Raw genomic sequence first — 56,796 nt, 5'->3', positions numbered from 1 at the left:
CGGCGGCGGCACGGCCGCCGTGACGGCCTTCCCGGCGTCGGAGAACTCCTTGCTGCGCCACAACGTCGAGGACACGACGTCGCCGCTCGTCGCCGTCTACTCGACCGCGGTGCCCACTTTGGACTTCCCGTTCGCCGAGCTGGGCGGGATCACGCCGCAGCAACGGCCGATCGTCGACGCGCTGCGGGCGGCGATGCTCGGCGACCGGGGCGCCGACGCGATCGCCAAGACCGGCTTGCGTGCCGCGGGCGGGCAGGCGCTGCGCGAGCACATCGACGACCCGCGGGTGTCCCCGGCCGGCATCCGGGCCGCGACCCTGCCGCCCGCCGACGTCGTCGACGAGCTGCTCAACCAGTGGGCCGGGATCAACCTGAGCGCGCGGGTGCAGGTGCTCGTCGACGTCTCCGGGTCGATGAACGCGCAGGTGCCGGGAACCGGGCTGAACCGGATGCAGGTGACGATGCAGGCCGCGGCGAAGGCCATGCACCTGTTCAAACCCGCCACGCAGCTGCGGATGCTGGCGTTCTCGACCCGCCTGGACGGCGACAAGGACTACCGCGAGCTGCTGCCGATGGCGCCGGTCGCCCAGCACCTGGCCGGCGGCGCGCTGGATCGGCTGAGCCAGGTGAAGGCCACCCCGGACGGCGGCACGGGGCTGTACGACAGCGTCCTCGACGCCTACCGCACGGCCCGGCGCGAGTGGGAGCCCGGCCGGCTCAACCTGGTGATCGTGATGACCGACGGCCGCAACGAAGACCCGCACGGGGTGTCCCGCGCGGACCTCCTGGCCGAGCTGGCGAAACTGCGGGACCCCCGCCGCCCGATCCCGCTGATCGGCGTGGGCGTCGGCCCGGACGCGGACAAGGCGGAACTGGACCAGCTGACCGCGGCGACCGGGGGACAGGCGTTCGTGGCCCCGGACCCGGCGAAGATCACGGACGTGTTTTTCGGAGCGCTGAGCCGGATCGCCGGCGGCTGAGTTCCCCGTACCCGCCGTGATCAGAGCCGGATCTCGCGTGATCAGGGCCGTCACTCGCGTGATTAAAGCCGGAACTCGCGAGTTCCGGCTCCAATCACGCGAGTTCCGGGCTCAATCACGCGAGATACGCGCGGAATCACCGGTCGCGCGCCGGCGGATGAGGGCGTAGACGCCGAGGATCACCGCCAGGCTGAGCAGGCTCAGGTACAGCTGGGCCCGCGTGTCCTCGTCCACGAACAGCATCGACGCCACCACGACCACCGTCATCACCAACGTGAACCAGCTCAGCCACGGGTAACCCCACATCCGCAACTTCAGCAGTTCCGGCGACTCGGCTTCGAGCCGTCGCCGCATCCGGATTTGGGAGCCGCAGATGATCGCGTACACGAACAAGGCCACCGCGCCCGCCGAATTGATGATGAAGTAGAAGATCTTGTCCGGGGACACGTAGCTCATCACCACCGCCACGTAACCGACCGAGGTGGACGCCAGGATCGCCTTCCACGGCACGCCGCGCGCGTTCGTGTCGGCGACCCAGCTCGGCGCCCACCCGTGCCGGCGCAGGGCGAACAACATCCGGGATGCCGTGTACAGCCCCGAATTCAGCACCGACAGCGCCGCCGTCAACACCACCGCGGACACGATCGTCGACGCCGCCGGCACACCGAACCGGCCGAACGCCGCCGCGAACGGGCTCGTCTCGCTCGGGATCTCGCGCCACGGCGTGATCATCACCAGCAGCGCCACCGAGCCGACGTAGAACACGATCACCCGCCAGACGATCGTCGAGGTCGCCTTGCGGACCGCCGTCTCCGGCTGGTCGGACTCGGCCGCCGCGATCGTGACGATCTCCGCGCCGAAGTAGGAGAAGATCACGATGACCACGCCGTGCACCACCGAAAACGGGCCGTTCGCGACGAAGCCGTCGAGCCCGGCGTTGCCGACGGAGAAGTGCGCGCCCGGCCAGAGCCCGAGCACGAACAGCAGGCCCAGCACCAGGAACACGACGATGGTGGCGACCTTGATCGACGCCAGCCAGAACTCCGTCTCGCCGAACGAGCGCGCCGACGCCAGGTTCGTCGCCGTCAGCAGCAGCATCAGTCCCAGCGAGAACACCCACTGCGGCACGTCGGGGATCCAGCCCTGCAGGATCTTCGCGCCGGCGACGGCCTCGAACGCGACCACGCCGACCCAGAAGTACCAGTACAGCCAGCCGATGGTGAAGCCGGCCCAGCCGCCGAGCGAGTCCCGCGCGTACTCCATGAACGAGCCCAGCGACGGCGTCGCGGTCGCCATCTCGCCGAGCATCCGCATCACCAGCACGACCAGGAGCCCGCCGATGGCGTACGAGAGCACGGCGGCCGGGCCGACGGTGTGGATCACCGCGCCGCTGCCGATGAACAGGCTCGCGCCGATGATGCCGCCGAGGGCGATCATCCGGACGTGCCGCTGACGCAGATCGGGCCGCAGCCCGGACTTCGTCACCATGTTGCTTCCTCCCCGGGTGTGCGCGGATCGCGGAATTCTCGCACCCGGGAGGTAGCCGATGCAGAATTTGCGCAAGCTCAGTGTGTGAGGATCTCCGACTTGCGCTGCACGATGTAGGCACCGGCCAGCAGGATCGCCGCGCCGAGCAGCTGAGGCCAGGCGAGCTCCTCGCCGATCAGCACCCACGCCGCGACCGTCGTGATGACCGGCTCGACCAGCCCGACCACGCTCGCCACCGACGCCGGCAGGTGCCGCAGCGCCGAGATGCCAAAGACGTAGGCGAAGACCGTCGCCACCAGGACCAGCAGGACGAGCAGTAGCCACACCGGCGGGTGCCAGGCGCCGAACTCGACGTCGACGCCGAGCAGCCCGACCGGCCACGTCCACGGCGGCGCGACGAGGCCGATCAGGACGGCGCCGATCACCATGCCCCAGGTGACCAGGCCGAGCGGGTCGATGTCGGCCACCGCTCGTTCCCCGAGCAGGAAGTACCCGGCCGAGCAGAGGGCCGCGCCGACGCCGGCGAGCATGCCGACGACGTCCAAGGTCAAGCCCTGCCAGACCTGGGCCACCAGCGCGAGCCCCGCCATCGCCAGCGCGATGCCGCCCCAGACCGACCGCGGCAGCCGGTGCCGCCGCACGAACCGCACCCAGAGCGCGATGAGCACCGGTGAGACGAACTCCAGCAGGATCGCGATGCCGACCGGGATCCGGCCCGCGGCGACGAAGTAGAGCAGCTGCACCCCGGCCACGCCGAGCAGGCCGTAGCCGGCGAGGACGGGTAGTTCCGCCCGGCGGACCCGCAGCTTCCGCGGCGCCACCAGCGCCACCCCGGCCAGCAGCACGAACCCGGCCAGCCCGATCCGCATCGCGGCCACCTGCTCCGGGGTGAACCCGGCCGACATCGCGGACTTGCCCAGCGTGCCGGACGTGCTGAAGAACAGCGCGGCGAGCAGGACGAGGGCGGTGCCTCGACCACGGTGGGCGACGTGGGGCGGGGCGAGGACGGGCAGCTCGGTGGTCACCGTGGCGACTGTAGGTGCCGCCATATCACCGCCGAAACCCGTTTTATGGTTATGCAGCCCGGTTACCCGGCTTGCTTCAGCCCCGTCGCGACGTGCGTCGTGATGGTGGCCAGCCGCCGTCCCTGGACGCGCAGCGCGCCGAGCGCGAGGTCGTCCGGCGCGGCCGACTTGCGGGACACGAACGAGCCGCCGTACGGATTGCCGGACTCCATCAGGTGCGGGTCGGTGTACCCGAGCGGCACCACGATCGCGCCCCAGTGGTAGAAGACGTTGTTGATCGCCAGCAGCGTCGACTCGAGGCCGCCGTGGCTGGTGGACGCCGTCGTGAACGACGTCGCGACCTTGTCGGCCAGCTTTCCCCGCGCCCACAACCCACCCGTGCTGTCCAAATAGGACTTCAGCTGGGCGGCCGGGCCGCCGAACCGGGTCGGGCTGCCCACCGCGAGGCCGTCGGCCCACTCGAGGTCGTCGAGCGTGGCGAGGTCGTGGTGCGGCCCCGATTCGACCCAGGCCTGCCAGCGTGGGTTCTGGGCGATGGCTTCGGCGGGCACCGTTTCCGGCACGGTCCGCACCCGCACCTCGGCCCCGGTTTCGCGGGCACCCGCGGCGAGGGACTCGGCCAGGGCGGCGGTGTTCCCGGTCGCGCTGTAGTAGACGACGAGTATCCGTGTGCTCACGTCCGCCGACTCTAGGGGTGCCGCGGCGGGTGTCTCACGATCCGGACCCAGCTGGTATCGCGCTTTGAGATTCGGGCCGAGCGCCTCGGGCCCTGTCGACGAACCTCGGACTCCGCTAGGAGGACTGCCCGGGCTTCCACGGGCTGACGGTGTCGGTGGGCCGCGTCGGGTCGTGGAAGCGGGGCCGGTCGAGTTCGTCGCGGCGCAGCGGGACGAGACCGTCGGTGATCGCCTGCATGATCTTGGCGTGCGCGCGCACCCCGGCGCCCGGCCGCTCCGGTTCGACCTCCGACAGGTCGACGGGGTCGCCGAAGTGCACGCGGAACCGCGGCCGGCGCAGCGGCGCGCTGAGCCCGGAGCGGGCCAGCGGGACCAGGTCGGCCGGGCCGTTGACGGTCTCGGTGCCCCAGTAGACGGCCTCGTGCGCGCCCCACTGGCTGATCGGGATCACCGGCACGCCGGCCGCCAGCGCCAGCCGCGCCGCGCCGGTCTTGCCGCGCTCCGGCCAGAGGCCGGGGTCGTGGCTGATCCGGCCCTCCGGGTAGACGATGATCGGCTCGCGCGTGGTCCTGAGCGCCTCGACGGCCATCGCGAACTGCCCGACCGCCGTCGCGGCGACCTTCCGGTCGACCCGCAGGTGCCCGCTGACCCGCAGGGCGGGCCCGATGACCGGCGCGTCCAGGATGCCGCCGGCCAGCATGAACCGCGGGTTGATGCCGATCCGCTTGCACGCCGCCATCAGCACGAACGCGTCGAACACGCCGATGTGGTTCGCGGCCATCAGCAGCGGCTTGCCCCGCAGCTGCGCCGGGATCCGGCCGGTGACCGTCAGCCGCCCGACCAGGTTCACCAGCCCGCGGTCGATGTTCAGCATGGTCCGCCAGATGGCGGGGGCCCGGCGAGAGGTGTTGTCGGAGTGCAGCGCGACCATGGGCAGAGCATGGCAGACGCCGATTTCACCCGGATGGCCGCTCATGCCCGAAGTGTGAGGCAGAAGTTCACCCTGCGCTGAGAGTGGCGCATGTGACGAGACGTCGAGGCCGGTTACCGTTGACCCATGGCAGGGTCGGCGACGAGGAAGCGAAGCACGGGAAGCGGCGCGAAAGGGGCAGCGGCGCGTAAGCCGCGTACGCCGGCGAAGCCACGTACGTCGTCCGCTCGCAAGCCGGCGCCGCGCCGCAAGACGCCCGGCGTGTTCGGCAAGGGCGTCCGCGGCACCTGGAACCTCCTGGCCAAGGGCCTGGGCACGCTGGCGCGCACGGTCGGCCGCACCCGCGAGCTCGAACCGGAACACCGCCGCGACGGCCTCGCGCTCGGCCTGATGGCCCTGGCCATCGTCGCGGCCGTCGGCGTCTGGTGGCGGGCCGCCGGCCCGATCGGCGCCGGCGTGGAGATCGCCGCCCGGACCGTTCTCGGCGCCGGAGCCGTGACGCTGCCGCTGGTGCTGGTGGTCGTCGCCGTCGCGCTGATGCGGTCCGAGCCGCACCCCGAGACGCGGCCGCGGATGGTCATCGGCACGATCATGGTCGTCCTGTCGGTGCTCGGGATGCTGCACATCTTCACCGCGCTCCCGGCCACCAACGACGGCCGGATGTACGCCGGCGGCATCATCGGCGCCTTCTCCGGCGGCCTGCTGGCCATGGGCGTCACCACCTGGGTCGCGGTGCCGCTGCTGATCCTGGCGCTGGCCTTCGGCGTGCTCGTGTTCACCGGCACGCCGGTCCGCGAGATCCCGCAGCGCCTCCGCAACTGGGGACTCGACGAGGAAGAGATCGCCGAGGCCCAGCGGGCCGGCTTCGCCACCGACGAAGAGCGCGTCACCGAGGCCGACCCGAAGGCCGCCCGCCTACGCAAGCCGTCCCGCCGCCGCCAGACCGGCGACGCCGCCCCCGAACAGCTCGACCTCGAAGCCGCCCTCGCCGAGGTCCCGACGCCGATCAAGCCACCGAAGGCTCTGCCCAAACCGCCCGCCGAGGTGCCCGAGAAGAAGCCGAAGAAGGCCCCGGAACCGCCGCTCGCGGTCACCCGCACGGTCGAAGGCGACTACCAGCTCCCGCCGCCCGACCTGCTGAAGCTCGGCGATGCGCCGAAGTCCCGCAGCAAGGCCAACGACGCCATGATCGAGGCGATCACCGGCGTGCTGGAGCAGTTCAGCATCGACGCGCAGGTCACCGGCTTCACCCGCGGCCCGACGGTCACCCGCTACGAGGTCGAGCTCGGCCCGGGCGTGAAGGTCGAGAAGATCACCGCGCTGACCAAGAACATCGCCTACGCGGTGGCCACCGACAACGTCCGGCTGCTGGCGCCGATCCCGGGCAAGTCCGCGGTCGGCATCGAGGTGCCCAACTCCGACCGCGAGATGGTCCGCCTGGGTGACGTCCTGCGCGCGCCGTCCACGGTCAAGGACAACCACCCGATGGTGATCGGCCTCGGCAAGGACATCGAAGGCCACTTCGTCACGGCGAACCTGACGAAGATGCCGCACCTGCTGGTCGCGGGTTCGACCGGCTCCGGTAAGTCGAGCTTCGTCAACTCGATGCTGGTGTCGCTGCTCGCGCGGGCGACGCCGGACGAGTGCCGGATGATCCTGATCGACCCGAAGATGGTCGAGCTGACGCCGTACGAGGGCATCCCGCACCTGATCACGCCCATCATCACCCAGCCGAAGAAGGCCGCCGCCGCGCTGGCCTGGCTGGTGGAGGAGATGGAGCAGCGCTACCAGGACATGCAGGTCAACAAGGTCCGGCACATCGACGACTACAACAAGAAGGTCCGCTCGGGCGAGATCACCGCGCCCCCCGGGTCCGAGCGCGAGTACCGGCCGTACCCGTACATCATGGCGATCGTCGACGAGCTCGCCGACCTGATGATGACCGCCCCGCGCGACGTCGAGGACGCGATCGTCCGGATCACCCAGAAGGCCCGCGCCGCCGGCATCCACCTGGTCCTGGCGACGCAGCGGCCGTCGGTCGACGTCGTCACCGGCCTGATCAAGACCAACGTGCCGTCCCGGCTGGCGTTCGCGACGTCGTCGCTGACCGACTCGCGGGTGATTTTGGATCAGCCGGGCGCGGAGAAGCTGATCGGCATGGGCGACGCGCTGTACCTGCCCATGGGCGCCGGCAAGCCGGTCCGCATCCAGGGCGCGTTCGTCGGTGACGAAGAGATCGCTTCGGTCGTCAACTTCGCGAAGGAGCAGGCGCAGCCGGACTACAACGACGGCGTCACCACGCAGAAGGCGGGCGAGAAGAAGGAGATCGACCCGGACATCGGCGACGACCTCGACGTCCTGCTCCAGGCCGCCGAGCTGATCGTGACGTCCCAGTTCGGCTCGACGTCGATGCTGCAGCGCAAGCTCCGCGTCGGGTTCGCCAAGGCGGGCCGCCTGATGGACCTGCTGGAGAGCCGCGGCATCGTGGGCCCGTCGGAGGGCTCGAAGGCCCGCGACGTGCTGATCAAGCCGGAGGAGCTGGAGTCGGTCCTGTTCATGATCCGCGGCGGCGACCCGGGCCCGGCCGACCCGGACGACGAGGAGTAACTGACCCCTGGCTGATGCTTGGAGCCGTTCTGTGCGGCTTACCTCCTCATGCCCGCGTTGCCGGGAGACACCCGGCCGGTGGTGCCGGTGGCGGCCGTTTATACCCGCGGCCTCGGGGTGAACCTGGCGGTCTCGAATCCTTGCTTCGAGTACTGGCTGCTGTTGCATTTCGAGGCGTGCGCCGTGCCTCTCGTCGCCGCGGCGGTCGAGCGAGCTCGGCACCCGGAAGCGGGTCACGTCCGCAACCCGTCCACCCAGGTCGGTTTCCTGGTCGAGAGGATGCGCTGAGCCGACGCAACCCGCGTCCGGGTCCGTTCCGTCCTGACCGCGTGGACCTACAGCGATTCGTAGCCGGACTGTTCGCCTTCGCCGTCGTCGTGGTGGGCGCCGGGAGCTCGGTCGCCTCCGGGCAGGCCGCTCCGGCGCCCGCCGCGGGTCTGCCGTCCGCGCCGTCGACCGTCAGCACCGCCGCCGGGCACGACGTGACCCTGCGCCTCGGGCAGGAGGCCGCGGTGGAGGGCAAGGACCTCACCGTGCGCTACACCCGGCTCGTCGCCGACTCCCGATGCCGCCCCGGCATGCAGTGCTTCTGGCAGGGGGAGGCCACGCTGGCGTTCCTGCTGAAGGAACCAGGCCGTGGCGAGAGCACCACGGCCGAGCTGCACAGCGGCGCGCGCACCGGCCCCGAAGCGACGACGTTCGCCGCGAGCCGCGTCGAGCTGGTGTCGGTGAGCGAGGACGGCCGGGAGGCCACTGTCCGCGTCAGCTGAGCGGCGTGCCCCAGTGGTCCGAGAAAGCCACTTCGGCCAGCGGGATCCTCGCGGCCGGCTTGAAGTCGGGTGTCGTCGTGTACGCCACCGGCAGCAGCCCGACCTGCGTGTAGCCGTCCGGGATGCCGAGGATTTCCGCCGTAGAAGGCCGCGTCCACGGCGTTCTCCCCGGCAGGCCGCCCCTCGAGACAGGGGATCACGAACACCGGCACCCGCTCGATGACGTCGATCAGGTGCCGCCCGGACGCAGCGCCCGCGCCACCGAGGGCTGGTTGACGGCGCCGAGCCGCGCCTTCACGCCCTGGTCGCGCACCACCAGCCAGCGCCAGGCCTGGACGTTCCCGGGGGTCGGGGCCTGCAGCGCGAGACTCAGGCACTCCTCGAGCACCGCCGGCTCGACCGGCCGGTCGAGGTCCAGCTTCCGGCGCACCGCGCGAGTCGTGCTGAGTACGTGATCGATGTCCGTCGGCCCAACCTGACAGGCCCGGGCCGGCGACGCGGCCCGGGCCACCGGACTCAGCCGCCGAACTCGCGGACGGCCTGGTAGTACGTCCAGGCCGCGCCCTTGCAGGCGATGTTCGACCCGCAGATGTTCTTCAGGTCGGTGTAGAGGTTGTCGTCGATCTTCTTGCGGTTGGCCTCGGTGAACCGGCTCTGCTTCTTGTAGTTGCGGTAGCCGAAGTCGTGGCGGTGGCAGCCGGGCAGGAATTTCCAACCGAACGGGTTGTCCGGCGCCCACGAGCAGCCGTCCGAGGACCAGTCGAGCTGGCCGTTGTAGGGCGCCTGGCCCCGGATCGTCTCGAAGCTGGAGAGCGAGGTGTGGAAGAGGTACTGGTCGGTCACGGTCGGGATGTCGACCGCCGCCGCCGTGCCGGCGCCCAGCAGGGCGCCCCCGCCGACGGTCACGGCCACCGCGACGGTGGCCCCCAGGTTCCGCAGAGTCGTGCGCATTGTGTGCATCCCTTGCCGATCAAGTGACGAATGTGAGATCAGCTTCGGGCCGCGAGGGGCTCGCGTCACCGCTCGATGGGACGGTGTTGAACTTTCCCTTAGAGTTCGAGAAGCATCCGGGAATTACCCAGTGTGTTCGGCTTCACATAGGGGAGGTCGAGGAATTCGGCGACGCCGGTGTCGTGCGAGCGCCGCATTTCCTCGTACACCTCGTGCGAAACGGGGGTGCCGTCGATCTCCACGAACCCGTGGCCGGCGAAGAAACCGGTCTCGAAGGTCAGCACGAACAGCCGTTTGAGACCCAGCTCACGGGCCTCGTCGACCAGCCGGGCGACCAGCACCCGCCCGACGCCCTGGCCGCGGACCGCCTTGTCGACCACCACCGTGCGCAGTTCGGCGATGTCCTCCCAGAGCACGTGCAGCGCGGCCGCGCCCACGACCTCGTCACCCACTTCGGCGACCCAGAACTCCTGGACCGCCTCGTACAGCGTGACCAGCTCCTTCTCCAGCAGGACGCGGCCCGCGTCCGAGTCGACCAGGGCCTTGATCTTGCGGACGTCGGCGATTCGCGCGCGGCGGACGGTCGGGCGGAGGGAGTCGGACGGCACGATCGTCAACCCTGCCACATCGCCCGGCGCGGACGCCGACACGACCGGGCTACGCCGTCGTCCGCCCGTCCGGGCCCGGCGGCTACCCTCAACGTCGTGCCTTCTCCTGCCACGGACCCTGCCGCCACCCGACGCGTCTCCCTGCTGACCCTGGGCTGCGCCCGCAACGAGGTCGACTCGGAGGAGCTGGCGGGCCGGCTGGCGGCCGGCGGCTGGGAGCTGGCGGCCGAACCCGAGGACTCCGACGTCGTGGTGGTCAACACCTGCGGCTTCGTCGAGTCGGCGAAGAAGGACTCGGTCGACACGCTGCTCGCGGCGTCCGACACGGGCAAGAAGGTGGTCGCGGTCGGCTGCATGGCCGAGCGCTACGGCCACGAGCTCGCCGACAGCCTCCCCGAGGCCGACGCGGTGCTGGGCTTCGACCACTACGCCGAGCTCTCCGACCGGCTCGACGACGTCGTCGCCGGCCGCAAGATCGCCTCGCACACCCCTGGCGACCGCCGCAAGCTGCTGCCGATCAGCCCGGTGCAGCGGCCCGCCGCGGCCGAGACCGTCGAGGTCCCGGGCCACGCGCAGCACGGCTGGGGCCCGCGAGTGCTGCGCACGCGCCTCGACGACTCGCCGGTGGCCGCGCTGAAGATCGCCTCCGGGTGCGACCGGCGCTGCTCGTTCTGCGCGATCCCGTCGTTCCGCGGCTCCTTCGTCTCGCGGCAGCCCGACGAAATCGTCGCCGAGGCGATGTGGCTGGCCGAGCACGGCGTCAAGGAGCTGTTCCTGGTCAGCGAGAACTCGACGTCCTACGGCAAGGACTTCGGCCGCGACGGCGCCACCGCCCTGGAGCGGCTGCTGCCGCGGCTGGCGGAGATCGACGGCATCGAGCGCGTCCGCGTCTCCTACCTGCAGCCCGCCGAGACCCGCCCGCAGCTGGTCAAGGCCATCGCGACCACGCCGGGCGTCGCCGAGTACTTCGATCTGTCCTTCCAGCACTCCAGCGAGCAGGTGCTGCGCCGGATGCGCCGGTTCGGCTCCACCGACTCGTTCCTCGCGCTGACCGAGCAGATCCGCGAGTACGCGCCCGAGGCGGGCATCCGCACCAACGTGATCGTCGGGTTCCCCGGCGAGACCGAGCACGACCTGGCCGAGCTCGAGCGGTTCCTCACCGGCGCCCGTCTCGACGCGGTCGGCGTCTTCGGCTACTCCGACGAGGACGGCACCGAGGCCGAGACCTTCGACGGCAAGCTCGACGCCGACGAGGTCGCCGCGCGGGTCACCCGGATCTCCGCGCTGGTGGAGGAGCTGACCGCGCAGCGCGCCGAGGACCGGATCGGCACCTTCGTCGACGTGCTCGTCGAGCGGGACGACGACGGCGAGCTCACCGGCCGCGCCGCGCACCAGGCCCCGGAGGTCGACGGCGAGTGCGTCATCCTCGACGCGCCCGAGAAGACGGAGACCGGCGACTTCCTGCGCTGCGAGGTCGTCGACTCGGCGGGCGTCGACCTGGTCGTCCGCGCGGTGCCGGACGCCGACCGGTGAGTGCCCTCCCGAGCGACGCCGCCGACGAGGGCCTGGCGCACGAAGCTCTGTCCTCCGGGGCCGAGCCCCGGACCCCAGCCGGAGGGCAAGCCCCCCTGGACCCCCCGAAAGACGGCCAAGCGCAGGTCCCCGAACCGACGCCGGTCCCGACCCTCAACGTCGCCAACCTCCTGACGCTCTCGCGGCTGGTCCTGGTGCCGCTGTTCATCGCCGCGCTGTTCGTCGGCGACGGCCACGACACCACCTGGCGCGCGATCGCGACCGGCCTGTTCGCCGTCGCCTCGGCCACCGACCAGCTGGACGGCTGGGTGGCCCGCAAGTACGGCCTGATCACCGACTTCGGCAAGATCGCCGACCCGATCGCGGACAAGGCGCTCACCGGCGCCGCGCTGGTCGGGCTCAGCGTCCTCGGCGAGCTCGGCTGGTGGGTCACGATCGTCATCGCGGTCCGCGAGATCGGCGTCACGCTGCTGCGGTTCTGGGTGATCCGCCACGGCGTGATCCCGGCCAGCCGCGGTGGCAAGGCCAAGACCATGGCCCAGATCGCCGCGATCACCGCCTACCTGCTGCCCCTGCCTGCCGGCGCCGACCCGGTCCGCTGGGCCCTGATGGGGCTGGCACTGGTGCTGACCGTGGTCACCGGCGTCGACTACCTGATCCGGGCCCTGCGGCTGCGCGCCGCCGGCCGGCGGGTCACCGGGAGCTGAGGGTGGCCGCCGAGACCGCACCGGCACCCGCCCCTGCCGCCCGGGCCGAATCGCCGCGGCGCGCGGTGGACCCGGCCGACGAGCCGGCCGCCGCCCTCATCGCCGCCCTCGCCGCGCGGGACGAGACCGTCGCCGCGGCGGAGTCGCTCACCGCCGGGCTGTTGTGCGCCACCCTGGCGCGGGTGCCGGGGGCGAGCGCGGCCCTGCGCGGGGGACTGGTGGTGTACGCCACCGAGCTGAAGACGACACTCGCCGGGGTCGACGCCGGCCTGCTGGCCGAGCACGGCGCCGTCCACCCCGAGGTCGCCGCGCAGCTGGCCGAGGGCGCCCGCGACCGGTGCGGAGCCACCTGGGGCCTCGGGCTCACCGGCGTGGCCGGGCCGTCGGCCCAGGACGGCGCCGAGCCGGGCACGGTGCACGTCGGGCTCGCCGGGCCGGGAACACGGACAGTCCGTACGCTGGCGTTGAGCGGTGATCGTGACTTGATCAGGACCGAATCGGTCCGGGTGGCGTTTGCCCTGCTCGGGGAACATCTGGTGTGAAACCGGCGTTCGCCCTTGGCGTACGGAGACCCCAACTCCTGCGCTCGGGGCGCCGCTCTGGGTAACGTGGGGGGTACTTGTTCGGAAGGGAGGCGCGTGATGACCGTGCTGTTGCGTGAGGCGATCGGTGATCGGCTCCGTCATGCCCGCACCAACCAGCGTCGTACGCTGCGCGACATCTCCCGCGCCGCCAGGGTCAGCCTCGGCTACCTCTCAGAGGTGGAGCGGGGCCAGAAGGAGGCGTCGAGCGAGCTGCTCGCGTCCATCTGCCAGGCCCTGGACCTTCCGCTCGGCGAACTGCTGCACAAGGTGGCGGCGGACGTTTCGGCCCTCGACAACGTCGAGGTCGCACCGGTCGACGAGCGGATCGTGGAGGGCGCGCCCCGGGGGAAGGTGCCCGAGCGCGGCGCCGAGGCCTCGGCAGCCGGCATCGAAGGCGGCCGCCTGATGTCCGAGCTGATCGGCAACGACCTCGCCGACCTGCGGGTTTCCCCGGCGCCACGGATGAACACGACACTGCGCACGACGATCGGGCAGCCGAAGCTGGCGTCCACCATCGCCGCATAGATCGGATCGGACACGATGACGGCCCCGGGCAACCCGCCCGGGGCCGTCCGCGTTATGTCCAGGGGTGATCAGGGACGAACCCTGAAATCCCCCGGGGTCGCCTGGAACGGACGTGGCCGACCTGACACGATGGAACCCGACGCCGGGGTCGGTGCGTTGCATGAGCAGGGGAGTGACGCCCCACCCCGAGGATTACTCAAGGCCCGTGGGACGCAAGAAGGCAGGCGGAGGAGATGGCCAACCCGTTCGTGAAGTTCTGGAAGTACATGATGGCGGCGTTCTCGTCGAAGATCGACGAGCACGCCGACCCGAAGGTACAGATCCAGCAGGCCATCGAGGAGGCGCAGCGCAACCACCAGGCGCTGACCCAGCAGGCTGCCTCCGTGATCGGCAATCAGCGGCAGCTGGAGATGAAGCTCAACCGGCAGCTCGGCGACGTCGAAAAGCTGCAGGCGTCCACCCGGCAGGCGCTCGTCCTCGCGGACGAAGCGCGCTCGAAGGGTGACGAGCAGAAGGCCGTCGAGTTCGAGAACGCCGCGGAAAGCTTCGCGACGCAGCTCGTCACGGCCGAGCAGAACATCGAGGATCTGAAGACCCTGCACGACCAGTCGCTGCAGGCCGCGGCCCAGGCCAAGAAGGCCGTGGAACGCAACTCGCAGATGCTGCAGCAGAAGCTGGCCGAACGCACCAAGCTGCTCTCGCAGCTGGAGCAGGCGAAGATGCAGGAGCAGGTCTCCGCCTCGCTGAACCAGATGAGCCAGCTGGCCGCGCCGGGCAACACGCCGTCGCTGGAAGAGGTCCGCGACAAGATCGAGAAGCGCTACACCACGGCGCTCGGCTCGGCGGAGCTGGCGCAGAACTCGGTCCAGGGGCGGATGATGGAGGTCCAGGCGTCCACCACCCAGCTGGCCGGGCACTCGCGGCTCGAGCAGATCCGCTCCTCCATGCGGGGCGAGTCGGTCGCGCAGGTGACCGACGGCGGCAAGACGGCGGCGCAGAAGCCGGCGGGCGGCAGCGCGGCGGACATCCAGCGTGAGATCCAGGCGCGCGTCCAGGCCGAACAGGGCAAGAACCCGGCCTGACCACGGTCGGAGCGAGTTCGAAGGGGCGAGCATGGGGCAGCAGGGCAGGCGACGCGACTTCAGCGAGTTGAGCGCGAAGCTGGAGAAGCACATCGAGAAGCTGCCCGACTACGCCGTGCGCGCCCAGGAAAAGCTCCAGAAGGTGCAGAAGTACTTCCCGCCGGCCGATCAGGCCGGCGGGAAGCCCGCCGCCGCGCCGCCACCCCGGCGGCCGAACCCCCTGCAACGCCCGGTGGTGCGCCGACCGGACGTGACGGCCTCGTTGACGTCGATGGCGAACCAGGTGCCGGTGTTCGCCGAGGCCAGGGCCAAGTGGGAGCGCTGGAACGAGCCCGCGGCGAAGCTCGCACGCCGCAAGCGCCGGACGTCGCGCGCGCTGACGCTGTGGATCCTGGTGACGATCCTGTGCGGCGTCCTCGCCGTGGCGGCCGGAATGGGCTGGATGAGCCCCGCGGGCGTGTCGATGATGCCGCAGGCGATCGTGGCGTTCGCCGCGGCCGTCGTGTTCGGCACGTTCAGTGTCCGGTCGGGGCTCAAGCTGCGTGAACTGAAGCGCACCCCGCTCCCGGCGGTGTCCGGGCCGCCGCCGCTGCCACCCGCCGGCTCCGCGGCTCGCGGCCCGATGGAGCGGCTCGCCGAGTGCGAGGCTTCGCTGATCGAGCTGCTGCGGCAGCTTTCGGTGCCGTCCTCGGTGGGCACGACACCGGTCTCGGAGCTGTCCGTCGCGGACGCCCGGCAGACCGCGACCGAAGCCGCCGCCGCGCTCCGCGGCCTGGCGGCTCGCATCCAGGCGATCGAACGCGGCCGCGACTCCGCGCCCGCCCGCGAGCAGGCGGCCCTGGACGCGGCGATCGGCAAGCTCCGCGAACAGCTCGACGACGGCCTGGAGGGCTACCGCGGCCTGGTCGCCGCGGCCGGCCACACGGTCGCCGCCTCCAGCGACGGCCTGGTGACGTCCAAGCAGTCCCTCACCGACGCGACGGACCGCCTGGCCGGCCTGGCCATGGCCCTCCGCGAACTCTCCTGACCCGAGCCCAGCCGCAACGTCCCCCCACACACGCGCCCCGACCCCCCAGGCACGCGACCCGACCGTGATCAGACCCGGAACTCGCGTGATTCGGGGCGGAACTCGCGTGATCAGACCCGTAACTCGCGAGTTCCGGCTTCAGCCACGCGAGTTCCGGCTTCAAGCACGCGAGTTCCGGGCTCAGTCACGCGAGTTTCGCCTCTGATCACGCGAATTTGGCTGCGCTGGGCCGTTCGAGGGCCGGATTCCGCCGTTCGAGGGCGGTCATCCGGTCGTACCGGCCGGTTGTCACCCGGTGTGCGTGATCGTGCGTTTCACGTCGGCGTCGCCCCCTGTTCACCTCTTGGCGCCGAAACATGGGCGTAATCGGAAACTGGTCGCTACGGAAACGTCCACGAACTAAGGTTTCTGTCATGCATGCAGAGGTGTCACTCGCCGGGAGGCCCGCCGTGGACTGAGGTTCGTCGGCGCCGACCGTACACAGTGGACTTTCTCGACCCGCCGAGGAAAGGACGCCCCGTGAACACGCTCCCGCCGGATTCGGATCCCATCCCGACCACCCCGCCCACCGCCTCCCAACGCGTCATCGCGGCCTTCGAGCGTGTCACCGAGGCCGGCCGTCCCGAGATCTGGACCAGCCTGCGCGCCATCGAAGACGTCCTCGTCGACGCGAAGGCAGTCGACGAGCGCGTCAAGGCGGGGGAGGACCTGCCGCTGGCCGGCACCGTCCTCGCCGTGCAGGACCTGGTCGACGTCGCCGGGCAGCCGGGCCGGACGTCGCCGGTGCCGGAAACCAGCGCCACGGTCGTCGCCCGGCTCACCTCGGCCGGCGCCGTCGTGCTCGGCGGGACCGGGGCCGCCGCCGTGGCCGCGGCCTGGGACCGGACCAAGACCGGCGGCAGCGGCGCGGCGGTCGCCGTCGCGCTGGGCATCGTCGACGTGGCGCTGAGCACCGCGGGCGCGGTCCCGGCGGCGCTGAACGCCGTCGTCGCGCTGCGGCCGACGCGCGGCCTCCTGCCGACGACCGGCGTCGGCGCCTCCGACGGCGTCTCCGTCTACGCGAGCGGCCTGGTCGAGGGCCGCCGGGCGCTCGCGCTGATGACCGGGCCCGACGGCGTCGACCCGGCCACGCGCACCTGGCCCGCCGACGTCCGGCTCGGCGCGGGCGAGCGCCCGCGGATCGCGATCCCGGCCGAACTGGACCTCGGCGAAGCCGCGAGCCTGGCCTTCGAGAGCACCGTCGCGCGGTTGACGGCGGCGGGTGCCGTGCTCGAACCGGTCGCCCTCTCCGCGCGAGCGCTGGACGGCTTCGACGCGCTCGTCCTGCCGACCGTGCCGGACCACCCGGACCTCGTCGAGGCACTGGCCGACCCGGCCGGCGTGCACCACCGCCTGGCGTCCTGCACGGCGTTCGCGAACCTCCTCGACCTGGCCGCGGTCACCGTCCCGGTGCTGCCGGGCGACCGCCGCCCGTTCGGCGTCACCTTCCTGACGCGGGCGTTCGAGGACCAGATCGGTCTCGACCTCGCGACCATCTGCACCGACGAGCCCATGACGCACTACCCGGAGCCGGGCGAAGACGTCGTCGTGTTCGGCGCGCACCTGCGCGGCCAGCCGCTCAACGCCCGGCTCACCGAGCTCGGCGCCCGGTTCACCGGGCCGGTCCGGACCGCCGAGCGGTACCGGATGGTGCTGCTCGACACCGAACCGCCGCAGCCGGGCGTGCTGGACGCCGCCGAGGGCACGGGTCTCGACGGCGAGCGCTGGCGCCTCTCCCCGGCCGCGTTCGAGCGGTTCGCCGCCACGATCGAGAAGCCCTTCGTGCTCGACCGCGTCGAGCTGGCGGACGGCTCCCGGCCCCTGGCACTCCGGTGTGACTCCACGGCGGAGGGACCCGGCCTGGACCGCTACGAATCCTGGCGCGGTTACGTGCGGTTCGCGTCTACCGCCGGGCCGCGAGACCCCGGCTGACCCGGCGCACCAGGCCCGGCCCGTGCAGCGCGAACCCGGTGTAGAGCTGCACGAGCGACGCGCCGGCGTCCACCAGCCGGACGGCGTCGTCCGGGCCGAGGACGCCGCCGACCCCGATGATCGGCAGGTTCCCGCCGGTGTGGTCGTGCACGAACCGCACGACCTCGGCCGCGCGGGTGGTCAGTGGCCGGCCGGACAGTCCTCCCGCCTGTCCGGCCAGGCCGCTTTCCGCGGGCGCGATGCCGTCGCGGGCGAGTGTGGTGTTCGTGGCGATGATCCCGGCGACGCCGTGTTCGAGCGCGACGTCGAGGAGCTCGGCCAGCGCCTCGTCGGTGAGGTCGGGCGCGACCTTCACCAGCAGCGGCGTCGGGGTGCGGCCGCCGGCGAGCTCGAGCGACGTCGAGCGCAGCTCCCCGAGCAGTTCGGCGAGCGCGGCGCGGTCCTGCAGCTGCCGCAGCCCCGGCGTGTTCGGTGAGCTGACGTTGATCGCGAAGTAGTCGGCGTACGGGTACAGCGCGCGCAGCGAGAACCGGTAGTCCTCGACGGCTTCCTCGAGCGGCGTCGCCTTCGACTTGCCGATGCTGACGCCCAGCGGGACGCCGGGTTTGCCGTCCCGCGCGAGCTTGGCGGACAGGGCTTCCGCGCCGTCGTTGTTGAAGCCCATGCGGTTGATCACCGCGTCGCTGGCGGGGAGGCTGAACAGCCGGGGCTTGGGGTTGCCCGGCTGCGCCAGCCGCGTCACGGTGCCGACCTCGACGAACCCGAAGCCCAGCGCGGCCCACGCGGGCAGCGCGCGGCCGTTCTTGTCCATCCCGGCGGCCAGGCCGACGCGGTTGGGGAACCGCAGGCCCAGCACGGTCACCGGGTCGTCGACGCGGAAGCCGCGGCCCAGCGCGGGCGCGGCCTTGCCGAGCCGGGCCAGCACGGCGATCGTGCGCTCGTGCACCAGCTCGGGGTCGTGGTAGGAGAGCCGGTACAGCGCGGGGCGGACGATCTTGTCGAAGAACACGCCCCCATGCTGCCAAATCGCCTGGACCGCGCCCTCGGGGGCACCCGCCGCCGCCGATTCAACGTCGATTCGCCGAGGCCGCCAGGATCCGGGCCGACATCTCCGGCCACAGCCCGCGGACGTGGGGTTCGGCCCAGCCGCGTCCGTCGCCGCCGACGTGGGCGGTGAGGGCGCCGTCGGCGGTCTGCCGGGAGCGGATCGCGAGGTTGCGGGCCAGGCCGACGTCTTTGGGGCCGGCCGCCAGGCGCAGGTGGGCGGTGGCCGCGCCGAAGGCGAAGGTGGGCACCCAGTCGTCGGGAACGTACTCGAAGAACGGGACGACGGTGTCCGGGTCCTCGAAGAGGGGAGTCATCTCGCGGACCCGCGCCGGGTCGATCCGGGCGTGCCGCTGGGCGTTCACCAGGGTGTCCCGCACCGCCTGCGCGTAGCCGGAGGTCAGGTGGGCCGGGGGCGCGGGGAGGGGAACGTGCGCGAGGAGGATGCACGGGCCCAGCACCCGTCGCCATTCCGGGCGGTCACGTCTGCTGAAGACGGTGGTGAACAGCAGGGCGCCGTCGGTCACGTGCGAGCGCATGGCACACGCCAGCGCGGCGAACAGCGTGGTGAGGATCGTGGCGCGGTGGGACTTCGCGAGCCGGTGGGCGGCGGCCAGGTCGACGGCGGGCAGGACCTCGGTCCGGAACGCGTAGGGCGCGGAGGTCCCGAAGTCGCGTACCGCCGCGAACGGCCGGTCCATGGCCGCGGACCACCAGGCGTGTGCCGCGTCGGCACCGATCTCGGCCTGCCGGGCCTCGCACGCCACGTACTCGCCGAACTGCGCGACCGGTCCGGGCGGAAGCGGGGCACCCGCCGCGATGGCGGTGTACAGGGCCGCGAGCTCGGTCAGCACGGTCCACACCGTGGTCGGGTCGGCCGCCAGGTGGTGGAGGTGGACGGCCAGCACGTGGTCGCCCCGGCCGCGGCGCACCAGGCGGAGCACGAGAGGACAGGGCAGGTCCCGGGGCACCGGGGCGTGGATCCACGCTGTTTCGGGTTCGTCGCCGCCGTCGAGGACCTCGACGACCGGGGTCGCGCGCGCCGCGACCACCTGGACCGGGTCCGAGCCGGGCGGGACGCGGGTGCGGAGGATGTCGTGACGAGCCACCAGCTCGTGCGCCGCGGTGGTCAGCACGCGGGGATCGACCGGGCCGCTCAGGTGCAGGACGGCGTTCATGGTGAACCACTCGCCGGTCATGCCGGGGGCGGTCGTGTCGAGCCCGAGCATGAGGCGCTGGGTGAGGGAGACGGGCCGGCACAGGTCGGTGGGCATCAGCCGTGCTCCTTCGCCAGGATTTCCGAGTAGTCGGGAATGTGCGGGCGGGCGCGGACCAGGGCAGCGTGCATGTCGGCCAGTGGCTGCTCGGCGAAGCCGGTGTCCCGCCACTGTTCGTAGGGCATGCCGAAACCCAGCTCACGCCACACGTCGCCGTTGCGTTTTTCCGCACTGCCCAACGGTTCCAGGAACAGCAACGGCGTCGCGGCCCACAGCGAGTCCAGGCACGTGCCGCCGCCGGGTTTGCTGACCATGCCGCGGGCCGCGCGGGTCAGCGCGAACGAGCCGGGGCAGGTCGTGCCGCGGGTGAACTCGGCGACGCCGTCCACCACCTGGCCGAAGGGCGGGAATCCGTTGTCCAGCCACGGATGCCAGGCCGGATCCATCATGAAGTGGCGGACACCCGGTGCTTCGTCCACATCGGACTCGCGGTAGGCCAGGACGTCGAGGGCGATGCCCGCGGCGGTCAGCTCGCCGATCCGGTCGCGGTAGGTGCCCATACCCCAGCCGCCGCCGTGCACGTACAGGCGGGAGGCGCGGTCGACCCACGCGACCGGCGGTTCGGCGCTGACGGGGACGCTGCACGGGATGCCCGCGGTCCCGCCGCCGACCAGGAAGACGTCGGTGTACGGGACCTGCCCGCCGGCCGCCTTGCGGAACGACGGCGAATACGTCGCGTCGATGTGGCAGAGCACGACCTCGGGCCTGGCCGGCCGGCCGGCCAGGTAGCGGTCCAGGATCGGCAGCCAGAAGCCGGAGAAGACCACGAACTTGGTGACCCCTTCGGCGTTCCAGCGAGCGAACAGCGCGTCGACGGCCTGTTCGTCGGCGACGGCGTGCGGCTCGGTGGCGAGCCGGTGCCCCGCCTTGGCGAGGCGGAAGTCCTCGTGGAACGCCCACTTCATCTGCGCGGTGGTGGCGAGCTTGTGCTCCGGCAGCAGCCGCTCGATGACGCTGACGTCGGCGGGCACCCCGCGTTCGCGCAGCCGGTGGGCCAGCAGCAGCCCGGGGATGTGGACGCCGAGCGCCACCCCGGAGGTGAGGACTTCGATCATGACGCCGTCCTGGGAGTGAGAGCCGACAGGGCACGGGAAAGGTGGGTGCTCACGAGCTTGACCATGGCCGGGCGGCCACGACCGCGGGGAACCATCTCGACGAGCATGATCAGGTACAGGTAGCAGCGGTACAGCGCGAGGCGGCGGCGGGCGCCCTCGTCGAACGTGACGGTCCCACCCGCCTCGCGGTAACCGCGCAGGAAGTCCTTGTCCCGCTCGATGTCCCCGAACAGGGCCACGGAAACGAGATCGGCCAGCGGGTCGCCCCAGAACGCGCGCTCGGCGTCGATCAGGCCGGTCACGGTGTGGCCGTCGACGAGGACGTTGCCCGGCCACAGATCGAAGTGCACCAGCACCGGTTGCTCGACTTCGTCCAGGATGGACAAAGGGGCCAGCAGGTCGTCGAGCCGGCAGGGGAGTGCCGTGCCGAAGCGCTCGGCGTCGGCCAGAACCGCGGCGAGCATCGCGGAAAACGCGGCCCGCCAGCTCGGCGCCAAGGGTCCCTGCGGGTAGCCGAACCCGGGGCCGGTCGTGCGGTGCAGAGCCGCGACGAGACCGCCGAGCTCGGCGCGCAACCGGGGTGTCTTCGGGCCGGAGTTCCAGGTGACACCGGGAAGTTCGGTCATCACCAGCAGGTCGCCGGGGACGTGCCGGCGGCTGAAGTCGGTGTGCACGATCCGCGGGACCGGGGCGACGGCCGCGTTGGCTCGGTAGAACAGCGCCTCGGTGCGCAGAAGGTCGCGCTCGTAGGTCATCGTGGGTGTGCCCGGCGCCGGAGCGAGCTTGACGACCAAGCCGCCGCTCGAGGACCGCACCCGGTAGACCGTGTTGAAACTCGCCTCCTCCAGCCGCGTCCACTCGAGCACGGCCCTCACCTCGGCGTCAGGCCGGCCGCGATGGCCGCGGTGAGAAGACGGCCGCGCAGCCCCGCCGCTTCGCCGGGGGCGCACACCAGCGCGCAGCAGACGCGGCCGCCGGGCGCGGCCAGCGCGCTGCCGGACAGGACCAGCACGCCCGGGCTCGAGCCGCCCTTGTAGAGGATCCCGTCCCGGCGCAGCGCGTCGAGCAGGTCGGCGACGCCGCGGCCGGGCGCGACCCGGAACTCCTCGTGCCGCAGGTGGCAGCGCAGGCCGTGGCCGGCCACCCGCCGGTCGAGGGTGAGCGACACCAAGCCGAGCGAGCGCCGGGCGTTGATCTCCAGCACCGGCACGATCGTCCCGTCCGCCAGCTCCATCGAGTCCACCCCCGCCGGGCCCCAGTAGCCCGCCCGCCGCAACGCCTCGGCGACCGCGGCCAGCACGTCGAAGTACCCACCGGCGGTGAGCTTCGCGAGGAACCCGGGCGAAGCCGGGGAAGACCCGATGTGGCGGAAGCCGCGGTTCTCCATGACCTGCACCCCGAGCAGCTCCCAGGCGCCGCCCGGGGTGATCGACAGGTGCCCGGAGAAGTCGGTTCGCTTGGCGTACTTCGGTTGCACGAGCAGCTCGACGCGCCGGCCGCGGGCGACCTGGTCGCCGAGAGTGCGGGCGATCGCCTTGAGCACCCCGGGTGTGCGGACGTCGAGCATCGCCCGGCCGGACACCCCGTACGGGTCCTTGACCACGACCGCGCCGTCGGCGGCGGCCGACAGCTCGGCGACCGAGCGCACCACCCGCCCGGCGCCGGGGAGGCCGAGCTCGCGGACCAGCCGGTTGGACCAGGTCTTGGAGTTGACCCGACCGGCCACGTCCGCCGTCGGCAGCTGGTCCGCCCGGCCGAGCCGGCGGGCCAGCGCCACCGTGTCCGGGAGGACGGCGTACGGCCGCAGGACGCTGACGGCACCGGGGTCGAGGCGGGCGTGCCGCTCCACCGGGGTCCCCGCGGGCGCGGGGGCGACGTGGTGGTCGAACGCCAGACCGCAGTCGGTCATCGCCTCGCGGAGCCGGCCTGCCATCGGCGCCCGCGTGACGAGCAGGTCACCCGGGGCGCAGAACGCGGCGAGCAGCTCGTCCATGCCGTCCGCGGCGGTGCCGGCCGGGGCGGCGGGCAGCTCGGCCAGGTCGTCCGGCCGCCACCACCGCTCGGCGTCGAACGTGCCCAGGTGGACGGTGGTCATCCGGGCACCGCCAGCCGTCCCAGGTAGGCGGCGAAGTGGCTGATCGCGCGCAGGTCGTCCAGTTCGAGGTGCTCGTAGTCGAGCTGCACCCCGAACTCGTCCTCGACGCCGAGCAGGAAGGAGATCATCTGGAGGGAGTCGAGGCCGTACTCGGCCACGAGGTCGGCGTCCGAACCGATGTCGGCCGCGACGGTGCCGTTGGCCAGGACGTCCGACAGCAGGTGCTTGAGCCTGAGCTCGGTGTCGGGCATGGTTCACACCCCGTTGAGGTAGAGGAGGATGCACCGGGAGCACACCGGCATCATCCCGTTGGCGGACAGGATCTTGCGGATCCGGCGGAACGCGGCGCCCTGCCAGAGCTCGGTCATCTCCGTCTCGTACAGGTTGCCCACCACGAACTCGGGGAAGAACTTGCACGAGCTGACGTTGCCGTCGGCGTGCACCTCGAGCCGGTTGGACACGGCCAGGCACTTGCTGCGGTGCTGCGCGGGCTTGGGCACGCCCAGCACGAAGTCGTCGACCTCGTCGACCTCCAGCTGCGGCTGGTAGCGGATCCGCACCCGCCACGACCGCGCGGCCAGCCGCGCCATGGACTCCCGCAACACCGGCAGGCACTCCGGCGGGAGCCGGTAGGTGTAGGAGTGCCAGGTGGGTTTCGCGGTGCCGGTGCTGGGCCGGAGCCACTCGAAGGACTCGGCGTAGACGCGGTCCATCGCGCCGGCGATCTCGGGGCTGATGTACCAGGGGAACTGGAAGTAGACGGTGTTGACGCCGAGCTCCTCGGCCCATTCCATGAACTCGTACATCCGGTGCACGGTGACGTGCGAAACCATGCAGTTCAGCGACACCTCGCCGCCGAACTCGCCGGCCCGCTTGAGGCCCAGCATGAGCTCGATGTTTTCGGTGGTGCGGCGGAAGGTTCCCTTGCCGCGCAACGCCTCGTGGTCGGCGCCCAGACCGTCCAGGCTGACCAGGAGGTTGAGGTCGTCGCCGATGCGCAGGAGGTGGTCGAGGTTGCGCTTGAACAGCAACCCGTTGGTGCACATGGTGACCGTGCGCGGGTAGCGGTGCAGCAGCTCGGCGATCTCGCCGAAGCGGCTGTGCATGAGCGGTTCCCCGCCCCACAGGAACAGTTTCGAGCGCAGCGATTCGGTGCTGCGCAACAAGTCCGCCACGACGTCCACGGCGAGCTCGGTTCGCTGCTTCTCGGGGCTGAAGTCCCGGAAGAACCCTTGTTCGTTCCACTGGTAGCAGTGGCTGCAGCGCAGGTTGCAGCGGTAGGTCAGCTGCAGGCAGATCTCCTGCGGCAGCGGTGTCGCGTAGCCCGGGTCGGCGAGCACTTCCCGGCGGGCCGACGACCGGAGCGACACCGTGTGCTTGATGTCGGCGAATTCCTTGTCGGTCAAGATCCGTGTGGTGGTCGGGCGCATCTTGTTTCCCCCGGTCGCGGTGGAGGCCTGATGACACTCGAAGTTAGGCCAGGCAGCACGACGACCACGACCCTTCAACCGCTCGTAGGGGTGCGGCCGAACGAGTGGAGGTGCGCCGAGACGGGGCTCGGCGTCTTCGTGGCTCGGGAGAAGTCAGTGGTGACCGACCGTGGTCACAGCGGCCACTCAGCCGGTGGTTTCGCGCGCCTTCCACTCGTCTTCGAGCATCGCGTAGATGAGCTCGTCGGTCCACTCGCCCTTGACGATCTCGTTCTCCCTGAGGTGCGCTTCCCGGCGCATGCCGAGGCGTTCCATCAGCGCGGCGGACGCGGTGTTCCGGCCGTCGCAGCGGCCGATGACGCGGTGCAGCCCCAGATCTTCGAAGGCCAGCCGCAGCAGCTCCGTGGCCGCCTCGGCGGCCAGGCCCTTGCCGTGGTGGTCCGGGTGGAAGACGAACCCGATCTCGCCCTGCCGGTGCTCGCTGCTGAGCCACTCCAGGTTCAGGTCGCCGATCAGCTGTCCCGTCGCGGCCAGCTCGACGGCCACGGCCAGGAACTGCCCTTCCTTCGTCAACGTCGAGCTGTGCACCCGTTTCGCCAGCGCGGCGGCCGATTCGGCGCGGCTGCGCGGGCCCCAGTACAGGTAGCGGGCGACGTCGGAGCGGGACTGGAAGGAGTTCAGCGCGTCGAGGTCGCCGGGCGTGAACGGGCGCAGGAGCAGGCGTGCCGTGGTGATCGGGTAGTCGGGCCTGAGCATGGGATCCAGACTAGCGAGCGTCGGCCGGATGGGGGACGGAACGGCGAAAGGTGTCCGCCGAAGCCGACGTCGGATCGCCGGACGGTCCTCCCGTGCCGACGGGCGGCATGACCTGCGCAAATGAGCGAAAACAAGGGGTGCCCCCAGGGTGCCTCTCGAACGCCGTCAAACGTTCGAGCCCGGGCCGGACCGGTGCCCGGGAACCCTGGAGGCCCGGTGACTGCCTGGTATTCGCTATCAGGCAACACGTGAAGCAGGCGATGAGCCGAAGGTGGCTCGGTTGTATCGCTGCTCAAAGTCCCATCACGCGCCATCCGCTAGCGGACAGCCACCTCACGAGTCCTGTTGGAATACAACTTTGGACCACCTCCTCTCTCGTGTACTTCCACGCTAGGCGAAGATCCCGGTCCCCGGCAACGTCATTTCTGTGATCTCGCTCAGCACGAACGCTTACCGCGCCGGGTACGGGCCCGGCTGGTCCTTCGGGCAGAACCACGTCGGCCGCCGCTGGACGTCGTGGCCCTGCGTGCGCACCAGGACGCGGCTCCCGCAGCGGAAGCAGCCCTGCCGGGTGCGCTCGTAGACCCAGTTCTTCCGGTGGCGGTCGAGGTGGCCGGTGGTGCTCTGGACGAAGCGCCCGGCGGCCGCGTTGGCCAGGATCAGCTCGCGGGCCAGCGCGACCGCGCGTCCGGCGTCCACTTCGGACACCGGCGTCCATGGCGTGACGCCGAGCAGGAAGCAGATCTCGCACTTGTAGAGGTTTCCGACACCGGCCATGACCCGCTGGTCGAGCAGCGCGAGCCCCAGTTCCCGCGCCGGATCGGCGGCCAGCGCCGCCGTCGCGCGGGCCAGGTGCTCGTCCGTCCACTGTGGATCGAGGAGGTCCGGGCCGAGGTGGGCGACGAGGTCGTGTTCCTTCGGCGTCGGGACGAGTTTGAGGTCGTGGACGCGGAAGCCGATCACCTGGACGTCGGCCGCGGTCAGGATCACCCGGGCGTGGTGGGCGGGGCCGCGCCACCGCGCGCCGGGCGCGGTGACGTCCCACATGCCGTCCATCATCAGGTGCGAATGCAGCGTCAGGTCGCCGGAGAAGCGGGTGAACAGGTGCTTGCCGACCGTCCCGACGCCGAGCACCTCGCGCCCGGCGAGGTCGACGGTGGCCAGCTGCGGCACGCGGAACTCCCCGCGCAGCAGGGTCTTCCCGGCCAGCGCCCGGTCGACGCGCTTCCCGACCAGGAACACGGTGTCACCTTCGGGCACGGCTCACCCCGCGGATTCGGACACCTCGGCCGGGGCCTCCGGGGTCTCCGGCGCCGGGCCCTCCGGCCAGTCCGGGCCCTCGGGCTCCTCGCCGGCGATGCGGTGCCGTCCCGCCCGGTTGGAGCGCAGGATCTTCGCCAGCACCATGTTGAACGTCAGCGCGATCTCCTGGGCGCCCGGCGAGTGCCACTCGTGGATCGGGCTGCACGCGCCCTGGGCCTGCTGCACCGCCAGCCGGTCGGTGATCGCCGTCGGCATCACCAGCGAGCCGAAGTTCTCGCGCAGCTCGGCGATCCGGAACTGGTGCTCGTAGGACCGCACGCGCAGCTTGTTCACCAGGACGCCGATCGCGCGCAGCTCCGGGTTGAGGTCCTTGCGGATCTTTTCGATCGCCTCCAGGGCCCGGCTCGCGCCGGCGACGGCGTACATCGTCGGCTCGGTGACGATGAGCGCGCTGTCCGCGGCGACCAGCGCCGACTTCGTCAGCCGCCCCAGCGACGGCGGGCAGTCCAGGACGACCAGCTCGTACGGCGTCTCGCGCAGCGGCGCGCGGTCCAGCTCGTCCAGCGCGCGAGAGAAGTTCGCCAGCAGCTCGCTGCCGGCGTCGGGGTCGTTGAGCAGCTCCAGCTCTTCGGCGCCGACGAGGACGTCGACGTCCTCGCTCCAGACGCTCGGCGCGATCGCGCGTTCCAGCATCGCCCGGGTGGGGGTCTCGAGCACGTCCGCGAGGGTGGCGTCGGTGAAGGGCGGGTCGAGTGAGGTGGTGGCGTTGCCCTGCGGGTCGAGGTCCACCACCAGCGTCCGTGTGCCCCTACGCAAGGCGGCGGACGCGATACCGAGAGCGACCGTCGTCTTGCCGACGCCTCCCTTGAGGCTGAGTACGGCGACCGTGTGCACGATGACCAGCCTACGGGTGCCCGCGGGACGGGCCGCCGGGCAAGGGGCCGCGGCCGGTGTCGCGACTGGTCCGGCCGGGCGTGTTCACTCGAAGGGAGGAGCCGGGGAGGTGGTCCGGGGCGGGCACTACCCTGTGCGGCATGAAGACGGAGACCGTCGCCGCCCGGGGTTCGGGCGCCGTCCGCCGGGTGCTCGAGGCCGAGCTGAAGGCCGCCCGCGCCCGTGGCGCCGAGCACCCCCGCGTCGTCGACGTGGGCGGTGGCAGTGGCGGCTGGGCGGTGCCGTTCGCGGCGGCGGGCTGCCGGGTGACCGTCGTCGAGCCGAGCCCGAACGCACTGGCCACGCTGCGGCGCCGGGCCGAGGAGGAAGGCGTCTCCGAGCTGATCACGGCGGTCGCGGACGACTCCGACGCGCTCGGCCGGTACGTCGAGGCCGGCTCGGCCGACCTGGTGCTGGCGCACGGACTGCTGGAGATCGTCGACGACCCGGCCGCGGTGCTCACCGCCCTGGCGACGGCGGTCGCCCCGGGCGGCGCGGTGTCGGTGCTGGTCGCGAACCGCCACGCGGCGGTGCTCCACCGCGCGCTCGCCGGGCGGGTCGGCGAGGCGCAACGGCTGCTCGAGAGCGTGGACGGGATCATCCCGGGCGACACGGTGCTGCGCCGCTTCGACGCCGACGGCCTGCGCGCCCAGCTGGTGGCGGCGGGCCTCGACGTGACCCTCCTGCAGGGCGACCGGGTGATCGCCGACCTGGTCACCGGCGACGTCCGCGAGGACGAGCTGGCGGAGTTCGAACGCGCGGCGGCGGCGTCGCCGGCCCTGCGGGACATCGCCGGCCGGCTCCACGCGGTCGCGCGTCCGCCCGCCTGACCGTTCCGGAACTGTCGGACCCGACCGGTAGCGTCCTGGCTGTGGGGCGAAACGCTGAATTGCCGGGCGGGATGGGCCGGTTCCGGGTCCGGCCGGGGGAACCGCTGCCGGACGACACCGGGTGCGGGATGTTGCACGTCGACATGGACGCGTTCTTCGTGTCGGTCGAGCTGCGCACCCGGCCCGAGCTCGCGGACAAACCCGTCGTCGTGTCCGGCGGCGGGCCGCGGGCCGTCGTGGCCGCCGCGAACTACCCGGCGCGGAAGTTCGGCGTGCGGTCGGCGATGCCGTTCTCCACGGCGAAGCGGCTGTGCCCGCAGCTGATCAACATCCCGCCCACCGCCGGGCTCTACGGCGAGGTCTCCGGTGGCGTCATGGGCATCTTCCGCGAGCTCACCCCGCTGGTCGAACCCCTCAGCCTCGACGAGGCCTTCCTGGACGTCAGCGGCGCCCTGCGCCGGCTGGGCGCGACGTCGGCGGAGCTCGCCGCGCGGATCCGGGAGCGGGTCGCGGCCGAGCACGGGATCACCTGCTCGGTCGGCGTGGCGAAGGTCAAGTTCGTGGCGAAGCTCGCGTCGGGCATGGCGAAGCCGGACGGCGTGGTCGTCGTGCCCGCGGCGGAGACCCTGGCGTTCCTGCACCCGCTGCCGGTCTCGGCGTTGTGGGGCGTCGGCGCGCGGACCGAGGAGCAGCTGCGCCGCCTTGGCCTGGACACGATCGCCGACGTCGCGGCGTTCCCGCCGGAGCGGCTGAAGAAGTCGCTCGGCACGGCCGTCGGCGAGCACCTGTACCGGCTCGCGCACGGCGTCGACGAGCGTTCGGTGGTCATCGACTCCCCGGAGAAGTCGATCGGCGCCGAGCACACGTTCGACGTCGACCGGCACGACCGGGCCGAGCTGGGCCGGGAGTTACTGCGGCTGGCCCAGCGTGTCGGCGCGACGCTGCGAGCGCGAGGCGTGCGCGGCCGGACCGTCTCGATCAAGGTGCGGTTCGCCGACTTCCGGACGATCACCCGGGCCCGCACGCTCGTCTCGGCGACCGACGTCGCCCGCGAGATCCACGCCGTCGCCGTGGCGTTGCTCACCGAGCACGCGCCGACGGGCGCGGTCCGGCTGATCGGCGTCCGGATCGAGGGGCTGGACACCGGGGAGGCGGGGGAGCAGCTGGTGTTCGATTCACCGGCGCCGCGGTGGCGGGACGCCGAGGTCGCGGCCGACATCGCGCGGTCGAAGTTCGGCTCCGCGGCGGTCCGGCCGGCCTCGCTGCTGACGCCGCGGGAGCCGTGAACCGGGCCACGATCGGCTACGGTGACGGTCCGTCAGCGTCCGCCTGCCGGGAATTAGCCCAATTCGATCCCTACTGGATGCGGGATCGGGTAGTCGTGCGGGCGCGGGCCTCGTATCCTGGACAGTGCCACCCCGCCTGGGGTTGGCTGTTGGGTCCAGGACGTTGCGCGGCCCGGCGCCCGCGACAGCTGTGCCGGAGGAGGAAAGATGCCACTCTCCGAGCATGAGCAGCGGCTGCTCGATCAGATCGAGCGCGAGCTCTATGCCGAGGACCCCAAGTTCGCATCCACGGTGCGTGGCACCCGGTTGCGTCGCCCCGCTCGTCGACGGCGTATTCAGGGCATCGCCCTGTTCGTAGTGGGCGTGGCCCTGCTGGTGCTGGGCGTGGTGGTGCCGCAGTTCCGGGTGGCCGACATCCCGCTGATCAGCGTGCTCGGGTTCCTTGTGATGTTCTTCGGAGTCATGTTGGCCGTCACATCGATTCGGCACGGCGCCGACGGAGACGGAAAGGGCGGTGGATCAGGAGCACGCGGTGGCAAGCAGTCGGGCCACCGGAGTTCCTTCACCCAGCGGATGGAGGAGCGCTTCCGCCAGCGCTTCGAGGAGCAGTAGCGCCGCAAGACCACAAGATCCGCGTCCGCCGGCCAGGGGGACGCGGATTTTCGTGTGTGCTCTCTGTCTGCCCGGGCCCGTCCGGCCCCGTCCGGGCCGGATGGTGACAGCAGGTGACCCTCGCACGGGTGAGCCCGTGATCGAATCCGCAACTCGCGTGATCAGCCCCGGAACTCGCGTGATCAGCCCCGGAACTCGCGTGATCGAAGACCGAACTCGCGTGATCAGCGGGGCATCTCGCGTGATTGAGGGGGCATCACTCGTGATTGGAGGGGCACAGCCGTGATGCCCCGCTGATCACGGGTGATGCCCGTCGGCGCGCGTCAGTCGCGGTTGCGGAAGACCGAGCGGGGGAACAGGCGGCCCTTCCAGGACATCTGGGCGTTGCGGCGAAGGCTGCGGCGCAGGCTCTCGAACGCCGGTGTCAGCTCGGGCTGGGGGGCGTCGTCTTCGCCGTACCAGGACCGCTCCAGCACGCCGATGACCGTTCGCAGGCCTTCGCGGCCTTCGTCGTCGAGGTGGTGCTTCGCGGCCAGCTTCTGGCTCGCCACCCGGACCGTGTCACTGGTCGGGATGGGCAGGCCGCGGTCGACGCACTCGGCCCGCAGCTCCTCCCACGCGGCGTCGGCCGCGCCGGACTGCTGACGGAGGATCCGCTGCAGCCGCCGTCGCCGGACGGCCTCGCGGATCATGGCCGGGCCCGCGACCAGCAGCAGCACGAGCACCACCAGGACACCCAGCCACCAAGCCACGGTCGCCGCCAGCAAGCCGAGCGCGGCGATCCAGAACCCCACCGCCAGCAGCGGCAGCCAGCCGAGCAGCGCCGAGAGCCGAGAGGGGGCCACCGCGGGCGCCCGGTCCCGCACGAGCAGCGAACCCTCGCTCCGCTCGGCGGCCGGCGGATCGGCCGCCGGGTCGCCGGGGTTCTTCGGCGTGGCACCCCGCCTGCGGAAGACACCGTCTTTGACGAGCCAGCTCACGACCGCTGCCGCGCCCAGCGCGCCGAGGCCCAGCAGGCCCAGGGCGATCGCCAGATTGGTGAGCCAGTCGTCGCTGCCGGTCGCTTCCTTCGCGCCCTGCTGCGTCTGCGGGTTCTGGTCGGTGTCGCGGGGTGCGCCGGTCGGCGCGGCGCTGGACTGGACCGTGGTCGGCGCCACCTGGGTGTCGTCGGGCTGGTTGCCGTTCCCGGCGCCGGCCTGCAGGTACGACGGGGTGATGCCGCGGCCGTCGGACAGCGGTGTCGGGTCGAACGTCACCCAGCCCTTGCCGCCGAAGTACACCTCCACCCACGCGTGCGCGTCCTGGGTGGTGATCGACAGGTAGTCGTTGACCTGGACGCCGGGGGTGAAGCCGATGGCCACCCGCGACGGGATGCCCGCCACCCGCAGCATCACGGCCATCGCGGACGCGAACTGCTCGCAGAAGCCGCGCTTGCCGTTGAGGATGAAGTCGGCGAGCGCGTCCGCGTCGTTCGCCGGCGCGGTCTTCGTGTCGTAGACGAACCCGTTCTGGGCCGTGAAGTACCGCCAGATCGCCGACGCCCGGTCGAAGTCGTTGGTCTCGTTCGCGATCAGCTGCTCCGTCTTCGCGCGGACGCGGGGGTCGACCTGGTCCAGCTCGGTGTAGCGCGGCGGCAGGTCGTCGACCCGCGGGGTCACGCGCAGCTCCTGGGCCGTGGGCTCCTTCAGCGACGCGTATTCGGTGTACGACGGCGGAGACTCGCTGCGCGTGGTGAACACCGTGCCGCTGACCTGGTCGTAGAGGTAGCCGTTGCCCGTGCCGTCGATCACCCGCGGGGCGCCGTACACCGGCAGCCAGTTGTCCCGCCAGCTCGTCGGCTCGACGTCGATCCGGCGCGCGGCGCCGGTGCCGTCGTCGCCCGGCGCGGGCGGCAGCTGCGGCCCGACCGGGACGCCCTGCTGCGAACGGCCTTCGTCGTGCAGGCCCCAGCCCTTGTTGGGGTAGTAGGTGTCCAGCGTCATCGCGCGCAGCAGCCGCTGGTCGGTGCCGAGGCCGCGGACCTTGAACAGTTCGCGGTTGGACCCCTGGTCGAGCAGGCCGCGCAGCTCGGTGAACGGCTGGATGCCGAACCCGGCGGAGCCCGCGCCGGCGCCGTTGCCGTCGCCGCCGAACGGGATCCGCCCGACCGTGCCGACCCACGTGATCGCCCCGCCGAGCAGGCCGAGCACGATCGCCGCGGCCACCACCGCGACCGGCGCGGACAGCACGCCCGGCTTGCCGCTGCGCCCGGGGGCTTCCCGGGTCCGCCAGCGGCGGTGCCGGTGGTTGCCGTCGACGGCCAGCAGGCCGGCGAACGCCGCGCCGCCGAGCAGGAACGTCCACCACGGCAGCATTTCCTCGCTCAACGCGGCCGGCACGGCGTAGACGCAGAGCAGCACGAGCCCGGTCGCGGCGGGCGCCGCGGCGGCCACCGTCAGCGTGTCGACCAAGACGGCGACCAGGCCGATCAGGATCGTCACGAGGCACAGGATCGGCTGGCTGCCCTCGACCGGCGGCAGCCCGACGCGGATCTGCTCGGCGGCCTCCGAAAGCGTGCTCCCGATCTCGCCGAACGCGTCCGGGCCGGGGATGACCTGCAGGATCCCGTGCGTCGTGAACGCACCGGTGATCAGGAAGAGCAGCACCAGCAGCTGGCCGAGGCCGACGAGCACGGTCGGCACCTGCAGCGAGCGCAGCGCCAGGCCGGTCGCGGCGATCAGCAGGACGGCGACGAACAGGTAGCCGAACCAGGCCAGCCCGGCCACGACGTTCGTCACCGACGTCGCCGCGCAGAGCGTCGCGACGCCGGCGGCGACCGGGGCGAGGACACTGCTGCGCCAAGCCGAAAGCGGGCGCTGCGGGCGCGGGGCGGGCCGGTCGAACTTGCGCGGTGGCGCGGCAGTGCTCATCGCGGGCCGCCGATCAGCGTGCCGCGGCGGGCGCCGCTGCGGCACAGCTCGGCCCACACCTGCGGCATCGGCGAGCCGGGCCCGGCGATCACCACGCCCCAGCCGGCCGCGCGCAGCAGCGCGGCCGAGTCCTCGGTCGCGGCGGCCCGCTGCTCGGGCGCGCTCACCCCGGCCGACCACGTGGGCGTGTCGAGCAGGACGGCGAGGCTGCGGATGCCGCGCGGGCGGAACTGGGCCAGCTCGTGCACGGCCTCGGTGCTGACCGTGCCGAGCACGGCGATCAGCTCCTGGCCGTCGGCCGGGTCGCGGGCCAGCGTGATGTCCCGCTGGTGCGCGGGCTGCAGCGCGGCCAGCGCGTCGAGCACGACGTGGTCGTAGTGGTCACCGCCGTCGCCCGGGGTGTCGGCGAGCGTGACGCCGTGCTCGCTGACCAGCCGGACGCGGTGCCCGGACCGGCGCAGGTGCAGCGCGGCCGAAGCGGCGAAGGACACCGCCCACTCCAGGCTGGCGGCCGGGCCGGCGCCGTGGTGCGCGGCGGCGCGGTGGTCGAGCAGGACCGTGGTCCCGCCGCGCCACGGCCGTTCCTCGACGCGCACCATGATCTCGTCGCGGCGGGCGGTCGAGCGCCAGTGCACCTTCCGGAGGTCGTCGCCCTGGCGGTACTGGCGGACGATCACGTCGGCCTCGCCCTGCCCGGCGTGCAGCCGGACGGTGCCGTCGTCGCCGACGCCGATGCCCGCGCCACTCGGCAGGCCCCACAGCGGGACCACCCGGGGCACGACGACCAGCCGCGAGTGCCCGATCAGCTCGCGCTCGAACTCGCACAGCCCGAACGGGTCGGTGATGGTCGCGCGCAACGGCCCGACCTGCTGGATCCCGCGCTGCACCGGCTGCAGGGGATAGCGCAGGGCGACCCGCCGGTCGTGCGGGAGCCGCTCGACGACGAACCGCGGCCGCGAGCCCAGCGCGTACGGCACGCCGTCCTCGAGCAGGATCTCGCCGGCCGGCAGCCGTCCGCTGCGCCACAGCTCCAGCTGCACTTCGCCGTTCTCGCCGACCGCGACCCGCTGGGGGTGCAGGGCGCGGGTGGCGCCGATGCGCAGCCGGGTCGCCGAGATGAACACGGCGACCAGCAGCGGCAGCGCCACCACGAACACCGCGACCCGCAGCAGGTCGCGTTCGTTGAGCACGAACGAGCACACCGCGGCGGCGATCCCCGCGGCCAGGAGGCAGCGGCCGCGGGTGGTCAGGCCGGACAGGGCACGCAGCATGGCCGTTCTCTTCCCCTTCGCCGGCTAGGGCCGGGTGCCCTGCGGCACCGGCACCCGGTGCAGCACCGCGCGCACGACGTCGGTCGCCGACCGGCGCGCCGCGTGGGCTTCGGTGGTGAGCATGAGCCGGTGCGCCAGTACCGGGACCGCGACGGTGTGCAGGTCGTCCGGGACGACGTAGTCGCGGCCCGACAGCGCCGCCTGCGCGCGCGCCGCGCGGACCAGGTGCAGCGTCGCCCGCGGGGACGCGCCGAGCCGGATCTCGGGGAGCTGCCGGGTGGCCGCGACGACGTCGACGGCGTAGCGGCGGACCTCGGGCGCCATGTGCACGCCGCGGACCGTCTCGATCAGGCGGTGCACGGTCTCGCCGTCGGACACCGGCCGCAGGTCCTCGATCGGGTTGTGCCCGGCGTGCTCGTCGACCATGGCCAGCTCGGCCTGCTGGTCGGGGTAGCCGATGGACACCCGCGCGGTGAACCGGTCGCGCTGGGCTTCGGGCAGCGCGTACGTGCCTTCCATCTCGATCGGGTTCTGCGTGGCGATCACCATGAACGGCTCTTCGAGCCGGTAGGTCGTGGTGTCGACGGTGACCTGGTGCTCTTCCATGCACTCGAGCAGCGCCGACTGCGTCTTCGGCGAGGCGCGGTTGATCTCGTCGCCCACCACGATGTTCGCGAACACCGGGCCGGGGCGGAAGTCGAACTCACCGGACTGGCGGTTGTAGATCGAGACGCCGGTGACGTCGCTCGGCAGCAGGTCCGGGGTGAACTGGATGCGGCTGACCGTGCAGTCGATCGACCGGGCGAGCGCCTTGGCCAGCGACGTCTTGCCGACGCCGGGCACGTCCTCGACCAGGAGGTGGCCTTCGGCGAGCAGCGTGACCAGCGCGATCCGGATGACTTCGGGTTTGCCGACCAGCACCCGCTCCACGTTCGCGGCGATCCGCCGCGCGGTTTCGTGCAGTTCGTCCAGCGACACTCTGCCGGGACGGACGTGGGGCCGTCCGTTGCCCGAGGCGTCCGCCGGGTAGGGCGGCCGCTCGGCTGCCTGCTCGCCCGATCCGGGCGTCGCAGACTGGATTCTCGACGTCACTCGACCTCCTGATGGCGCGTGGCCGCGCGCACTGTGCGCACCGCCGGGCCGAACGGCCCCCTCGCTGCTGTCCGCGCGCAGCGACCAGCCTTCCATCCAGTGTGTCAAACCCGGGCGAACCAGGGGGCGGAACCCCGCGAAGCCCGGGGGATCACGCCCGGCACTACGGTCGATGACACTGCGCAAGCACGGACGATACCCCGATCGGGTGCATTGTCACCCGATTCTGGGTGCTCCCGCTGACGACCCGCCCTGTCGTATGCTGCGATTCGAGGTCATCCGGCTGTGCCGTCTTCCGAGAGGCGTAACCGCTCATGAGCGAGGTGCGAACGCAGCCGCCGTTCGATGTCCGCGGCTTCGCGGTCGCGCCCGAGCTGGCCACGGACGCCTACACGAAGCTCGGCGAGTTGCAGGACGTCGTCGGCGAGATGGTCCGCGAGGCCAAGGTGCTGGGCCGGACCGTGCCGCTGGGCGGCGGGTACGCCGGCGAGATCGGCAAGTTCATGGCCGAGTACGGGATCGGCGGGCAGGGCTCGGCCGTGCAGCAGCTGACCGCGTTCGGCAAGGAGCTCGAGACGCTCAAGCACCGGATCGGCCAAGCGCTGGCGAAGTACCAGCACGCCGACGAGACGGCGGCGGACGGAGTGGACTGCTCGGGTGGCTGATCGGGTGCGCGGGAAGTGTCTGTGGGCGCCGGCCGCTCTCCTCCTGGTCGCCGCGTGCGGTCAGCAGCAGGCGCAGCAGCCAGGCGCCGTGAGCCACGCGTCCACCCACGCCGCGGCCTCGGCGGCGCCCCCGCCCGTCGCGGCGCCGGTGCCGCTGGCCTCCCTCGACCCGTGCTCGCTGCTCTCCCCGCAGGACCGGTCCACGGCCGGGGTGAGCGTGCTCGGCAAGCCCAAGGACATCGCCGGGGCCCGCGCCTGCGACTGGACCGTGCCCGGCACCTTCGGCGTCACCGTCACCCTCGACGAGAAGAACGGCCTCGCCGACCTCGAAGTCGCGAAGAAGACGGCCACGAAGACGAAGGTCGGCGCCCACCCGGCGCTGAAGGTGGCGGACAAGAAGGCCGCCGACGGCACCTGCGCCGTGCTGCTCGGGGTGGGCGGCGCGGCCAGCGTCCAGATCGACGTCAGCAACACCGGCTTCTCGGACACCCCGCTCGCGTGCCGCCGCGCGGGCACGGTGGCCGGGCTGGTCGAACCCAAGCTGCCCTGACGAGGAGAGGTGCGCCGTGCCCGAGCCCCCCGTTCCCACCGCGCGGTACGAGTCCTACAGCCACGAGGCGATGGCCGCGGAGGTCGAGCGGGACAACGACCCGGTCGTCGCGGGCGAGGCGGGCGCCCGCTGGGACGGGCTGGCGAAACGGCTGCACGAATCGACCGCCGACCTCGCCGCGCTGATCGCCTCCTCGGGGGAGAACTGGCGCGGCCAGGCGGGGGACGCGGCGCGGGCGGCGCTGGGCCGGGCCGCGCAGTGGCTTTCGCACTCCGCCGCCGTCTCTGCGTCGGTGGGCCGGGCGGTCGGCGCGCAGGCGGAGACGGCCGCGCGGGCCCGCGCCGACATGCCGCCGCCGGTGGCGTACGACCCGGCGGCGATGATCCGGGACGCCGCGGGCGCCGGGAACGTGTTCGTCCTGGCCGGGCTCGCCGACGAGATGGCGGCCCGCCGCGCCGAAGCGGAAGCCGCGCGGCAGAAGGCGATCGACGTCCTCCGCACCCGGGACACGGCCCTGCGCGGCCACGTGCCCGTCGAGACGTTCCCCGCCCCGCCGGCGCTGGGGCAGGGTTGATCCGGATCTCCGCGTCGGCGTTCGACATCCTCTGGAGCGACCTCGGCCACGACCGGCCGCCGGAGCCGCTGACCGTGCGCAGCGTCGGCGCGACGGACGAGGAGCGCGCCGAGGTGCGGAAGGCAGTGTACGAGAACCTCGCCGAGCGCGGTCTCTACGACGGTTCTCTGGAACCGGCGCTGGCATCGCGCTTGAACCTGCTCGCGGCCGCGGACGTGTTCGTGGCGTGCGAAGCGCTGGCGGACATGACGGCGTCGACACCGTTTCGCGCGGTGACGGCGGCCCGCGGCCGCCGCGGCGTGCTGGCGACCCAGCCGGAGCAGACGATCGGCCTGGACTCGATCCGCGAAGGCGAGCTGTGCACGGCGCTGGTGGACGTGCTGCCGGAGCTGACGGCGGGACCCGGGTACGGCGTCAGCCTCTCGGAGTCCGCGTTGGCGGATCCGTCCTCCGCGGTGTCGGCGGCGTCTTCGGCGTCTTCGGCCCAGCTGCGGGAGGTGCTGGCGATCCAGGCCCGGCCGGTGTACGCGGCGGGCCAGTTCAGCGTGAGCCGCCGGTCGGCTTCGGGCCGGGTCTCGCGCACCGGCGGCTTGACGTGGTTCGACACGGACGTGGGCGCGTACTGCGCGACGAAGACCGCGGGCCGGGGCGGGCAGGCGTGGGTGAACGTGACCCCGGTGGACAGCGCCCGCCTCGCGGCCCGCGTCGCGGCCCTGGTAACCCCGGAAGACTGAACACTGGTCTTGCGAACGTCGCGAATGACTCATTCACCCCAGGCCGGGTAGTTAAGGATTCCTCTGCCGCGCAAGCGGTCAACGGAAGGCCGTGAATGGCTCATTGAGGGACTCTATGTCCCTCAATGAGCCATTCACGGCTGTGGGCGAGCACCTGAAACCGAGCTAATCGGGCCAATCGGGCAGCTTGACAGCTCGCTGCCGCAGCTAACTGCCCGGCCTTGCTCCTTCGGGACCTGCGACGTCCCGAATGAGTCATTCGCGACACTCCCTGCGGGGTTCGCCGGGAGTCCCCACCGGGCCCCACCGGTGTTCCCCACCGGGCCCCACGAGAGGGGCACAGAGTTCTTTCGCGGCCGTTATGCGGACGCATGGGGGGCAGCTGAGGTTGCTCGGGACCCCGCCGCGGGGGATCTTGGCCACCGTGCCCCACCACCACCCCCACCTGGCCCCACCCTGCTGACCTGCGTAAACGCTTGACACGACGGAGTGGTCTGCGCCTTTGTCGCGTTGACTGTGGTGAAAAGTGGGGTACGGTGGTGGCCAGTGGGGCGGAAGGGATGCCCCGTGGCCGTCTGAGGTGGTTCGCCGCCGCAGGCGGTAGGGAGGTGGAGGCCGTGTTCCTCGGCACCCACACCCCGAAACTGGACGACAAGGGGCGGCTCGCGCTGCCCGCGAAGTTCCGGGACGCCTTGGCGGGTGGGCTGATGGTCACCAAGGGGCAGGACCACTGCCTCTTCGTCTTCCCCCGCGCCGAGTTCGAGCAGATGGCGCGCAAGGTCGCCGACGCCCCGTTCACCAACGAGGCGGTCCGGGCCTACCAGCGCTACCTGTTCGCCGGCACGGACGAACAACGCCCTGACGGGCAGGGGCGCATCACCATCGCGCCCGAGCTCCGCCGCTACGCGGGGCTCAGCAAGGAGTGCGTGGTGATCGGGGCGATCACCAGGCTGGAGATCTGGGACGCCCAAGCGTGGCAGGCGTACCTGGAGGAGCACGAGGACAGCTACGCGAAGGCTCGAGAGGAAGTACTGCCGGGCGTCTTCTAGCCATGCGGTCGAGGTGCACCCACGTCGTCGGGGGACGGGGGTTCGCCACTGCCCGCACGACGGGGACGCCCCACCGGATGCCGTGAGGCCTCTGTCCGCTCAATGGCCCTGGTGCACCTTCCCCGGTACCAGGTCAGCAGCGGGCGGACAGGGACCTGACGGCATCCGCCGTCTTTCCCCCCGGGCCGCCCAGGCGAGAAAGGGGGAGGGAACTTGACGGCACCCGAGCACGTCCCGGTACTGCTGGCGCGCATCGTCGAGCTGTTCACTCCCGTGTTCGCCGACCGCGACGCGATCCTCGTGGACGCGACCGTCGGCCTCGGCGGGCATTCCGACGCCCTCCTCGAAGCCTTCCCGCGGCTGCGTCTCGTCGCGCTGGACCGCGACCCCGCCGCGCTGGAGAAGTCGGCGGAACGCCTCGCCCGCCACGGCGACCGCGTCGACCTCGTGCACACCGTCTACGACGGACTCCCCGAAGCCCTCGCCGGGCTGGGGATCGCCAAGGCGGACGGCATCCTGTTCGACCTCGGCGTCTCGTCGATGCAGCTGGACCGCGCCGAGCGCGGGTTCGCCTACTCCAAGGACGCGCCGCTCGACATGCGGATGGACCCGACCACCGGGTTCACCGCCGCCGACGTGCTCAACACCTACGCGCCCGGCGAGCTGATCCGGATCCTGCGGGACTACGGCGAGGAACGGTTCGCGCAGCGGATCGTCCGGGCCGTCGTCAACGCCCGCGAAAAGGAGCCGTTCACGATGAGCGGGCGCCTGGTCGAACTGCTTTACGACGCCGTCCCGGCGGCGAGCAGGCGGACCGGCGGGCACCCCGCGAAGCGGACTTTCCAGGCGCTGCGGATCGAGGTCAACGGCGAGCTGGAGGTGCTCCGCCGGGCCATGCCCGCCGCGCTGGGCGCGCTGGCGATGAACGGCCGGATCGTCGTCGAGTCGTACCAGTCCCTCGAAGACCGGTTGGTCAAGCAGGCGCTGGCCGCGCTCGCGAAGTCCCGCACCCCGGAAGGGCTTCCGGTGGAGCTGCCGGGACACGGGCCGGAGCTGAAGCTCCTGACCCGGGGCGCCGAGAAGGCCGGCGAAGAGGAGATCGAACGTAACCCGCGTGCCGCTTCGGTGCGGCTGCGGGCCGCAGAGAGGATCGGAGAGCCGCGATGACCGCTCCCGCGAAGTCCCGCCGCCGGACCGCGCCGGCGACGCGGGGACGAGGGGACGCCGCCCGCACCTCGACCACCGCCGAGCCGGAGCCGCAGACCCTCCAGCCGGGCAAGGCCGCGCCGCGCCGCGCGTCGCGGGGCCGCACGTCCGCGGCCGAGCGCGCCTACGCGCGCCGTGCCCAGCGTGCCGACCTGCTCAAGGAGCGCGAGCCGCGCCCCGCGCCGAAGGCCGAGCCGGGCGTGCGCGCGCCGAAGTTCAAGCTGCGGCTGCCGAAGTCACGGGCGTCGTTCGTGCTGATGATGATGGCGCTGCTGGCCGCCGGCGTGGCCACCACGCTGTGGCTGACCACGCAGGCGATCGCCGACTCCTACCGGCTCGAGCAGCTGCGCACCACCAACGCGAACCTGGCCGAGACCAAGGAACAGCTGCAGCGCGACGTCGCGAAGGCCGAGTCGCCCGCTTATCTGGCCCCCTCGGCCCAGCAGCAGGGCATGGTCCCCGGTGGCGACCCGGCGCGCATCGTCGTCGGCCCCGACGGGAAGACCTCGCTCGTCGGGGAGCCCAAGAAGGCCAAGGCCGACACGCCGCCGGTGCCGGTCGTGCCGCCGGTCGCACCCGCCGCCGGCACCCAGTCGCCGCAGGGCGCGCCGGTCGAGGGCGACCAGCCCGCCGTGCCCGCCGACGCGCAGACCGCGACGCCGGCGGGTGGCCAGTGATGGCTTCGAGCCGCGGACAGGGCCGCCCGCGCGCCGCGGGGAGCGCGCGGCGGACCTACTCGGCCGGGACGCGCAGCGCGGCCGCGCGCCAGGGCAACGGCGGGAACCGCAGCCGGTTCTCCGCCGTCCGCCTGATCCTCGTCGCCATGCTCGTCGTCGCGGGCGCGAAACTCGTGCAGGTGCAGTGGTTCGAGGCGGGCGAGCTGTCGCAGGCCGCGGAGCGGCAGCGCACCCAGACGATCGACATCCCGGCCCAGCGCGGGTCCATTGTGGACCGCAACGGCGCGAAGCTGGCGTTCAGCGTCGAGGTGCGCACGCTCTCGGTGAACCTCAAGGCGCTGCGCAAGAGCATGGACGACTACGCGGCGAAGAACCCCGGCACGCAGAAGACGTTCGACTCCGAGACCGCCGCGGCCGCCAAGTACATCGCCGGCAAGCTGCCGAACGTGATCGGCGAGCAGCAGTTGCTCGACCTGTTCCACAAGCAGGCGGCCTTCACCTACCTGGTGAACAACATCGAGCCGTCCATCGCCGCCGACATCGTGAAGCACTTCGCGTGGATCAGCGTCGAGAAGCGCGCGCTGCGGGAGTACCCGGGCGGCAGCCTCGCGTCCAACATCGTCGGGGCCGCGAACTGGCGGTCCGACGCCCCGGACGTCTCGAAGCACAACCTGCACGGCCTGGTCGGGCTGGAGCTGCTGCGCGACAAGGACCTGGCGGGTACGCCGGGCCGGATGCTGGTCAACACCAAGAACGGCAGCGACAACGTCGTCATCCCGGGCACCGAGCGCGACCTGCAGGCCGCCGTCCCGGGCTCGGACCTCGAGCTGACCATCGACTCCGACCTGCAGTACGAGGTGCAGCGGCAGCTGACCGACTACGTCCAGCAGTCGCACGCCAAGGGCGGCCAGGCGGTCGTCATGGACGCCAAGACCGGCGAGGTCTACGCGCTGGCCAACGACAAGACGTTCGACCCCAACGACCAGTCCGCCTGGACCACCGACGACCTGGCCAACCCCGCGGTCACCACGCCGTTCGAACCCGGGTCGGTCAACAAGCTCGTCACCGCGACCGGGGCGATCGAATACGGCGTCGCGACACCGGAGTCGACGGTCCAGGTGCCCGGTTCGCTGCAGGTCGCCGACAAGACCGTGCACGACGCCTGGACCCACGGCACCCAGACGTTCACCGCCACCGGGATCTTCGCCAAGTCGTCCAACATCGGCACCCTGCTGCTGGCGCAGAAGATCGGCGAAGAACGCTACCTCGACCTGCTCAAGAAGTTCGGCCTCGGCCAGCGCACCGGCGTCGGCCTCCCCGGTGAGAGCGCGGGCGTCGTGCCCGCGCGCAGCCGGTGGTCGGCGACCACCTTCGGCAACCTGCCGATCGGCCAGGGCCTGTCGATGACCGTCCTGCAGATGGCCGGGATGTACCAGGCCATCGCCAACGACGGCCTGCGCGTCGAACCCCGGATCGTCAAGGCCAAGGTCAACCCGGACGGGACGACCGTGCCCGAGCCGGCGCCCAAGACGGTCCAGGTGGTCAATCCGCAGACGGCCAAGACGGTGCGCGACATGATGCGCGCGGTCGCCCAGAACGGCAAGGGCCTCCAGAAGGGCACCGCTCCGAGCGCGGCGGTCGAGGGCTACCAGATCTCCGGCAAGACCGGCACCGGCCAGCAGGTCGACCCGCGGACGAACGTGTACAGCGACCACCTGTACAACATCACCTTCGCCGGCATCCTGCCCGCCGACCACCCCCGGTTCGTCGTGGGGATCCGGCTGGACGCCCCCGACACGACGCTACCGGTGGGTCACTCCGCGGCGCCGCTGTTCCACAGCATCGCGTCGTACCTGACGCAGCGGTTCCAGATTCCGTTGTCCGACGGTCCGTCGCCCGAGGTGCCGCTGATCATCACTCCGTAGGCACTGTCCGTTAAAGCCCCCTCACCCGTGAGGGGGCTTTAACGCGTTGAGCGTCCACATCGGCCCGGAGCGCGCGGGAAAGCGTTGCGGCGCAACGAGGTGTGAAACCGCGCTTAGCACATGTGCCGATCCCGCACGCAATCGCCGTACCGCGTGCGGCCCCCCGAACCGGCCGCCGGTAGCCTCTTGGCCGTGTCCGTGTCATCGTCCAGTTCCCAGGTGCCGGAAAGCCCGGTGAAAGCGGTCCCGGCGCCGCCGCGCCCGGCGCGCATCGACCCGGTCCCGCTGGCGACCCTCCTCGCCAGGGCGGACGCCCGCCTCATCGCCGACCGGCCCGACGCCGCCGAGCTCACCGTCACCGGCACCACCCTGCGCGCCCAGCACGTGCTGCCCGGCGACCTCTTCGCCGCGCTGCCCGGCGCGCGCGCCCACGGTGCCGACTTCAGCGACCAGGCCGTCGCGGCCGGCGCCGTCGCGGTCCTCACCGACGCCGAAGGCGCCGAGCGGCCCGCGCTGCGCGACGCCGGCGTCCCGGTCCTCGTCCTCGCCGACCCGCGTGCCGCCCTCGGCGAGATCGCCGCCTGGATCTACGGCGAGCCCTCGCTGAACCTGGCCGTCCTCGGCGTCACCGGGACCTCCGGCAAGACCACGACGTCCTACCTGGTCGACGCCGGGCTCCAGGCCGCCGGCCGCACCACCGGCCTGATCGGCACGGTCGAGACCCGGATCGCCGGCGAACGCCTCGTCAGCGGGTTCACCACGCCCGAGGCGCCGGACCTGCAGGCCCTCCTCGCGGTGATGCTCGAGCGCGGCGTCACGCACGTGCCGATGGAGGTCTCCAGCCACGCGCTCGCGCTGGGCCGCGTCAACGGCACCCGGTTCGCGGTCGGCGCGTTCACCAACCTCTCCCAGGACCACCTGGACTTCCACAAGGACATGCAGGAGTACTTCGCCGCGAAGTCCCTGCTGTTCGACGGCCGCTCGACGACCGAGGTCGTCGTGGTCGACAGCGCGTGGGGCCAGGCCCTGCTCACGCCGCGGACGATCACCGTGACCACCGACCCCGGCACCGAGGCCGCGTGGAAGGCCACCGACCTCGAGGCCACCCCGAACGGCGAGCAGACGTTCACCCTGCACGGCCCGGGCGGCGTCAGCGCGGCCGCCCGGATCCCGCTGCCCGGCGAGTTCAATGTCGCCAACGCCGTGCTGGCCGCGGCGATCCTGGGCGCCGCCGGGATCGGCCTGGACCACATCGTCACCGGGCTCGCCGAGGTGCAGGTGCCGGGCCGGATGGAACGCGTCTACGTCGGCCAGGGCTTCACCGCCGTCGTCGACTACGCCCACAAGCCCGCCGCGGTCGCGCAGGGCCTGGACGCGCTGCGGGCCCGCGCCGAGGGCCGGATCATCACCGTGCTCGGCTGCGGTGGCGACCGGGACACCGCCAAGCGCCCGATGATGGGCGAGGCGGCCGCCCGCCGCAGCGAGGTCCTGATCGTCACCGACGACAACCCGCGCTCCGAAGACCCCGCGGCGATCCGCGCCGCGATGCTCGCCGGCGCCCGCGCGGTCGGGCTCGCCGAGGGCGGCGAGATCATCGAGATCGCCGACCGCCGCGAGGCCATCGCGCACGCCGTTTCGCTCGCCGAGCCGGGAGACATCGTGTTCCTGGCGGGCAAGGGCCACGAGTCCGGCCAGGAGGCCGGCGGCATCGTGCACCCGTTCTCCGACCGCGACGAGCTGGCCGCGGCCATCCGCAACAAACTCGAGGTGAGTGTGTGATCGTGCTCAGCCTGGCCGAGATCGCCGACGTCGTCGGCGGCCGGCTGCACCGCGCCGACCCGGGCGCGCAGGTGACCGGCAGCGTGGAGTTCGACACCCGGAAGCTCACCCCCGGCGGCCTGTTCGTCGCGCTGCCGGGGGAGAAGGTCGACGGCCACGACTTCGCGGCGCAGGCCGTGGCGGCCGGTGCGTTGGCCGTGCTGGCCGCCCGCGAGGTCGACGCCCCCGCGATCGTCGTGCCTCCGCTCGCCGCGGGCGAGGCCCACGAGCGGTCGGTCGCGCTGACCGGCGACAAGGACGGCTCCGGCGCCGCGGTGCTGGCCGCGCTCGCCAAGCTCGCCCGGCACGTCGTGCAGCGCCTGGCCGAGGGCAACCTGACCGTCGTCGGCGTCACCGGCTCCTCCGGCAAGACGTCCACCAAGGACGTCATCGCCCAGCTGCTCGAGCCGCTCGGCCCGACGGTCGCGCCGCCCGGGTCGTTCAACAACGAGCTCGGCCACCCCTGGACGGCGCTGCGGGCCGACGCGGAAACCCGGCACCTGGTGCTGGAGCTGTCGGCGCGCGGGCCAGGGCACATCGCCCACCTCGCGGAGATCGCGCCGCCGAAGATCGGCGTCGTGCTCAACGTCGGCAGCGCGCACGTCGGCGAGTTCGGCTCGCGCGAAGGCATCGCGAAGACCAAGGGCGAGCTGGTCGAGGCCCTGCCCGCGGACGGCGTCGCGGTGCTCAACCTCGACGACCCGCTGGTCGCGGCCATGGCGAGCCGCACGAAGGCCCGGGTGGTGTTCGTCGGCGAGAGCGCGTCCGCGCAGGTCCGCGCGGCCGACATCACCCTCGACGACGAGGCCCGCGCGTCCTTCCGGCTGGTCACCCCGGCCGGGGAGGCGTCGGTGAAGCTGCCGCTGCACGGCGAGCACCACGTCGGCAACGCGCTGTCGGCCGCGGCCGTCGCGCTGGAACTGGGCGCGACCCCGGCGGAGATCGCCGCGCGGCTCTCGCAGCTCGAACGGCGCTCCGCGCGCCGCATGGAGGTCGTCACCCGGCCGGACGGCGTGACCATCCTCAACGACTCCTTCAACGCCAACCCCGAGTCGATGCGGGCCGGCCTGAAGGCCCTCGCGGCGATGACGCGGGAAAGCGGCCGCCGCTCCTGGGCCGTGCTCGGCGTGATGGGCGAGCTCGGCGCGGACGCGGTCACCGCCCACGACGAGATCGGCCGGCTCGTCGTGCGGCTCAACATCGCCAAGCTCGTCGTGATCGGGCCCGGTGCGGCGGCCATGCACCAGGGCGCGTGCCAGGAGGGTTCCTGGGGCGAGGAAGCCACCCTGGTACCCGACGTCGAGGCCGCCGTCGCCCTGCTGCATGATCAGCTCCGTCCCGGGGACGTGGTGCTGGTCAAGGCCTCCAAGGCCGCCGGTCTCTGGCGGGTGGCCGAAGCTCTGCTCGACCCCGGATCCCCCCACTCCACAGAACGCTCGAACGGTGGTGACGCGTGATCAGCATCCTGATCGCGGCCGCGGCGGGCCTGCTGATCTCCATCCTGCTCACGCCCTACCTGATCCGGGTCTTCTCCCGGCAGGGCTTCGGCCAGGAGATCCGCGAGGAAGGCCCCCAGGGACACAAGTCCAAGCGCGGTACCCCGACCATGGGCGGTGTCGCGATCATCATCGCGATGGTCGTCGGGTACTTCGCCGCGCACCTGATCAACTGGATGTTCAACTCCCGCAGCGGCGCGCCGACGGCCTCCGGGCTGCTCGTGCTGCTGCTCGCGGTGGGGCTCGGGATCGTCGGGTTCCTCGACGACTTCATCAAGATCCGCAAGCAGCGCAACCTCGGGCTGAACAAGACCGCGAAGCTGGTCGGCCAGCTGGTCGTCACCATCGCGTTCGCGGTGCTGGCGCTCAACTTCCCGAACGAGCACGGCATCACGCCGGCGTCGGAGAGCCTCTCCTACGTCCGCGATCTCGCGCTGATCACGTTCCCGTCGGTGATCTTCGTGATCTTCTGCTACGTCGTGATCTCCGGCTGGTCGAACGCGGTGAACTTCACCGACGGCCTCGACGGCCTGGCCGGCGGCGCGGCGGCGATGGTGCTGGCCACCTACGTCGTCATCTCGTTCTGGCAGGAGCGGCTGTCCTGCGCGAACGGCCCGGCGGCCGCCTGCTACGACGTCCGCGACCCGCTGGACCTGGCCGTGGTCGCCGCGGCGGCGGCCGGCGCCTGCGTCGGGTTCCTCTGGTGGAACGCGGCCCCGGCGAAGATCTTCATGGGCGACACCGGCTCGCTGGCCCTCGGCGGCCTGGTCGCCGGGCTGTCCATGACCACCCGCACCGAGCTGCTCGCCATCGTCATCGGCGGCCTGTTCATGGTCGAGATGATCTCGGTGGTCGCGCAGATCGCGGTGTTCCGGACGACCCGGCGGCGGCTGTTCCGGATGGCGCCGTTCCACCACCACTTCGAGCTGGCCGGCTGGGCCGAAACCACGGTCATCATCCGGTTCTGGCTGCTCTCGGCGATCTGCTGCATGTTCGGGCTCGGCCTGTTCTACAGCGAGCAGCTGGGCGTCGGGGGCTGACATGGAGGTTGCCGGTCGTCACGTCCTCGTCGCCGGTGCCGGGGTCACCGGCAAGTCGGTGGTGCCCGTGCTCGTCGAGCTGGGTGCCCGGGTCACGGTCACCGACGGCAACGCCGAGCGCCTGGCCGAGCTGGACGGCCTCGGCGCCGAGCTGGTCCCGGGCCTGAGCGAGCCGCCGTCCGACGTCGTCCTCGTCGTCACCAGCCCCGGCTGGCGGCCGACGTCGCCGCTGCTCGTGGCCGCCGCCGAGGCGGGCGTCGAGGTGATCGGCGACGTCGAGCTGGCCTGGCGGGTCGGGCAGCTGCGGGAGCACCCGCCGTCGTGGCTCGTGATCACCGGGACCAACGGCAAGACGACGACCGCCGGCATGCTGGAGTCGATACTGAAGGCGGCCGGGGCGCACGCCGTGGCCTGCGGGAACATCGGCTACGCGGCGCTCGACGCGGTCCGCGCCGGCTACACCGTGCTCGCCGTGGAGCTGTCGAGCTTCCAGCTGCACTGGTCGTCGACCCTCGCCCCGGACGCGGCCGTGGTGCTCAACCTGGCCGAGGACCACATCGACTGGCACGGCTCGATGGAGGAGTACGCGGCCGCGAAGGGGCGGGTGTACGCCCGCGCCAAGATCGCCGTGCACAACGCCGACGACGAGTGGTCCACCCGGATCGCCGGGGAGCACGCGGGCCCGGACGCCCGCCGCGTCGGCTTCCGGCTGGACACCCCGCGCGCCGGTGAGCTCGGCCTGGTCGAAGACCTGCTGGTCGACCGCGCCTTCGTCGCCGACCCGGCCACCAGCGCCGAGGAGCTCGCCACGCTCGCCGACGTCCGCCCGGCCGGCCCGCACAACGTCTCGAACGCGCTCGCGGCCGCCGCGCTGGCGCGCGCCCACGGCGTCTCGCCGGAGGCCGTGCTCAAGGGGCTGCGCGAGTACCAGCCGGCCCCGCACCGGGCCGTGGAGGTCGCCGAGATCGCCGGGGTCCGGTACATCAACGACTCCAAGGCGACCAACCCGCACGCGGCCGCCGGGTCGCTGCGCGCCCACGAAAGCATCGTGTGGATCGCCGGCGGCCAGCTCAAGGGCGCCTCGGTCGACGAACTCGTGAGCAGCATCGCCGGCCGCCTCCGCGGAGTCGTGCTACTCGGGGTCGATTCGCCCGTGATCGCCGCCGCGGTGGCGCGACACGCGCCGGATGTCCCGGTGAACAGCCTCCGTGCGGGTGACGATGAACCCATGACTGCGGCGGTGAGTGCGGCCAGCGCGATGGCCCGGCCAGGTGACGTGGTGCTGCTGGCACCCGCCGCGGCGTCGTTGGACATGTTCCGCGGTTACGGCGAGCGCGGCGACGCGTTCACCGCGGCGGTGCACGTCCTCAGCGACGACGCGGCGGGGGCCCCGGGTGACGACGACAGCTGAGCGCCGGGTACCGCCCAAGCGGCCGCGCCGGGAGCGCAAGGAGAGCGGGTTCGTCGCCTTCCGGACCGCGCTGACCGCGTGGCTCTCGCGCCCGCTGGCGTCGTTTCACCTCGTACTCGCCCTCACCGGCATGCTCACCGTCATCGGCATCGTCATGGTGCTGTCGGCGTCGTCGGTCGCGTCCTACAACCCGAAGACCGGCAGCGGGGTCTACTCGCTGTTCACCAAGCACCTCGTGTTCGTCGCGATCGGCTCGGTCGTGTTCTGGCTGGGCCTGCGGGTCAAGCTGGAGCGGATCCGGCGGATGTCCGCGACCGCGACGGTGATCTGCCTCGGCCTGCTCGTGCTCGTGCTGACGCCGCTCGGCTCGGAGGTCAACGGCTCGCAGGGCTGGTTCCGGCTGGGCGACTTCACCTTCCAGCCGGTCGAGGCCGCGAAGGTCGCGCTCGCCTTCTGGGGCGCCCACATCCTGGTGATCAAGTACAACGTGATCCACCAGTGGCGGCACCTGCTGGTGCCGGTGGTGCCGATCGCGCTGCTGATGTTCGCCCTGGTCATGCTGCAGCCCGACCTCGGCGGCACGGTCACCCTGGCCGTGGTGCTGCTGGCGCTGCTGTGGTTCGCCGGCGCCCCGAAACGGCTGTTCGGCGTGATCCTCGCCGGTGGCCTGGCCGGCGTGCTCGTGCTCGCCGTGATCGCGCCCTACCGCCTCGCCCGGGTCATGTCGTTCCTCTCGCCCGACGCCGACACCTCGGCCGCGGGCTTCCAGGCGAACCAGGCCAAGCTCGCGCTCGCCGACGGCGGGCTGTTCGGCAAGGGCGTCGGCCAGGGCGCGGCCAGCTGGAGTTACCTGCCGAACGTCCAGAACGACTTCATCTTCGCCCTGATCGGCGAGGAGCTCGGCTTCATCGGCTGCGTGGTGGTGCTGAGCCTGTTCGCCGGGGTCGCCGTGGTCGGGCTGCGGATCGCCACCCGCAACATCGACCCGTGGATCCGGATCGTCTCCGCCACGCTGACGGTGTTCCTGGTCGCCCAGGCCGCCATCAACATCGGCTACGTCGTCGGTGTCCTCCCGGTCACCGGCGTCACGCTGCCGCTGATCTCCTACGGCGGCACCTCGCTGGTGATCACCATGCTCATCATGGGCGTGCTCGCCAACGCCGCCCGGCACGAACCGGAGGCGGTCGCCGCGCTGCGCACTCAGGGGCCGGGTAAGTTCGGACGCCTGCTGCGGCTGCCCGCGCCCGACCCGTACCGCCCGCCCGCCACCCGCAAGGCGGCGGGGCGAAGTGGGGCGAAGGCGGCCAGGCCGGCGCCCCGTGCGGCGCGGCCCGCCCCGGCACAGGAACGACGCAGGTCGGTCCGCGAGCCGGTGCGCCGCAGCGCGGCACGGACGAGCACGACCCGCACGAGCACGTCTCGCGGCGGGGCCGCGCGGACAACAGCGAGCCGTGGTACCCGGAGTACCGCGAACCGGAGAGGTCATAGGTGAGTAACCCCGTCAAGGGAGCCGAGCGAGCCGCCGCGGGCAAAGCACCCGTGGTCGTGGTCGCCGGAGGTGGCACCGCAGGACACATCGAACCCGCCCTCGCGCTGGCCGACGCCGTCATGCGGCTGCGCCCGGACGCGACGGTGATCGCCCTCGGCACCGAGCGCGGCCTGGAGAACAAGCTCGTCCCGGCCCGCGGCTACCCCCTGGAGCTGATCCCGCCGGTGCCGCTGCCGCGCAAGCCGACGGCGGAGCTGCTCAAGCTGCCGCTGAAGGTCCGCGACTCGGTGCGCCGCACCCGGGAGGTCCTCGACCGGGTCGGCGCGGACGTCGTCGTCGGCTTCGGCGGCTACGTCGCCCTGCCGGCGTACCTGGCCGCGCGTGGCCGCGTCCCGATCGTCGTGCACGAGGCCAACCAGTCGCCGGGCCTGGCGAACAAGGTCGGCGCCCGGTTCGCGCGCCGCGTCGCGGTCGCCGTCCCGGGCACGCCGCTGCCGAAGGCGGAGGTCGTCGGGATCCCGCTGCGGCGGTCGATCACGTCGCTGGACCGCGCCGCGCTGCGGGCCGAGGCCCGCGCGCACTTCGGACTGGACCCGGACGCGCCGACGCTGCTGGTGTTCGGCGGCTCGCAGGGCGCGAAGTCGATCAACGACGCGGTGTCCGGCGCGGCGAAGGACCTCGCCGACGCCGGCGTCGGCGTGCTGCACGCGCACGGCCCGAAAAACACCCTGGTCGTGCAGGAGTTCCCGGGCCGGCCGGCGTATGTGCCGGTACCGTACCTGGAGCGGATGGACCTGGCCTACGCGGCGGCCGACGTCGCGGTGTGCCGCTCGGGCGCCATGACGGTCGCCGAGGTGACGGCCGTCGGGCTGCCCGCGGTCTTCGTCCCGCTGCCGCACGGCAACGGCGAGCAGGCCACCAACGCCCGGCCGGCGGTCGACGCCGGGGCGGCGCTGATGGTCTTCGACGCCGATCTCACCCCGGCCAAGGTCGCCGACCTGGTCGTCCCGCTGGTCACCGACGCCGACCGCGTCGCGAAGATGGGCGCGGCGGCGGTCGGCATGGGCCACCGCGAAGCCGACGAACTGCTCGCCAAGATCGTCCTGGAGGCCGCCCGTGCTTGAGTTGCCCGAAGAGCTGCGCCGGGCGCACCTGATCGGCATCGGCGGCGCCGGCATGTCCGGGATCGCCCGGATCCTGCTGGCCCGCGGCGCGAAGGTGACCGGTTCGGACGCCAAGGAATCGCGTGCGCTGCTGTCGCTGCGCGCCCAGGGCGCGGAGCTGTTCGTCGGCCAGCGGGCGGCGAACCTGGGGGAGCTGGCCGAGCTGCCGTCCGCGGTGGTCGTGTCGACGGCGATCAAGGAGACCAACCCCGAGCTGGCCGCGGCGCGCGCCGTGGGCGTCCCCGTGCTGCACCGGGCGCAGGCGCTGGCCGGGCTGATGGAAGGCCACCGGGTCGCCTGCATCGCGGGCACGCACGGCAAGACGTCGACGACGTCGATGCTCACCGTCGCGCTGCAGCACTGCCGGCTCGACCCGTCGTTCGCCATCGGCGGCGACCTCAACGAGTCCGGCGCCAACGCCCACCACGGCGAGGGCGGCATCTTCGTCGCGGAGGCCGACGAGAGCGACGGCTCGTTCCTGACCTACTCGCCGTCGGTCGCGGTCGTGACGAACGTCGAGCCGGACCACCTCGACCACCACGGCACGGCCGAGGCCTACACGAAGGTGTTCACCGACTTCGTCGGCCGGATCCAGCCGGGCGGGCTGCTGATCGTCTGCGGCGACGATCTTGGGGCGGACGAACTGGGCAAGCAGGCCGCGGAGCTGGGCGTCCGGGTGCGCCGCTACGGCCGCACGGTCACCGGTGAGGGCGACGCCCGCATCCTCGGCTACACCCCGGCGCCGGACGGCGGGGTCGTCCGGCTCGCGCTGGACGGCTCCGAGCTGCCGGTGCGGGTGGCGGTGCCGGGTGAGCACATGGCGCTCAACGCGGTGGCGGCGCTCCTGGCCGGGCTCGAGCTGGGCGCGCCCGCCGCCGAGCTGGCGGACGGGCTCGCCGCGTTCGGCGGTGTCCGCCGTCGCTTCGAGTTCAAGGGCCGGGCCGCCGACGTCCGCGTCTACGACGACTACGCGCACCACCCGACCGAGGTGGCCGCGCAGCTGCGCGCGGTGCGGACGGCGGCCGGGTCCGGGCGGGTGGTCGTGGTGTTCCAGCCGCACCTGTTCTCGCGGACGAAGCTGTTCTCGGCGGAGTTCGCTTCCGCGTTGTCCTTGGCCGACGAGGTCGTCGTGCTCGACGTCTACGGCGCCCGCGAGGAACCCGAGCCGGGCGTGACGGGGGCGTTGATCGCCGACCGCGTCACCGTGCCGGTGCACTACGAGCCCGCCTTCGACGTCGCCGCCGAGCTGGTCGCCGGGCTGGTGAAGGGCGGCGACCTCGTCGTCACCATGGGCGCCGGGGACGTGACGCAGCTGGGCCCGGAGATCCTCGCCGAGCTGGACAAGCGCTGACGCCATGAGTACCCGCCGACGTACTCCCTCCGGCGGAGGCGGCGAAGACACCCGCCGACGTACTCCCTCCCGCGGAGGCGGCGAGGACACCGTCAGGGAACGCCGCCGTCCGTCCGAAGAGGACGAACGGGATCGCGCCGCCCTGGCCCGGGAACGGCGGGGGCGGCGCTCCGACGAGGAACGCCGCCGCACCCGTGTGTCGGCCCGGCCGCCCGCGGTCCGGAACCGGTCCAGCCGGCAGGTCGAGATCCGCCGCCGGTGGGTCGCGCTGCTCTCCGTGCTGACCGTGCTCGCCCTGGTCTACCTGCTGTTCTTCAGCCCGATGCTCGGGGTGAAGGACGTCTCGGTCAGCGGCTCGCGCGCGGTGCCCGCCGACCAGATCCGCGCGGTGGCGGCGGTGCCGGCCGACAAGCCGATGCTGCGGCTGAGCACCGACGAGATCCGCGACCGGGTGGCCGGGATGCCGGGCATCGCGACGGTCGAGGTGTCGCGCTCGTGGCCGAACACGGTCGAGATCACGGTGACCGAGCGGACGGCGATCGCGTTCTTCGACAGTGGCCCGGGCGGCGATGGCGTCCACCTGGTCGACGGCGGTGGCGTGGTGTTCAAGACGGTCCCCGCCCGCCCGCCGGGCTTGCCGGAGCTTCGCCTGCCGAAGGTGTCGGCCGACGACCCGGTGACGCGCGCGGTGACGGCGGTGCTGGGCGTGCTCCCGGAGCAGCTGCTGAAGCAGGTCACGACGGCGACGGCCAAGACGCCGGCGAGCGTGGAGTTCACGTTGTCCAGCGGGAAGATCGTGCGCTGGGGGACGGCGGAGCAGACCGACCGCAAGGCCAAGGTGCTCGCCGCGCTGCTCACCCAGGAGGGCCGGATCTACGACGTCGCGGCACCGGAACTGCCGACCATCACCTCCTGAAGTTCCTTTTCGCCTGCGCCCGGGTTCTCGTATGCCGTACGATCTCGTACGGCATACGAGAACGAGGAGGGTGTCATGACGATCCTGGTGACGGGTGCGACCGGCAGCGTGGGCCGGCTGGTGGTCGACGAACTCGTCGCGGCGGGAGTGCCGGTGCGCGCGCTGACGGTCGATCCTTCGCGCGCGAAGCTGCCGTCAGAGGCCGAGGTGGTCGTCGGGTCGCTGGCGAAGCCGTCGACGCTGCCGGTGGCGCTGAAAGACGTCTCCGCGGTGTACCTGGCGCCGATGGCGCGGACCGTCCGGCGGTTCTGCGAACTGGCGGCCGAAGCGGGCATCGAGCGGGTCGTCGCGTTGTCGGGCAGCAGCGTCGGCGACGGCCACGAGGGCTCCAGCGGCAACGAGTACGCCGCGGTCGAGGCCGCGGTCCGGGACGCGGGCTTCGCCTGGACGTTCCTGCGGCCCGGGGTGTTCATGAACAACACGCTCGGCTGGGCGGACATGGTCCGCGCGGGCGAGGTCGCCACGGCCTACGGCGACGCGACGCAGACCCCGATCGACCTCGGCGACATCGCGGCGGTGGCCGCCCGGGTGCTGGTTTCGAACGGCCACATCGGGCTCACGCACGTCCTCAGCGGACCCGAGGCGATCAGCCAGCGCGAGCAGGTCGCGACGCTGGGATCGGTGCTGGGCAAGGAGATCCGGTTCCACGAGCTGACCCGTGCGGAGCAGCGCACCCAGTGGGTCGGGTTCGGTATCCCGGAGGACGCCGTCGACTGGCTGCTCGACGGCTTCGAAGAGACCCTGCGGCATCCGCAGGCGCCGACCGGCGTCGTCGAAGAGCTGCTCGGTCGCCCGGGAAGGACCTACGCCGCGTGGGTGGCGGCGAACCGGGCGGTGTTCGCCTAGTGCCGCGCGTCCGAGGTGCGTTGACAGGGCCCGGTTTGCGCCCCAATGTGGCGTTGGTTGCGTCTGACGCACCGAACGCCACATTGGGTGCGTTGGACGCACCGAACGCCACATTGGGGCGCATTGGGGCGCTCGGCCGCTGTCCCGGCGCCACGGCGGAAACGTCCCGCGCCGCCGCCCGCGAAATCGAGGATCTGGTGAAGGGAGCCGGGTTCACGCACCTGAGCACCGAGACCCTCCCGCTCGGCCCGCCGGTGGTCAGCGTCCTCGCGGCCGCGCGGCGGGAGGCTGGTCAGACGCGCGTGCGCGTCATCCCGGCCAGGCCGAGCAACGGGAGCACGCCGGCGAACACGACGACCGCCGTCCAGCCGCCGAGGTGGTAGGCGATCGAGCCGGCCTGGGAGCCGATCGCGCCGCCGACGAAGAACGTGCCGAGGTACACGCTGTTGATCCGGGCGCGGGCCGAGGGGTCGAGCTGGTAGATCGTGTGCTGGCCGGTCACCAGCGTGGTCTGGACCGCCATGTCGACGGCGATCGCGGCGATGGCCAGCAGGACGACGCTGTGCGCGCCGAACCCGGCCAGCGCGAAGGCGGCGGCGCAGAGCACGAAGGCGCCCGCGGTGAGCCGCCGGCCGTGGCCGTGGTCCGCCCACCGCCCGGCCAGCGGCGCCACCGCGGCGCCCGCCGCGCCGGCCAGGGCGAACAGGCCGACGCCGAGCTGGGAGTAGTTGAACGGCGGTGCCGTCAGCACGAACGCGATGGTCGTCCAGAACGCGCTGAACGCGCCGAACATCGCCGACTGGTAGAAGGCGCGGTGGCGCAGCGCGGGATGTTTTCGCGCCATGGCGAGCGTCGAACGGATCAGCTGTCCGTAGGGGACGTCGGTCTTGGGTGCCCGGGGCGGCAGGATGAAGCGCAGCACGACGGCGAGCGCGGCCATCGCCGCCGCCGAGATCAGGAACACGACGCGCCAGCTGGTCACCTCGGCGAGCAGGCTGGCGACCACGCGGGAGAGCAGGATGCCGAAGAGCAGCCCGCTGACGACCCGCCCGACGATCCGGCCGCGGATGTCGTCCGGCGAGATGTCGGCGGCGAACGGAATGAGGATCTGCACGACGACCGACGTCGCCCCGACGAGCAGGGCGGCGATCAGCAGCACGGCGAAGCCGGGGGCGAACCCGGTGACCACCAGACCGGCGCAGGCGAGCGCGAGCAGGGTGGCGACGAGACCGCGGTTCTCGAGCCGGTCGCCGAGCGGGACGAGCAGCAGCATCCCGGCGGCGTACCCGAGCTGGGTGGCGGTGACGACCCCGCCGGCGGCGGCCTCGCCGACGCCGAAAGCCTGCCGCAGTTCGGCGAGCAGTGGCTGGGCGTAGTAGAGGTTGGCGACGGTCAGTCCACAAGAGACGGCCAGCAGCAGCACGAGCCACCCCGGCGGTGCGTCCTGCTTGGTCTCGGTCATCGTGCCCCCATGCTGGAACCGGTTTGATCGGTTCCCGACGGTACCAGTCAAACCGGTTCCGGCGTACTGTGACCCGTATGACGGACAGATTCCGCTCCGGAGCGGGCCGGTTGTGCCTCGACTTCATCAGGACGTTGCGCTACCGCGGCACGGCGGAGGAGCTGGAGGAGCTGCCCGACGCGTCGGCGTGGGGCGCGTGGATCGACGAGTTCGGGCCGTTCGGGACGCCGGTGCGCCCGGCTTCGGAGCGCGACGCGCAGACGTTGCGCGAAGCGATCTACGCTCTGCTCACGGACGGCGCGGCGCGCCCCTCGGTGCGGCAGCGCCTGAACCGCTTCGCGGCCTTGCCGGCCCCGGCGCCCGCGCTGACGGCGTCGGGCGGACTGCGTTGGCAGGCTTCCGATCCCGCCTCGGCGATGCTGGCGGTGCTGGCCCGGGACGCGCTGGAGCTGGTGACGTCCCCGGAGTTCGCGCGGGTCCGCCGGTGCGCCGGAGCGCGGTGCGGGGCCCTGTTCCTCGACACGTCTCGGCCGGGGACGCGGCGGTGGTGCTCGATGGAGATCTGCGGGAACCAGGCGAAGAAGTCGACTTATCGCTCGAAGGTGACCGCTTCCTGAGCGAGTTATGCGGATACGAGACTAGACACTGAGTGACGTTGTGGGTACGCAGTGTGCCCGCTACGGTGATCGCCATGAAACTGAAGAAGATCGCCGGTGACTGCAAGAGCGATGACTGCCCGGCTGTCCACCTCACCGATCGCGGTTCACTCTTCGTCGTCGGCGCTATCGTCGACGCGGACGACCGGCCTGCCGTCGGGCGCGAGGAGCAGGTCGTCGAGGTGTCGATCGATCTGGTCAGGGAGGCCCTGCATGCTCTTGGACCGTGAACAGTGGCGTGAGGTCTTTCGCGGGTTCAGGAAGTCGGCGTTCAGGCTGGAGACGCGGCAGGTCTACACGATGCCCGGCGAGCGAGAAGACTTCGAACGGTTTCTCGCGGGTTTGCCCGCCCTGCCGGACGACAATCGCGAGTGGCACGATCGGGTTCGT

Annotated in this window: 55 protein-coding genes (2 of these 55 cut by a window edge); 34 read left to right on the top strand and 21 right to left on the bottom strand. The window is 72.1% G+C overall.

The features are described 5' to 3' along the window. Positions 1-979: the 3' portion of a substrate-binding domain-containing protein gene (locus AB0M82_RS02865; RefSeq protein ID WP_364717058.1), read on the top strand. The gene continues 668 nt to the left of window position 1, outside the view; only the last 979 of its 1,647 coding nucleotides appear in the window; the start codon falls outside the window, past its left edge; it ends in the stop codon at positions 977-979. A gap of 111 nt (positions 980-1,090) precedes the next feature. Here the strand turns inward: AB0M82_RS02865 and AB0M82_RS02860 are convergent, their stop codons facing one another. From AB0M82_RS02860 to AB0M82_RS02845, 4 genes are all read right to left on the bottom strand, one after another. Continuing rightward, on the bottom strand, positions 1,091-2,467 hold the full coding sequence (locus tag AB0M82_RS02860) for an amino acid permease (protein WP_364717055.1): 1,377 nt from the start codon (positions 2,465-2,467) through the stop codon (positions 1,091-1,093). Positions 2,468-2,544: 77 nt separating this feature from the next. Further along, on the bottom strand, positions 2,545-3,492 hold the full coding sequence (locus tag AB0M82_RS02855; RefSeq protein ID WP_364717052.1) for an EamA family transporter: 948 nt from the start codon (positions 3,490-3,492) through the stop codon (positions 2,545-2,547). Positions 3,493-3,554: 62 nt separating this feature from the next. Continuing rightward, on the bottom strand, positions 3,555-4,169 hold the full coding sequence (wrbA, locus tag AB0M82_RS02850; protein ID WP_364717050.1) for an NAD(P)H:quinone oxidoreductase: 615 nt from the start codon (positions 4,167-4,169) through the stop codon (positions 3,555-3,557). 115 nt (positions 4,170-4,284) lie between these two features. Then, positions 4,285-5,100 carry a lysophospholipid acyltransferase family protein gene (locus AB0M82_RS02845; protein ID WP_364717527.1) on the bottom strand — a complete coding sequence of 272 codons (816 nt, stop codon included), beginning with the start codon at positions 5,098-5,100 and terminating at the stop codon, positions 4,285-4,287. A gap of 126 nt (positions 5,101-5,226) precedes the next feature. Between AB0M82_RS02845 and AB0M82_RS02840 the strand changes: the two genes are divergently transcribed. Genes AB0M82_RS02840 through AB0M82_RS02830 form a run of 3 tightly spaced genes read left to right on the top strand, consistent with a single transcriptional unit; the run spans position 5,227 to position 8,477 of the window. Beyond that, positions 5,227-7,707, top strand: coding sequence for a DNA translocase FtsK 4TM domain-containing protein (locus AB0M82_RS02840; RefSeq protein WP_364717049.1), 2,481 nt, complete (start codon positions 5,227-5,229; stop codon positions 7,705-7,707). Positions 7,708-7,755: 48 nt separating this feature from the next. Beyond that, entirely contained in the window at positions 7,756-7,995 is a 240-nt protein-coding gene (locus AB0M82_RS02835; protein WP_364717046.1) for an RloB family protein, read from the top strand. Between the two features lie 41 nt (positions 7,996-8,036). Continuing rightward, positions 8,037-8,477, top strand: coding sequence for a hypothetical protein (locus AB0M82_RS02830; RefSeq protein WP_364717043.1), 441 nt, complete (start codon positions 8,037-8,039; stop codon positions 8,475-8,477). A gap of 229 nt (positions 8,478-8,706) precedes the next feature. On the opposite strand, the gene AB0M82_RS02825 is transcribed toward AB0M82_RS02830, so the two are convergent. The 3 genes from AB0M82_RS02825 to AB0M82_RS02815 form a co-directional block, all read right to left on the bottom strand. Beyond that, positions 8,707-8,907 carry a nitroreductase family protein gene (locus tag AB0M82_RS02825; RefSeq protein ID WP_364717040.1) on the bottom strand — a complete coding sequence of 67 codons (201 nt, stop codon included), beginning with the start codon at positions 8,905-8,907 and terminating at the stop codon, positions 8,707-8,709. A gap of 86 nt (positions 8,908-8,993) precedes the next feature. Further along, positions 8,994-9,428, bottom strand: coding sequence for a phospholipase (locus tag AB0M82_RS02820; protein WP_364717037.1), 435 nt, complete (start codon positions 9,426-9,428; stop codon positions 8,994-8,996). Between the two features lie 98 nt (positions 9,429-9,526). After that, entirely contained in the window at positions 9,527-10,045 is a 519-nt protein-coding gene (locus tag AB0M82_RS02815) for an amino-acid N-acetyltransferase (protein ID WP_364717035.1), read from the bottom strand. An 87-nt stretch (positions 10,046-10,132) separates the two neighbouring features. Here AB0M82_RS02815 and rimO point away from each other — a divergent pair, with 87 nt between their 5' ends. The 7 genes from rimO (at position 10,133) to AB0M82_RS02780 (ending at position 17,465) form a co-directional block, all read left to right on the top strand. Continuing rightward, complete coding sequence (rimO, locus tag AB0M82_RS02810) at positions 10,133-11,569, top strand: 30S ribosomal protein S12 methylthiotransferase RimO (protein WP_364717033.1); 1,437 nt, start codon at positions 10,133-10,135, stop codon at positions 11,567-11,569. Further along, the gene (gene pgsA / locus AB0M82_RS02805; RefSeq protein WP_364717030.1) at positions 11,566-12,276 is read left to right on the top strand and encodes a CDP-diacylglycerol--glycerol-3-phosphate 3-phosphatidyltransferase; all 711 of its coding nucleotides are present in this window, start codon (positions 11,566-11,568) and stop codon (positions 12,274-12,276) included. The genes rimO and pgsA overlap by 4 nt, the downstream gene beginning before the upstream one ends. Positions 12,277-12,341: 65 nt before the next feature. After that, complete coding sequence (locus AB0M82_RS02800; protein ID WP_364717526.1) at positions 12,342-12,818, top strand: nicotinamide-nucleotide amidohydrolase family protein; 477 nt, start codon at positions 12,342-12,344, stop codon at positions 12,816-12,818. Between the two features lie 99 nt (positions 12,819-12,917). Then, entirely contained in the window at positions 12,918-13,385 is a 468-nt protein-coding gene (locus AB0M82_RS02795) for a helix-turn-helix transcriptional regulator (RefSeq protein ID WP_364717027.1), read from the top strand. 233 nt (positions 13,386-13,618) lie between these two features. Next, positions 13,619-14,467: a PspA/IM30 family protein gene (locus AB0M82_RS02790; protein WP_364717024.1), complete on the top strand. Its 849-nt coding sequence runs from the start codon at positions 13,619-13,621 to the stop codon at positions 14,465-14,467. Between the two features lie 31 nt (positions 14,468-14,498). After that, complete coding sequence (locus tag AB0M82_RS02785; RefSeq protein ID WP_364717022.1) at positions 14,499-15,494, top strand: hypothetical protein; 996 nt, start codon at positions 14,499-14,501, stop codon at positions 15,492-15,494. Positions 15,495-16,013: 519 nt separating this feature from the next. Then, positions 16,014-17,465: an amidase family protein gene (locus AB0M82_RS02780; protein ID WP_364717020.1), complete on the top strand. Its 1,452-nt coding sequence runs from the start codon at positions 16,014-16,016 to the stop codon at positions 17,463-17,465. Here AB0M82_RS02780 and AB0M82_RS02775 read toward each other — a convergent pair. The 10 genes from AB0M82_RS02775 to AB0M82_RS02730 all read right to left on the bottom strand — a co-directional run bounded on the left by AB0M82_RS02775 (position 17,437) and on the right by AB0M82_RS02730 (position 27,279). Beyond that, complete coding sequence (locus tag AB0M82_RS02775; RefSeq protein WP_364717017.1) at positions 17,437-18,474, bottom strand: quinone-dependent dihydroorotate dehydrogenase; 1,038 nt, start codon at positions 18,472-18,474, stop codon at positions 17,437-17,439. The two genes, AB0M82_RS02780 and AB0M82_RS02775, sit on opposite strands and share 29 nt — an antisense overlap. A gap of 58 nt (positions 18,475-18,532) precedes the next feature. Then, positions 18,533-19,783: a condensation domain-containing protein gene (locus AB0M82_RS02770; RefSeq protein WP_364717014.1), complete on the bottom strand. Its 1,251-nt coding sequence runs from the start codon at positions 19,781-19,783 to the stop codon at positions 18,533-18,535. Next, the gene (locus AB0M82_RS02765; RefSeq protein WP_364717011.1) at positions 19,783-20,841 is read right to left on the bottom strand and encodes a hypothetical protein; all 1,059 of its coding nucleotides are present in this window, start codon (positions 20,839-20,841) and stop codon (positions 19,783-19,785) included. The genes AB0M82_RS02770 and AB0M82_RS02765 overlap by 1 nt, the downstream gene beginning before the upstream one ends. After that, positions 20,838-21,707 carry an aminoglycoside phosphotransferase family protein gene (locus AB0M82_RS02760; RefSeq protein ID WP_364717008.1) on the bottom strand — a complete coding sequence of 290 codons (870 nt, stop codon included), beginning with the start codon at positions 21,705-21,707 and terminating at the stop codon, positions 20,838-20,840. The genes AB0M82_RS02765 and AB0M82_RS02760 overlap by 4 nt, the downstream gene beginning before the upstream one ends. A gap of 5 nt (positions 21,708-21,712) precedes the next feature. Then, positions 21,713-22,936, bottom strand: coding sequence for a peptide ligase PGM1-related protein (locus AB0M82_RS02755; protein ID WP_364717005.1), 1,224 nt, complete (start codon positions 22,934-22,936; stop codon positions 21,713-21,715). Then, entirely contained in the window at positions 22,933-23,187 is a 255-nt protein-coding gene (locus AB0M82_RS02750; RefSeq protein WP_364717002.1) for an acyl carrier protein, read from the bottom strand. The genes AB0M82_RS02755 and AB0M82_RS02750 overlap by 4 nt, the downstream gene beginning before the upstream one ends. 3 nt (positions 23,188-23,190) lie before the next feature. Then, positions 23,191-24,342: a radical SAM protein gene (locus tag AB0M82_RS02745; RefSeq protein WP_364717000.1), complete on the bottom strand. Its 1,152-nt coding sequence runs from the start codon at positions 24,340-24,342 to the stop codon at positions 23,191-23,193. Positions 24,343-24,552: 210 nt separating this feature from the next. Then, complete coding sequence (locus AB0M82_RS02740; RefSeq protein ID WP_364716997.1) at positions 24,553-25,122, bottom strand: GNAT family protein; 570 nt, start codon at positions 25,120-25,122, stop codon at positions 24,553-24,555. A 450-nt stretch (positions 25,123-25,572) separates the two neighbouring features. Continuing rightward, positions 25,573-26,382: a DNA-formamidopyrimidine glycosylase family protein gene (locus tag AB0M82_RS02735; protein WP_364716994.1), complete on the bottom strand. Its 810-nt coding sequence runs from the start codon at positions 26,380-26,382 to the stop codon at positions 25,573-25,575. A 3-nt stretch (positions 26,383-26,385) separates the two neighbouring features. Further along, entirely contained in the window at positions 26,386-27,279 is an 894-nt protein-coding gene (locus AB0M82_RS02730; RefSeq protein WP_364716991.1) for a ParA family protein, read from the bottom strand. A gap of 140 nt (positions 27,280-27,419) precedes the next feature. Here AB0M82_RS02730 and AB0M82_RS02725 point away from each other — a divergent pair, with 140 nt between their 5' ends. The 3 genes from AB0M82_RS02725 to AB0M82_RS02715 all read left to right on the top strand — a co-directional run bounded on the left by AB0M82_RS02725 (position 27,420) and on the right by AB0M82_RS02715 (position 30,046). Then, positions 27,420-28,148, top strand: coding sequence for a methyltransferase domain-containing protein (locus AB0M82_RS02725; RefSeq protein WP_364716988.1), 729 nt, complete (start codon positions 27,420-27,422; stop codon positions 28,146-28,148). A gap of 71 nt (positions 28,149-28,219) precedes the next feature. Then, the gene (gene dinB / locus AB0M82_RS02720) at positions 28,220-29,434 is read left to right on the top strand and encodes a DNA polymerase IV (protein WP_364717525.1); all 1,215 of its coding nucleotides are present in this window, start codon (positions 28,220-28,222) and stop codon (positions 29,432-29,434) included. A gap of 207 nt (positions 29,435-29,641) precedes the next feature. Beyond that, positions 29,642-30,046 carry a DUF3040 domain-containing protein gene (locus tag AB0M82_RS02715; protein ID WP_364716985.1) on the top strand — a complete coding sequence of 135 codons (405 nt, stop codon included), beginning with the start codon at positions 29,642-29,644 and terminating at the stop codon, positions 30,044-30,046. Positions 30,047-30,369: 323 nt separating this feature from the next. Here the strand turns inward: AB0M82_RS02715 and AB0M82_RS02710 are convergent, their stop codons facing one another. The 3 genes from AB0M82_RS02710 to AB0M82_RS02700 are packed head-to-tail and all read right to left on the bottom strand — an operon-like array spanning position 30,370 to position 35,318. Next, positions 30,370-32,955 carry a DUF3488 and transglutaminase-like domain-containing protein gene (locus AB0M82_RS02710; RefSeq protein WP_364716982.1) on the bottom strand — a complete coding sequence of 862 codons (2,586 nt, stop codon included), beginning with the start codon at positions 32,953-32,955 and terminating at the stop codon, positions 30,370-30,372. Next, positions 32,952-34,226, bottom strand: a complete 1,275-nt coding sequence (locus AB0M82_RS02705) for a DUF58 domain-containing protein (RefSeq protein ID WP_364716979.1) — start codon at positions 34,224-34,226, stop codon at positions 32,952-32,954. Before AB0M82_RS02705 ends, AB0M82_RS02710 begins: the two co-directional genes overlap by 4 nt. Positions 34,227-34,250: 24 nt before the next feature. Beyond that, a complete protein-coding gene (locus tag AB0M82_RS02700) occupies positions 34,251-35,318 on the bottom strand; it encodes a MoxR family ATPase (protein WP_364716976.1) in 1,068 nt (355 codons plus the stop codon). Between the two features lie 314 nt (positions 35,319-35,632). Between AB0M82_RS02700 and AB0M82_RS02695 the strand changes: the two genes are divergently transcribed. From AB0M82_RS02695 to AB0M82_RS02615, 17 genes are all read left to right on the top strand, one after another. Continuing rightward, positions 35,633-35,983 (top strand): hypothetical protein, encoded by a 351-nt coding sequence (locus AB0M82_RS02695; protein ID WP_364716973.1) that lies wholly within the window; start codon positions 35,633-35,635, stop codon positions 35,981-35,983. Then, positions 35,976-36,533: a DUF3558 family protein gene (locus AB0M82_RS02690; protein ID WP_364716970.1), complete on the top strand. Its 558-nt coding sequence runs from the start codon at positions 35,976-35,978 to the stop codon at positions 36,531-36,533. The genes AB0M82_RS02695 and AB0M82_RS02690 overlap by 8 nt, the downstream gene beginning before the upstream one ends. 16 nt (positions 36,534-36,549) lie before the next feature. Further along, entirely contained in the window at positions 36,550-37,107 is a 558-nt protein-coding gene (locus tag AB0M82_RS02685; RefSeq protein ID WP_364716967.1) for a PPE domain-containing protein, read from the top strand. After that, on the top strand, positions 37,104-37,841 hold the full coding sequence (locus AB0M82_RS02680) for an ESX secretion-associated protein EspG (protein ID WP_364716964.1): 738 nt from the start codon (positions 37,104-37,106) through the stop codon (positions 37,839-37,841). The genes AB0M82_RS02685 and AB0M82_RS02680 overlap by 4 nt, the downstream gene beginning before the upstream one ends. A gap of 617 nt (positions 37,842-38,458) precedes the next feature. Next, positions 38,459-38,890, top strand: a complete 432-nt coding sequence (gene mraZ / locus AB0M82_RS02675; RefSeq protein ID WP_360274556.1) for a division/cell wall cluster transcriptional repressor MraZ — start codon at positions 38,459-38,461, stop codon at positions 38,888-38,890. Positions 38,891-39,103: 213 nt separating this feature from the next. Beyond that, complete coding sequence (gene rsmH, locus AB0M82_RS02670) at positions 39,104-40,057, top strand: 16S rRNA (cytosine(1402)-N(4))-methyltransferase RsmH (RefSeq protein ID WP_364716961.1); 954 nt, start codon at positions 39,104-39,106, stop codon at positions 40,055-40,057. After that, positions 40,054-40,773 (top strand): hypothetical protein, encoded by a 720-nt coding sequence (locus AB0M82_RS02665; protein WP_364716958.1) that lies wholly within the window; start codon positions 40,054-40,056, stop codon positions 40,771-40,773. The genes rsmH and AB0M82_RS02665 overlap by 4 nt, the downstream gene beginning before the upstream one ends. Further along, the gene (locus AB0M82_RS02660) at positions 40,773-42,698 is read left to right on the top strand and encodes a penicillin-binding protein 2 (protein ID WP_364716956.1); all 1,926 of its coding nucleotides are present in this window, start codon (positions 40,773-40,775) and stop codon (positions 42,696-42,698) included. Before AB0M82_RS02665 ends, AB0M82_RS02660 begins: the two co-directional genes overlap by 1 nt. Before the next feature lie 234 nt (positions 42,699-42,932). Beyond that, complete coding sequence (locus AB0M82_RS02655; protein ID WP_364717524.1) at positions 42,933-44,477, top strand: UDP-N-acetylmuramoyl-L-alanyl-D-glutamate--2,6-diaminopimelate ligase; 1,545 nt, start codon at positions 42,933-42,935, stop codon at positions 44,475-44,477. Continuing rightward, entirely contained in the window at positions 44,474-45,973 is a 1,500-nt protein-coding gene (gene murF / locus AB0M82_RS02650) for a UDP-N-acetylmuramoyl-tripeptide--D-alanyl-D-alanine ligase (protein WP_364716953.1), read from the top strand. Before AB0M82_RS02655 ends, murF begins: the two co-directional genes overlap by 4 nt. After that, positions 45,970-47,052: a phospho-N-acetylmuramoyl-pentapeptide-transferase gene (mraY, locus tag AB0M82_RS02645; protein ID WP_364716950.1), complete on the top strand. Its 1,083-nt coding sequence runs from the start codon at positions 45,970-45,972 to the stop codon at positions 47,050-47,052. Before murF ends, mraY begins: the two co-directional genes overlap by 4 nt. A gap of 1 nt (position 47,053) precedes the next feature. Further along, a complete protein-coding gene (murD, locus tag AB0M82_RS02640) occupies positions 47,054-48,463 on the top strand; it encodes a UDP-N-acetylmuramoyl-L-alanine--D-glutamate ligase (protein WP_364716947.1) in 1,410 nt (469 codons plus the stop codon). Continuing rightward, complete coding sequence (ftsW, locus tag AB0M82_RS02635; RefSeq protein WP_364716944.1) at positions 48,447-49,955, top strand: putative lipid II flippase FtsW; 1,509 nt, start codon at positions 48,447-48,449, stop codon at positions 49,953-49,955. Before murD ends, ftsW begins: the two co-directional genes overlap by 17 nt. After that, on the top strand, positions 49,952-51,076 hold the full coding sequence (murG, locus tag AB0M82_RS02630; RefSeq protein ID WP_364716941.1) for an undecaprenyldiphospho-muramoylpentapeptide beta-N-acetylglucosaminyltransferase: 1,125 nt from the start codon (positions 49,952-49,954) through the stop codon (positions 51,074-51,076). Before ftsW ends, murG begins: the two co-directional genes overlap by 4 nt. After that, positions 51,069-52,466, top strand: a complete 1,398-nt coding sequence (murC, locus tag AB0M82_RS02625) for a UDP-N-acetylmuramate--L-alanine ligase (protein ID WP_364716938.1) — start codon at positions 51,069-51,071, stop codon at positions 52,464-52,466. The genes murG and murC overlap by 8 nt, the downstream gene beginning before the upstream one ends. Positions 52,467-52,470: 4 nt before the next feature. After that, on the top strand, positions 52,471-53,382 hold the full coding sequence (locus AB0M82_RS02620) for an FtsQ-type POTRA domain-containing protein (RefSeq protein WP_364716936.1): 912 nt from the start codon (positions 52,471-52,473) through the stop codon (positions 53,380-53,382). 75 nt (positions 53,383-53,457) lie between these two features. Next, complete coding sequence (locus AB0M82_RS02615) at positions 53,458-54,288, top strand: NAD(P)H-binding protein (protein ID WP_364716933.1); 831 nt, start codon at positions 53,458-53,460, stop codon at positions 54,286-54,288. A 292-nt stretch (positions 54,289-54,580) separates the two neighbouring features. Here AB0M82_RS02615 and AB0M82_RS02610 read toward each other — a convergent pair whose 3' ends face one another. Further along, positions 54,581-55,750, bottom strand: a complete 1,170-nt coding sequence (locus tag AB0M82_RS02610) for an MFS transporter (RefSeq protein WP_364716930.1) — start codon at positions 55,748-55,750, stop codon at positions 54,581-54,583. A 77-nt stretch (positions 55,751-55,827) separates the two neighbouring features. Here AB0M82_RS02610 and AB0M82_RS02605 point away from each other — a divergent pair, with 77 nt between their 5' ends. The 3 genes from AB0M82_RS02605 to AB0M82_RS02595 all read left to right on the top strand — a co-directional run. Then, the gene (locus tag AB0M82_RS02605) at positions 55,828-56,367 is read left to right on the top strand and encodes an ABATE domain-containing protein (RefSeq protein WP_364716927.1); all 540 of its coding nucleotides are present in this window, start codon (positions 55,828-55,830) and stop codon (positions 56,365-56,367) included. 74 nt (positions 56,368-56,441) lie between these two features. Continuing rightward, entirely contained in the window at positions 56,442-56,636 is a 195-nt protein-coding gene (locus AB0M82_RS02600; protein WP_364716924.1) for a hypothetical protein, read from the top strand. After that, positions 56,620-56,796, top strand: partial view of a DUF6879 family protein gene (locus AB0M82_RS02595; RefSeq protein ID WP_364716921.1) — the beginning only. The gene runs 339 nt beyond the window's last position; the window shows 177 of its 516 coding nt (coding positions 1-177); its start codon is at positions 56,620-56,622; the stop codon falls past the right edge of the window. The genes AB0M82_RS02600 and AB0M82_RS02595 overlap by 17 nt, the downstream gene beginning before the upstream one ends.

This window comes from Amycolatopsis sp. NPDC051128, from assembly GCF_040682715.1.
In the GTDB taxonomy this organism is placed as follows: Bacteria; Actinomycetota; Actinomycetes; order Mycobacteriales; family Pseudonocardiaceae; genus Amycolatopsis.
This window is presented reverse-complemented; position numbering and strand designations above follow the sequence as displayed.

Coding starts and splice junctions, on each gene's coding strand:
- AB0M82_RS02860 (WP_364717055.1), bottom strand. CDS start 2,467: ATGGTGACGAAGTCCGGGCTGCGGCCCGATCTGCGTCAGCGGCACGTC.
- AB0M82_RS02845 (WP_364717527.1), bottom strand. CDS start 5,100: ATGGTCGCGCTGCACTCCGACAACACCTCTCGCCGGGCCCCCGCCATC.
- AB0M82_RS02840 (WP_364717049.1), top strand. CDS start 5,227: ATGGCAGGGTCGGCGACGAGGAAGCGAAGCACGGGAAGCGGCGCGAAA.
- AB0M82_RS02835 (WP_364717046.1), top strand. CDS start 7,756: ATGCCCGCGTTGCCGGGAGACACCCGGCCGGTGGTGCCGGTGGCGGCC.
- AB0M82_RS02820 (WP_364717037.1), bottom strand. CDS start 9,428: ATGCGCACGACTCTGCGGAACCTGGGGGCCACCGTCGCGGTGGCCGTG.
- AB0M82_RS02795 (WP_364717027.1), top strand. CDS start 12,918: ATGACCGTGCTGTTGCGTGAGGCGATCGGTGATCGGCTCCGTCATGCC.
- AB0M82_RS02790 (WP_364717024.1), top strand. CDS start 13,619: ATGGCCAACCCGTTCGTGAAGTTCTGGAAGTACATGATGGCGGCGTTC.
- AB0M82_RS02785 (WP_364717022.1), top strand. CDS start 14,499: ATGGGGCAGCAGGGCAGGCGACGCGACTTCAGCGAGTTGAGCGCGAAG.
- AB0M82_RS02770 (WP_364717014.1), bottom strand. CDS start 19,783: ATGCCCACCGACCTGTGCCGGCCCGTCTCCCTCACCCAGCGCCTCATG.
- AB0M82_RS02765 (WP_364717011.1), bottom strand. CDS start 20,841: ATGATCGAAGTCCTCACCTCCGGGGTGGCGCTCGGCGTCCACATCCCC.
- AB0M82_RS02755 (WP_364717005.1), bottom strand. CDS start 22,936: ATGACCACCGTCCACCTGGGCACGTTCGACGCCGAGCGGTGGTGGCGG.
- AB0M82_RS02750 (WP_364717002.1), bottom strand. CDS start 23,187: ATGCCCGACACCGAGCTCAGGCTCAAGCACCTGCTGTCGGACGTCCTG.
- AB0M82_RS02740 (WP_364716997.1), bottom strand. CDS start 25,122: ATGCTCAGGCCCGACTACCCGATCACCACGGCACGCCTGCTCCTGCGC.
- AB0M82_RS02725 (WP_364716988.1), top strand. CDS start 27,420: ATGAAGACGGAGACCGTCGCCGCCCGGGGTTCGGGCGCCGTCCGCCGG.
- dinB (WP_364717525.1), top strand. CDS start 28,220: ATGGGCCGGTTCCGGGTCCGGCCGGGGGAACCGCTGCCGGACGACACC.
- AB0M82_RS02715 (WP_364716985.1), top strand. CDS start 29,642: ATGCCACTCTCCGAGCATGAGCAGCGGCTGCTCGATCAGATCGAGCGC.
- AB0M82_RS02710 (WP_364716982.1), bottom strand. CDS start 32,955: ATGAGCACTGCCGCGCCACCGCGCAAGTTCGACCGGCCCGCCCCGCGC.
- AB0M82_RS02705 (WP_364716979.1), bottom strand. CDS start 34,226: ATGCTGCGTGCCCTGTCCGGCCTGACCACCCGCGGCCGCTGCCTCCTG.
- AB0M82_RS02695 (WP_364716973.1), top strand. CDS start 35,633: ATGAGCGAGGTGCGAACGCAGCCGCCGTTCGATGTCCGCGGCTTCGCG.
- AB0M82_RS02665 (WP_364716958.1), top strand. CDS start 40,054: ATGACCGCTCCCGCGAAGTCCCGCCGCCGGACCGCGCCGGCGACGCGG.
- AB0M82_RS02660 (WP_364716956.1), top strand. CDS start 40,773: ATGGCTTCGAGCCGCGGACAGGGCCGCCCGCGCGCCGCGGGGAGCGCG.
- murD (WP_364716947.1), top strand. CDS start 47,054: ATGGAGGTTGCCGGTCGTCACGTCCTCGTCGCCGGTGCCGGGGTCACC.
- AB0M82_RS02620 (WP_364716936.1), top strand. CDS start 52,471: ATGAGTACCCGCCGACGTACTCCCTCCGGCGGAGGCGGCGAAGACACC.
- AB0M82_RS02615 (WP_364716933.1), top strand. CDS start 53,458: ATGACGATCCTGGTGACGGGTGCGACCGGCAGCGTGGGCCGGCTGGTG.
- AB0M82_RS02610 (WP_364716930.1), bottom strand. CDS start 55,750: ATGACCGAGACCAAGCAGGACGCACCGCCGGGGTGGCTCGTGCTGCTG.
- AB0M82_RS02605 (WP_364716927.1), top strand. CDS start 55,828: ATGACGGACAGATTCCGCTCCGGAGCGGGCCGGTTGTGCCTCGACTTC.
- AB0M82_RS02600 (WP_364716924.1), top strand. CDS start 56,442: ATGAAACTGAAGAAGATCGCCGGTGACTGCAAGAGCGATGACTGCCCG.